Here is a 57,671-nt window from a genome sequence, read left to right as displayed (position 1 = left end):
TTCTTTTTGCGCTCGATCACTTCGCGGCGTTCACGAAAGGCCACCCATTCGTTGCGGTCGCGGCGATAGCGGCCCTCTTTGCACTGCTCGATCCACGAATCAACCGCGTCCATGAAAGTATAAGTGGCGCCCCAAGCCAGGTCATTGTTGCGGCCCAGCAGCATGCCGGGCAGCCCGGGCATGGTGGCACACAGGCTGTAGCGCGCGCCGCAAGTCAACACCATCTCATACCAGATGTTGGGCAGGCGGTTGGTTTCAAGATGGGGATCATTCGCGAGCATGGGCTTGCCGGAGGCGGTTCGCCGGCCGGCAATCACCCAATTGTTGGAGGCCATCATCTTGGGTAGGACAGTCTGCCAAGCCAGCTCGGCAGGCACGATACGATTGACCAGCGTGACTTTTTTGATCAGGTCCACATCCAGACCGTTGAGTTGGCCGGGAAACAGCTCTTCGAGTTGTGCCAGGCTGATATTCGCCTGCACCATTTCCAACAGCAGGCGCTCGATCTCGGCTTGGGATTGCGCCAGAGTCAGATAACCCGTCATGCGGCTGAGCAGGATGATGTCTTCCAGCCGCCAGGGCTCGGGCTGATAGCCGAGCAGCTTGCATTCCCACGGCACCTTCCGGCTGAAAGAATCATTGGCGCCCTCGCAATAAGACAGGCAGGCTTCCAATGCCGCCGGCGAGAGCTTCGCAATCTCAGCCGCGAGGTTGCCGCCCCAATTCATGCGGCGAAAAAACCGGTCGACTTCCAGCATGGCGTCACTGCTGTCGAGAAACTCCGAGGCTTGCCCGCGGCCGAGCAGCCGCATGAGCAGCATTTGCAGGCCGCGATCGGCGGCATGGCAGTAGCCCATGCCCCAGTACAATTCGACTTCTTCGCGCGCCTCGACGTGCGGCACGCCATTTTCATCGCGCGTGATTTTCGCCCAGGGCGTATCTACCAGTAAACGGCGACTGGCCAAACCTCCCTCCTCACTCAAAGACGTTGCGGCCGGCGGCGTTGCGGCGCGCAACCGGCGGGTTCGACTCTCTGCTTCGGCTCAGGGAATGTCCCTGCGCTGAAACCGCCACAGCGCGAGCGTGAGGCCGGCAACTGTCAATCCCAACAATACCAGCACCGGCGGCAGACGCCAGACTTGCTCCAGCAGAATCGCCTGCGGCGTGTAGTAGTGGAACAATGAAAACGGCAGCAAGAATGCGGCTGACGGCCACACACTTCCCAAAACATAGAGCACATAGGCAACGAGCGCGAGCAGGAACGCGGTGCCGGAAACATGGCTGCGTTCGCGCACAAATGCCGAGAGACTCAGCGTGACGGCATACCAAGTACTCTGCAGCAGAAAGAAGCTCACGCCGATCTGCGGCAGCGCGGCCACAGCAAACGCCGGCAAGGCGAAGCGTTTCTGCCCAATGGCCGTTCCCAAAATTCCGCATGCGCTGATGGCCGCGAGGCTGAACAGGGCAAAAAGGATTTGTCCGGCCAGATACTGCCGCCGCGAGATCGGCTGGCTCAGCAGGAACTCGATCATGCCGTTTTCGATTTCACCGGCAATGGCAGCCGCGGCCAGCGCAATCGCCGCCGTCGTGGCCAGCGCATGCACGATCGGATGGTTCCAGCCAAACGCGAGAAACCCGGCTGTGGTCAAGTTCGCGGCGAATTGGTTGCTGATCACCGACTGCAGAAATGGCGGCATGGATTTCATCAGCTCTTGCAGGCCGCTGCTGAGATCCACCGTGCCGAGAATCGCGCACAGCAGGTACTCGAATCCGCCCAACAGCAACGCGATGAGGCTCAGAAACAGCCCGTGCCGTCTGGCCAAATGAAAGAACAGATTACGCATCGCCGGCCGCCTGCTCGCGATAGTAGCTCAAGAAAACATCTTCCAGCTCCGGCTCGGGGAACACGAAGTGATCGAGGTCAGCCCCGGCCAGACGGCGCAGAATGGGATTGACTTCGCCTTGAATCCACAAGGTGGCTTCGCTACCGGCGATTTCAGCGGCGGTGACGCCCGGGGTGCGCGCCAAATCAGCCGGCGCCGGCTGGCGAAAGCGTACGTGCATCCGCCGCACCATCTGCCGCCGCAAGCTGGCAATGGTTTCGATGGCAACGATTTCGCCGCGGCGCAAAATCGCCACCCGGCTGCACAAAGCCTCGACTTCGGAAAGTACGTGCGAGGAAAACAACACGGCGCGGCCGCGCCCGGCAAAATCCCGCAAAATCGCGTGAAGGGCCTGTTGCACCAGAGGATCAAGTCCGGTCGTCGGCTCGTCGAGCAGCAGCAACTCGGGATCGTGCTGCAGCGCGAGGAGCAAGCCCAGCTTCTGGCGCGTGCCGTGCGAGAGGAATTTCACTTTGCGCCGCAGCGTGGCCTCCTCGAGCGCAAAGGCTTCGATCAGTCTTGCGCGCAACACCGGCGGCTGCTGGGGCCGGAAGCGGGCGAAGTAATCCAGCAGGTCGAGGCCGCTCAAATTGCCGTAGAGTTGCAGCTCGCCGGGGAGATAGCCCAGGCCGCGATGCGCCGCCGGTGCTGTGGTCGCGTTGCCCAACAGCCGAATCTCGCCGTGATCGGCGAACACCAAGCCGAGCAGAATGCGCAGGGTCGTGGTCTTGCCCGCGCCGTTGGGGCCGAGATAGCCGAACACTTCGCCGGCCTCCACGGCAAAGCTCACTTCGTGCAGCGCGGTGACATTGCCAAAACGTTTGGAGAGGCGGTTGACTTGCAGGCTGATCATGTTCCAGCTTGATGGCGAGGTCGATTTACGGGCTTGCAGTGCGGTTTCAATATAGGGCTTTTCTTCCGGAAAGCAAGCCCGCTCTTCACTCCGCCGGCAAAGCAGCGCAGCCGTTCAGCTTGTGAATTGGAAAGCGGGCGAAGACATCACACAGCCGGCCCCACGAGAGGTACCTGGCAGGCGTGGAACACCATTATTGATGTTTGCAGAAGCAAAAGGTAAATGTCTTGCTGGAAGCATCTTTTTGATATTGAGCACTGTGCTGAATTGAAAAAAGATTCTTCCTGAATGACAGCAAACCAAGTACTGCGTTGCGGTTCCATTTATTTGTGCAAAACTCAGTAAGACACAAGCCACCAAGAAAAGCCTGGTGCCATGGCTCTGGGTTGTTCGTGCCTTCGTGGTTGCAGAACTTTCAGAATTCAGTCCCATGCTTGAATACGTAATCCGCCCAATTTGGGTCTGTCCAGAAATGAAGAAACCGCCTGGGCGGTGGTGTTTTTGGACGGAGACGAATTCTTGGAAGTGGCCTCTCGACATGTCATTCAAATGAATCTTGTGAAACACTTGGCATGAGCAATCTGGTGGGAAACTTGAAATGCTGCCGCGGGGAATGCGAGGCGCGGGACGAAACGGCGGGCGGAAAGGCGGGGCGGGGCCGGCCTCCCGCTACAACAGCGGGAGGCGCAACCCGCACGCAACTACCTTAATGGTTGAAATAGTGTTTCCGGCAGTATTTCATCTTCAGGAGTTTGGCGCTGGCGCCCAGGTGCCGGCCACAGACCAAACATCTGCCGGACTTCTCCCTTCTTTCCTGGCGCTGCCGCTCAAACTCGCCGAGATCAGACGGACGGTCAGAGGCGCCGGAGAGATCGAACGGCGAAGATTGATCTCTGCTGCCGCCCTCAGCCGGATTTGCCGGCGCATCGCCCATCATCTCACCGGCGATTTGCTGGAGAATGTGATCGATGACGCGCGAGCTGCGCCGCGGCGCTGCGGCCGGATCCACTTCGAAGAGATTGGGCTGCTCTTCCGCCGGCGGCTCTTTGGCTTGATATACGGACTCGATGTTCGGCGGCGCCGGATCTGCAATGCGTTCCGGCAGGGCCGGCGGCTTGTCATAGCCCCTGACATTGGTGCTGGGCCGCGGCGCGGCAGGACGTTCCGTCCAGTCGCCGGCAGCGGGCCGTGGCGTTACTGGTTTGGCAGCCGCGCCGTTGGCTTTGGGCCGGGCCGGGCTGCGCCGGGTTTGATTGTGTTCTTCTTCAAGATCACTGATGTCGAATTCCGGCACGTGTTCCTGCGCCGCCGCGATGGCCATTCCCGCGGGTTTGGCTGTGATCATTCTTCCCCAAAAGCGCAGGCTGCCGGTTTCGTCGCCGGTCACGAGGATCGTGCCGTCCGGGCTGAAGGCGCTGGTGGTGAGGTCGCCGGCGATCACGTGCGCCAGCTTGCCGTCGTGCACGTTCCAGAGCTTGATGCTGCGGTCTTGAAAATCAGTCGCGGCCACGATGGTTTCATCCGGACTGAAGCGCACCGCGGTGATGCCCGGGGAAAAGGGCGTCAGGTTGTAGAGCAGCTTGCCGTCAGTGGCGTCCCACAATTGCAGCGACTGGCCGTAGTTCACGGTGGCAAGCGTGGAACCGGAGGAGCTGAGCGCCAGCCAACTGATGTTGCCGTTCTTGGCCGGCAGCGCATACAGCAACGAGCCGTCATCGACTTGATAAAAGCGCACGCTGCCGTCGTTGGCACCGGTAATCAGAATCTTGTCGTTCACGCTGAAGGCCAGACTGCTGGCCAAGCCGGAACAGCCGAGAAAACGGTGGCGCAGTTTACCTTCTTTCACGTCCCACAACATCGCGGTGTTGTCCGGACTGCCGGAAGCGAGCATGCTGCCATCGTAACTGAACACCACGGTATCCACGCTGCTTTTGTGTCCGCTGACGCGTTGCACCAGCCGGCCGTCGGCCACGCGCCACAGGGTTGCGTCACGATTGCTGCTGCCGATTGCGACCATGCTGTCATCCGGGCTGAAAGCCAGGCATTGCACCGCCGCGCCCGGCTCGCCGATTTCGCGCAGCATCTGGCCTTTGGCCACCTGCCAAAGTTTGACCGTGCCCTTGCGATCGACACTTGCCAGCGTGGCGCCGCTGTGGCTGAACGTCAACTCGCTGATGGCTTCGCTGTGCCCCTGCAGCGTGAACAGAAGCTGGTTGTCGCTCAGGCGCCAGATTCGCACCGTGCGGTCAGCGCCGCCGCTCGCCAGGTAGGTGCCGTGCGGGCTGATGGCAATCACGTTGACACGGCCGTAATGCGCCGACATTTTGTGCAGCGCCAGCTTGTGCACCAGCAGGGATTGAAAGATGACTTCGATTTGCTGCAGCAACTGCATGGCATCGCGATTGTCGAAGTAGGTTTTGCGCGCCATGCACGCCCGCGCCTCCGCCAGAATCCGGCGCATATCGGCCTCGGCATTCCTGGCCTCCTCGGTGACGAAAGCCCATTCCGTCAACAGCCGCTCCACCTTCTGAAACTTATAGCCCAGCTCATCGCCGCTCTTCTGCCGGAGCTGCAGGAACAGATCCGTGATTTCCTTGCGGGTGTAACGGAACTCCGGATCGACATCCGCCTTCAGGCAATACTCTTCATTGAGCGCGATGGCCTTCTCCAGCACGGCCGCCGCGGTTTTGCCGTCGCCGATCAGCGCCGCCATTTTGGCGGTGTGATAGTGGCTCTCCGAAAGCTGGGGGTAGATCTTGGTGGCCTGCTTCGACAGCGACAACGATTCCTGGATCAAACGGCCGGCCTCGATCTTGTTGCCCTTCTTGCCTTGATGGTCCGCCTGCGCATAGCACGAGATGGCCGCGTGCAGCAGGGCTTCGCCGGCAAACTGCGAGGCTTCGGGCAGCAGCTTCATCTCGGCCTTGGCATAGCGGGCGGCGGCGCGCAAATGGCGCTCGGCTGCCGCCAGATTGATCAGGTTGCACTCGTCATTGATGCCGTAGAGATAGAGCTTGCCGATCAGCAACTGCGTCATGAAATTGGTGTCGTCTTTCTTCTCCGACTCCTGAAAGGCCTCCAGCGCCTTGTCGAGCAAGCCCTTCACCAGCCGCTCGCAGCCGATGCGATAGTATTCCTTGGCCTGGGTGAGCACCGGGTTTTCCAGGGTGGCATGAATGGCATCCAGCCGCTTTTCGAGATTCAGCATGGTCTGGCTTTGCAGCCGCAGTTGCTCGACCACCAATGCCATGTGATAATCGAAGCTGTTGCGCAGGGCATGCAAGGCCTCGCCGTTGGCTTGAAAGGCTTGATCGAGCTTGCCCAGGTCGGAATCCAGCGTGTGCGTGAGCGCATCGTAGTTCGGGCCGTATTTGCGCTCCAGGGCATGCGGACTGGCCACCAGCGCGCGGGTCTGTTCCGGCACGGGCACCGGCGCGGGCTTGTTGTTCTGGCGAATTTGCCCTTTGAGATCCTTGACAAAGGAAGAAACCCGGAGATACTGTTCCCATGTCAGTTTCGAGCCGAGATGAAAGAGTGACATGTTCAATCCTTGTGAATCTTACTTGATGCGATTCGATTGCGGCGAGCGGCGGGGCTCACGCGCCGGATTCTTTTTCGTACCACGCAGGTCGTCCTTTTCCGGGGCCCGGCGTCTCAACTCCTGCCAGTCCCGATTCAATTGTTCTCTCACATCCACCTGCCGGCCGCGCCGCCCCAACAAACTGGGGACGATCTGGGCCTCGAGCAAAATCACCAATTCTTTCTTGCGTATGCGGTTGCTGGTATAGCCGAAGAGGTAACCCAGTAACGGAATGTCCTTCAACAGCGGTACGCCCTTGCGCACTTTGAGCAGTTCATGGCTCAGCAAGCCCGCCATCACCGTTTCCTCACCGTCGAGCAGCAGTACATGCGTCTGGCCTTCGGTCACGCTCTTGGTGACGCCCACGGCATCCGGCTGTACGTCGCTGCGCTCCGCGGTCAGGCTCAGATAGATGAAGGTCGAATCCTTGCGGCCGTGCAGCGTCGGGGTGACGGTCAAAATGATGCCGGACTCGTATTCGGAGAAGCGCGTGTTGCCGGCAAAGTCCTGCAGGGTGAGGAAGAAATTCTTGCCGACTTTGATCTTGCCTTTCTCGCCGTCCATCACGCGAATTTTGGGGCGCGCGATGATCTCGCCCAGGCTGCGGCTTTCGAAGGCGCGCAACAGGGCATTGACATTCACCGATCCGCGAATATTGCCGCCGGCAGACACGCGCAGAATGTCCTTCACCACTTCGTCCGCGCCAAAAGTTTGAAACTGCACGGTTCCATTCTTGAAGGTGCTCCAGTTGATGCCCAGCTCGTGCAGGGTTTCATAGTCAGCTTGAAAAAAGACGGCGTTGATCTCGATTTCGCGGGTATTGATCGAGATGTCGCTCTCCGTCGGTTCGGCCGCGGCCTGCGTCGGCACCATCTCCAGCACTTCATAATACTGTTCGTGCGGCTCGTAGCGCAGCATGTTGGAACGCAACACGTATTCCAGCGCACGTTTCCAGTGCATGTTTTCCACCGACACGCCGATGGGCTTGTTGGGCGCCTTGGCATCGATAATCACCCGGTTTTCGAACTTGCGCGCGAAACCGGAGAGAATCTCCAGCGCGGCGGGCAACGGCATATTCTGATTCAGCGAAATCATTTCGTCCGGACCGTAGGGCTGGGGCGGCGCATTGTTCTGCGCCTGGGCCGCGACGCCACAGCACAGGAGGAGCAGGCTGACGAGCAGGCGTTTCTTCATCTCTTGATTCTGGGATTAGTTGTATTCGATGTTGAGCCGAAGCGTGCGCATGCCCGTTTCGGTGCGGACTTCAAACTCCACCTGATTGCGGTTGAGGTCGATCTGCGTCAGGCGGCCGCGCCGGACGGCATCGCCGACCACCAGCGGAAAAATCTTGCCGTCCGCCCCGCGCAAATAAGCCTTGTTGTTGGTGATCGCCAGCAGGGTGGCCTGCTCGACGTCGAGCAGCTCCGGCGCCTCGTCGGCGGGCGTGGCCGCCGGCGCACTCACCGCCTCGGCCACCGCCGTCCGCGTTTTGGCGTTCAGCGGCACCAGGCTGTTGAACGCATCAAAGGCGAACTCGGTGTTCCAATCCAACTGCGGCGAGGCCATGGTCAATTCACTGCCGATTTCCCAATCCTTGTTCATCGAATAGCCTTCGAACATCAGATTGAAGCGCAGCAGTTGCGGCTCCTTGTCGCTGCGGCCGAAGTTGACGCTTTTGATTTGATAGAGCAGCGGATTGTGCGTCATGTACCACAACAGCGCGAAAATGTCCCGGTATGGGCCTTCGCCGTTCAAGGTGTAGGAAAAGGCGGTGTACTCCGCCGCCGGCTTCTTCTCGTTGAGGTAAAAGTCAAAATCGATGTTCAAGCTGTGCACCTGAATCAGCCAGTTGATGTAGGACAGCGAAAATGCCGGCTCCTCGGCGTTGATCAGCTTCTTGGGCGAATTCTGCCACAACCGCTGCAGCGAATCGCGCGTGGCCTGCGTCATGGTCAGCGTTTGCGCCACCTCCATCCCGCCGGAAAACCGCTGCTTCAGCTCCTGCGCTTGCCGGTTGAGCGCCACGAGCGCCTGCGCTTCACGGCGTTGCCAAAAGAATCCGACCGCGCCGATCACGATGAGGATCAACAGCAGCGTCAAGCTGTTGCGTCTGGCATACATCTGAAATGAACTCCGCCGGTCTCCGGCTATTTAAGCATGACAATGCGATAGCTCTTGATGAACAGGTTGCCGATCTCCGCGGCTTTGCGTTCCGCCGCCTCGCGCGTGGCAAAGGTGCCGATCAGCAGGCGAAACTTGGGCTGCTGCGATTGCGCATCCCGGTAGCGCTCGATCGTCACCTCCATGCCCTGCTTGCGATAGGTGGTGACGATTTCTTCGACCGGCTCATTGATGGCCGCCGCCGTTGCTTCAATCGTATATCCTTTCGCCGGGTGGTCCGCCTCCGGTCCGGTGGCCATGCGCGGCTGCGGCGTCTCCTGGCCGTTGTTGAGCTTGGGCACTTGCTTCTTGATCAAAACCCGGTAGACTTCCGTGCCCTGCGCCTTGTCGAAGTAAGGCGCCACCACCGCCTCGATGCCGCGCTTGCGATAACCGGCCGCATACCATTCCGCCAGTTCACGGGTATGGCAGGTGATCGCCTCGATCTTGTCGCCGTGATTCTCTTCACTCACGGCCCGGGATGAGGGCGCGGTGAGCGGGGAAGGGCTGGCGCTCTTGGCCAGACCGTTGGCTGGTCCGGACGCGCTGCTTTCGTTGCGCACCATCTTCGCGCCCGGCGCCGGCGGCTGGCTCTTGCCGCCCTGCTTGCTGATCATCACGCGGTAATACTGCATGCCCTGGCGTTTGTCGAAATGGGACACCACGATCGCGTCCACCCCGCGCTTGCGATAACCGGCGGCATACCATTCGGCCAGATCTTTGGTCTGACAGGTCATGGCTTCCTCGCGATCGCCCAGTTCCTGATCATCGACTGCCGGTTCCGCTGTTGCAGTCGCGATTCTGGCATTGGTGACCGAGGCAGGTCGCGAGGTCGCTCGCTCCGCCGAAGCCGTTACGGATTTGCGTTCTTCTGCCGGACGCGCAGTGCTTCCGGCAGCGGGCGTGCGGGAGCGCGTCGAGCTGCCACGGGCCGGCGCGACGCGGTTTTCCGCCGTGCGCTCAGGCTGACTTGCGAGCGGCCCGGCACTGCGATTTGCTGAGGCCGCCGTTGCTTCACGCGGCAGGGCAGGCTTGGCCGCGCTCGTGGTTCGCGTTGCGACTCCAGGACTGGGCACTGGTTGCGGCGGCGCGCCCGCACTGGCGGCCAGCAGCGGCGGCTTGCCGGCGCCGCCACTCTTGTCCGCTGCCGTGTCGCGGCCGCCTTTGGTCAGCACCAAATTGCCGCCGGCAAACTGGCTGGCGTCGATGATGCGAATGCCGTTTTGCGTGAATTCGATGTTCTCCTGCGGCTGGCGGCGTTCCAACTCGAAGGTCACCAGCTTCTGCTCGCTGGAGTCCGCGCGCGTCATGCGACGCAGATTGGCTTGCTCCAACTTCTCGGCGAGCACCGGAATCTTGGCGCGGTTGGTCGCGGTGCCGCGCACCATGAAACCGTCCGGCTGTTTGGCGATTTCATCGATCCACAAGCTGCCGGTATTCCCCACGCTGGTGTTCAGCTTTTGCAGGAAGGCGATGAACTCGTTGTGCTTGCGGCTCAAACTGTCGGACAGCGCGAGATGCTTGCCGAGGCGGCTGATCTCGTTCTCGATGTCGAGCACGCGATCGACGGTGACCTGGCTGTTTTGAATCTGCAGCTCGAGTTGCGCGTTTTGCGTCTGGATGCGGTAATACTCCCGCCGGCTTTGAATGATCTGCCAGGTGAAAAAGAACGCGGTCAAGCCCGTGATTGCCAGCAGCGCATAGCCGGAGTAGTTGAGCTTGAGCACCTCTTGCTGGTCGATCAAATCCTGCGGCAGCAGGTTGAGCGGAATGAAATCGGGATTCTTGGGATCCAGCAGCTTCCACGCCAGCGCAATCGGCACGGCGAATTCGGAGAAGGTCTGGCCCTGCATCTCGTTGGCGGGGAAGTTGCCGAGGGCATTCGAGGTCGAGGTGAGATAGCGCACCGTCGCATTCTCGAAATAGCCCGCAAAAAAATCGCGCGCCTTGATGCGGCTGCTCTTACCCGCCAGCAGGATGGTCGCAATCTCCGGGATTTCGGCCTCGTCCTGCTCATAGATGAGCTTGCGGTAGATCACTTCCAGATTTTCCGGCGAGGTCACGCCTTCGTGGATGATCGAGCTGACGTGAAACAAATCCTTGCCGTGCAAAAACACCAGCCGGGTGAAATCATCTTCGATGTAGATGATCACGGTGATCTTGTCCGAGCGCAGATCGGAGCCGGTGCGCGCGAGATTGGCGAGCGCCACCTCGGTGGTGTCCATCAAGGCGAGAAACAGATTGCCCTTGGCGAAGCTGTTGACTTCGCGCAGCAGCGACATGGTGGGCGGATGCTTCTCGTACGCCAGCGTGATCGTGCCCTCGCGCGATTTCAGTTGCTTGATGCCGACTTCCGGGCTGGGGACACGCTCGGCGGGCGGCGTGCCGGCCGCCGGTCCGTTGTCGCGCTGGTAGGTCACCATCGACAGCGGCAGATTGAAGGCAATCTTGATCTTGCGCTGCGTGTATTTCTGGAGCAGTTGGTAGAGAATCTCCAGATTGGCGTTGTCCTGTTTATAGGTGGTCTCGCCGGAGGCGCGCTCCCCCAGGCTGTCCTTCAGGCCAAAAGCATCCTTCAGACCGAAAACGTCCTTGGCTTCTACCTCCGCGGGGCTGGCCGAGGAGGCAGACGCGGGCTGCTGCTCCAGCGTGCTCGCCAACTTCGCGCGTTCCAGGCCTTCGATTTGAATCTGGCCTTTGTTGTTGGACAAATGCGCCAGCCGCACTTCCGTGCCGCTCACCGCAAGACCCAACGCATGTTTGACCTTGAGCCTGTTCATAGGGAACCACTTCACGAGCGATCGTACTTGATCAGATCTTCGAAGCGCTTCTTGTTGTTGGCATTGTTGAGCGCTTCTTCATAGGAAATCAGCCGGCCGCGATAGAGCCGCGCCAGGTCCTGCTCCAGCGTGATCATGCCCTCGTTGCCGGACTGCTGGATGATTTGATAAATCTCCTCCGTGTGATTGTTGCGAACGGCGGCCCGCACCGAGACGTTGGCCACCATCACTTCCTTGGCCAGCACGCGCTTGCCGTCCAGGCTGCGCACCAGCTTCTGCGAAATCACACAAGTCAACACGCTCGCCAAACGCTCGCGAATGCGCGGCTGCTCGTCGGGCGGCATCTCGCCCAAAATGCGGTCGATACTCTCCACCGCCGAGGAGGTGTGCAAGGTCGCCATCACTTTGTGGCCGCTGTCCGCCGCTTCCAACACCGTGGCGATGGTATCGGGATCGCGCATTTCGCTGATGACGATGATGTCCGGATCCTGCCGCAAACCCTGCACCAGGCCTTCTTTGAAGCTGCGCACGTCCCGCCCGACTTCGCGATGGCGCACCACACACTTTTGCGACACGTGAATGTACTCAATCGGGTCGCCGATGATCAGAATGTGGCCGTTGGAGGTGCGATTGTTGGCGTCGATGATCGTGTCCAGCGTCGCGCTCTTGCCGGCGCCGGTGATACCGGTCACCAGAATCAGGCCGCGCTTCTCATACTCCAGATTCATCAGGCGCGCCACCTGGCGGTGGAATCCCAACTCCTGAAACGGCCGCAGCTCGGGATTGATGCGCCGCATGCTGAGCGAGAGATGATTCAGTTCCCAATACACGGAAGAACGAAACCGCCGCCGGCCCAACGGCGTCACGAGCTGATAGGAAAAATCCAATTGCCGGCTGTTCCACAGCTCCTCCCGCTCCATCGGCGTGAGCAGATTGAGCAGCATGATGTTGGTCTCGATGGGCGTGAACTCGCCCATTTCCGGATGGAAGGGGCGCTTGACACCATAAACCCGATACCACACGAAACCGCTGCTGCCCACTGCCCCAAAATCCATATCGGAGGCGTCCTTGGCCTCCATGCTGATCATCAAAAATTCTACCGCCTGCCGGAGTTGTTCGCGGACTTCCACCGGCTGGCCGTCGAGCATCTGCCCGATGTGATTCATCAGCTCGACGCTCTCCGCGCGCATCGGAATTTGCGGGATCAGACGCGCCAGTACGTTCTTGGCATTCTGCAGTCGTTGATCTAACATGTTCGCCCGTTTACCACCAGCCCTTTCGCAAAAAATCAGAGGTAAGCTCCCTGCGGCCGGCTGCCGCCGGCCCACCTATTTCCAAGAAATCACACGCATCGGCGGATTGGTCGAGGCATAACGTGACACAAACTGGCGGTAGTAGGACGGAAAGTGTTGCACCGCCACATTGCCGCCGCTGCCGTCCAAGCCGCCCCACGCCACCACGCCGCCTTTGATCAAGCTTTCCGTCGCGTTGCCGCTGGCATAAACGACGCGTGAGCTGGTCTGCGGCAAATAGACCACGCCGTTGATCGTCGCGCCTCCTTCCAAAATGACGTTGCCACCAACGCAAAAAATGCCCCAAATCGTGCGGCCGGTCGCCACCCGGAGATCGCCCTGGACAATGGTGACATTGGGCGTCGTGCCGAAATAGTAGAAGCTGCCATTGGGGTAACCGCTGCTGGGCGTCAAGTTGCCGGGATACAGATGCAACTGCGAAGTCGCGCGATCGATGAGTTCGTCATCGTCGATCCTGGGCATGAAGGGCGCGTTTTGAATGATCAAGTTCTGGTTCACCGTGGCGAGCGAGTCCTTGGCGGTGACGCTGATCACCGTATCCTTGGCCCATACCGCGAAGCGATCGAACCCCCGGTCGAACACCGTGACCTCGGCCTGGCTGGTGGTGTCGAGATTGCCGCCGCTGGCGCGAATGCGGACGCGATATGGTCCCAGCGCAGCATCGTCATTCACGTCGTCGATCGCCACGTTGATCACGTTGCCGCCAAGCATGAGATCACTGTAGCCGGCGCGCCAGGCCGGGTTCAAATAGAGCTGATTGAGCGCCAGGTAGGCGCCGCTGGTGGCGGCATTTTTGGACGTGTAGCGCGCGAAGTGATCCACCAGCCGGCTGGAAGAATCGATGAAGCGTTGGTTCTTGCTGAGCGACAGCATGCCGAAGGAAGCGGCAAATCCGGCCATCAAAATGAGCAGCGTTCGTCCCATGTCGACCTCAATTCAAGACTCCTACTCTTACACCTACTCCTACTCTTACTGCTACTCCTACTCCTACTCCTACTCCTACTCCTACTCTTACTCCTACTCTTACTCCTACTCTTACTCCTACTCTTACTCCCACTCTTACTCCTACTCCTACTCCTACTCCCCCTCCTCCCCTCGCTCTTCTTCCAACCCCCAACCAAAACGCGACGAAACCAAAGCAGGCGAAAGCGAACGCAAAGGTGCGGAAATACGGAGATGCGCAAGGGAAAAAGTGACTTCAGTCGTCAACAAGGCCTGGGCCTCAGCAGGCCTGAATCACGCCAATCCGCCTGAATGCTGGCGTTCGCCCTGCCTGCGCTCTGGCTTTTCCTCTCCTGCGCCGTGCTCCCGCCTCCGCTGCGCTCACTGCATCACCAAACTCGGCGGCGTGAAGCGTCCCAGCCACACGAACTTGGGGTACTGGCTGTCGGCGCCGTAGTCACCCTCGATGGTCAGGCTCACCACCAGCGAGCGAATGGCAGCCAAATCAGTGGTGGCGTTGCCGGTCGAGTCATAGTACAGCACTTTGAATTCCGTCATGCCGGTGGAGATGACTTCGGCAGTGCCGCCGTTGACCACGCGATAGAGCACTTTGTCGTTGGGATTGGGAGTCGAGGCCGCGACCACGTCGGTGGTGGCGCTCAAATAGTAGCGCATCGTTTCCACCGCGCCGTTGCCGTCGCCGTCCAGCACGTAGCGCACGTCGGTGGCGGCCGCGTAGGTGATCATGTTCTGATGCGGATCATTCACGCCATAGCCGATCCGGGAGAAGTCATAATCGATCAATTGCACCACCGCGTCCATGTTGCCGTAGGCAATGTGATCGAGCACATCGAACTGCAAATCACGGCTGACGTCTCGATTGAACTGCTGGAACGACACCAAAACCATGCCGCCAATCACAACACTCGCAATCAACGTGATCCAGGATCCCATATCTCAACTCGAATGAAGACCTTCGATTCCTCGCCAAGAGCCCTGCCACCGCGGGGCACGCAACCACTGACACCCCTTTTTCCCCCGTAGCATACGCCCGGGCATTGCGTCATGCTGTCGGCCGCCACGACTGCGCCCAAAATCACCGCCGGGGGCAGCGCCAGCACTGACGCAAACGCCGGGCTACATGTTCACACCAAAATAACTGAAGACATGCTTCATAGTCACCGTCGTCCCTGCCGGCAGCCAACTGCTGGTGACGTTTACCGTCATGCGTTTGAGAAAGGTCTCATAGGTCACCGCGGAATCCGGATTGGCGTCACTGACATAATGCACCTGAATGGTAACGCTGAACGGAATGCCGCTGGTGCCGGTGAGGTTGGTGTTGGCGCCGTTGACGTAGATGGTCCGGCTGAAATTGTGATAGTCGTCGACGTCGTTGTAGCGCGGATACGACTCCGAGTTGTTGTGCCCCAGGCCGTTCCAATGGGTGAAGCCGTCGGGCATGTCACTGGCGGCGATCACACCGACGTTGGCGTCGAATTTTTTCGAGCGCGCCTCTTCGATGAACTGCTGCGCCAGCGAGGCCGCCGCCTGGTGCAACGACAGCTCCTGCAGGGCCTCGCGGCCCTCCACCGTCTGGCTGTTGATCTGCGTCATCAGCAGCGTCAGCAACACCATGCTGACCATAACCAACAAGAGTTCACGATATCCCATAATCTTCCGCTGCGTGTTTGAGCGTGAACCGCGGCGCGGCCGCCGCCCACCGGCTATTCGACTGTGGCCGCAATCACTTCTTCAATGGTGGTCGTGCCGGATTTGATGCGTTCCCGGCCGGAGGCGCGCAGGGTCAGCATGCCGCCGCGAATCGCCTCCTGGCGCACCATGTCTTCGTCGATGTTCTCGGCGTTCTTCAGAATGATCTGCCGGATTTCATGGCTGAACAGCAACGCTTCGGTGATGCACTGGCGGCCGCGATAACCGGCGTAACACTTGTCGCAGCCCACCGGATGATAGAACGTGGTCTTGCGAATCTCATGATCGGTGAACCCGATGAAATGGGCCATATCCACATCGATGCGGTCCACCGGCTGCTTGCAGTGATCACAGAGCTTGCGCACCAGGCGCTGCGCCATGATCAAATTGATGGCATTGGCGATGAGAAACGGCTCCACCCCCAGCATGTACAGCCGCGAAACCGCGCTGGGCGCGTCGTTGGTGTGCAGCGTCGAAAAGGTGATGTGGCCGGTGTTGGCCAGGCTCACTGCAATCTCGGCGGATTTGAGATCGCGCATTTCACCCACCATCACGATGTCCGGGTCATGGCGCAAAATCGAGCGCAGCGCCTGGTCGAAGTTGAGTTTGGGGCCGAGCTTCACCTGGCGCGCCCCGCGAATCAGGTATTCCACCGGCTCTTCCACCGTCACCACGTTTCGGGTGGGATCCATGATGCGGTGCAGCGCCGCCACCAGCGTCGTGCTCTTGCCGCTGCCCGTCGGGCCGGTGATGATGATCACGCCCTGCGGCCGGTGAATCGCCGCCTCGAAGTCGCGCGCCGCCTGCTCCTGCAAGCCCAGCAGATTGAGATCGGTGATCACCTTGCGATCATCCAGCACACGAATCACGATGCTCTCATAGCGCCGCTGCGATTCCGACACCACGATGGGCAGCACCGAGACGCGGAAACGAATGTGATAATTGTCGATCTTGCGCTGGATGTAGCCGTCCTGCGCGATATTGCGGTTGAAACGGTCGATGTTGATCGACCGGTCTTTGATCACCGCCGCCACCGCCTCCGGCTTCACCGAAGACAGCGCATGCCAGAGCTGCAGTTTGCCGTCGATGCGGAAATGAAACTCGGTGACGTTGCCTTCCTTGGGAATGATGTGAACGTCGCTCGCGCCCTTGCGCACCGCCTCGACCAGCGTGCCCTCGATCAAGTTGGTGAGCATGCTGCGGTTGATTTCCGCATCGAGGGCGGCCTCGTCGACTTTGTCCTCCTCCTCGGCGTTCACCACCTCGACGTTTTGCAGCGAGGCTTCGAGCTGCTGCAGGAACTCGTTCTTGAACGCCATCACGCGGTCGACCAGCGAATTGACCTGCTCCAGCGGGCAATAGGCGATCTCGATCTGGGTGTAGGGCAAATCTTTCAGCAGCAGCGGAATCTCGCGGTCCAGCGGGTCGGCGGCGACCACGGTGAGGATGTTCTTGTTGTTGGCGCTGGGGCGAAAAGGCAGGACGCGCTTGCTGAGCAGGCGGTTGCGCGCCTCCTCCGTGCAGGTGTCGATGGTCTTGCGGATGAAATCCAGTTGCGGATCGCCGATCTTCTCGTTGCCAAGATCGATCTCCTTGAAGGCGTACAGCTCGGCGATCGCCTGGTAGATGCGATGGCGGTCGATCTGAAAATCATCGACCAGTATCTGCTGCAGCCGGCGTTGCTTGCCGGCCGGCTCCTGGCGTTGCGCCAGAATGGCCTTTTCCCAAATGGTTTGGGTGATGATCTGCTTCTGCAGCAAAATCTTTCCGATGCGGACTCCCATCGGTTCCATGGCATGACTCCTTCACCGGAGCTGGGAACACCGGCTTCGTTGCGCCGCCGGTGCCGTCTGCCCCGGGCTTCCTGCCCCGGGCGCGGACAGCCTCACCGCCCCGGCGCCGTGGGCGTGCTGCCCGGCATGTTGGGTGAAACGAAACCGACCTCGGACGAAATCAACGTAATGCCGACGATCAGAATCGAAATGAAAACCGAAACCACGAGATTGATCACATCCACCACCCGGCCCATCTTATGGGTCGTTTCCTTCTCATAGAAATTGGCCAGCCGCAGCATGGCCTCGCGCAGCGTGCCGGATTCCTCGCCGCTGCGCAGCGTGTAGATCACGTTCCGGGGAAACACCGCCGACAGCTCCATGGCATCGCTCAAGCTGCGGCCCTCGCGCAACATCGCCGGAATCACCACTTCCTTGATCTGCTTTTCGATGTAGCGGTTGCGGCAGGCCTCGGAGGCGATGCTGATCACTTCGATGTTCTCGCCCGAGCCGCTGTACAGCGCGTGAAACACCCGCGCAAACACTTCCAGGCTGGTCTTGTGGATGAGCTTGCCGACCACCGGCAGCGAAATGACCATCCGGTGCCACACCACCCGGCCATTCTCACTGCGGAAATAGGAAACCAGGGCCACGATCGGCGCGACGATCGCCAGCACCACCCAGAAGACGTTTTGCTGAAAAAACTCGCTCACCTGCATGGTGGCGGCCGTCATCGGCGGCACCGCGATGTTGTATTTCAACAGCATGCCGGCGATCTTGGGGAAAATGTACATCACGTAGAAAATCAGCGCTCCGACCGCCGCCAGCACCACGAACGCCGGCATGAACAGCGTGCTGCGAATGTTCTTTTTGAAATCCGCGGAGCGCTCCAGGAACTTGGCGGTGTTTTCGTAGATTTCCGCCATGTTGCCGCTGGTCGAGGCGATGCTCAGCATGTGCGCGGTGAACTTCCCCAGCACGTCGGCGTGCTTGAGAAAAACCTGACGGCCCTCCTTGCCCATCTTGAGATCCTTGTGGATCTCCATGACCACTTCCCGGAGCCGGGGATTCTCCATGTCATTGGCCAGCATCGAGAGAATCTCGTCGAACGGGAACTGCTCGCGCAGCAGATCCGCGCACAGGCGAATGAAGACCACGATTTCCTTTTGCGGCACGCCCAGCTTCATGCTGAGCCAGTTGCGCCGCACTTCGAGGGGCTGGTAGCCCATGCGCACGAGCGAGTCGCGCACTTCCTCGGCGGTGAATGCGGTGATCTCGCCGCGCAAGACTTTGCTGTTCCCCGGCCGCCGCGCCCGGTACATGAAGGGCACGCGCTTGTGCAGGGCATGCACGCGCACGCGATATTCACTCGCGATCTCGTTGATCTTCTTTTGTGCTTCGAAGCGGTTTTGCGCCAGCAGGGTGCCCTGCAGCGGCTTCCCCGCGAGCGTCACGCCTTGATAGCGAAATTCGGCCATGCTGGATGCTTGATACTGGATGCTTGATACTGGATGCTTGATACTGGATGCTTGATACTTGATACTGGATGCTTGATACTTGATACTGGATGCTTGATGCTTGATACTTGATGCTTGATACTTGATGCTTGATACTTGATGCTTGATGCTTGATGCTTGATGCTTGATGCTTGATGCTTGATGCTGGATACTTGATACTTGATGCTGGATTCTTGATACTGGTTACTGGTTGCTGCTTACTGGTCCCTACTCTCTATCCCCTACTCTCTATCCCCTACTCTCTATCCCCTACTCTCTGCCCCCTACCCCCTACTCCCTGCCCCCCACGCCCTGCCAGGCGATCCTGCCAAACATAAAACAAGGAACAGGCCGGGGAGGCACAACCTGTTCCTTGCTTCTCACTGCGATCAGGGTGTCGTTGTCAGGCTTTGAATACTGTCCGGGGTGATGACTACGGTCACCACCAGCGGTGAGCCGTCGCCGTTGCCATCTTCCAGGCCGGTGCCGGTAATCGTGGCCGTGGCGGCGTCACCGCCACTGACGTTGTAACTGCCATTGACGTTGCTGCTGGGAAAATTGATGCGGCTGAGATTACCGTTGAGGCCGGCGAAGTTCCGCCCGCCGCCTCCCATGGCGACTGGCCGGCGGTACCAGGCTTGCGCCCGTGACGCAATATTCATGATATCATGAATGACGGCCTCCTGATTGGCCTGCGCTGCACCTTGTGAAAACAAACTGAGACCGATTAAGATGGCGGCGGCCACGACACCTGCGGCGAGAATGAGGAGTAAGAGCTGCTGCTGTCCCACGTTGCGTTGCTCCGGTTAGGGTCGGCACGCTCCCTGACAGCACATCCCATCCATGAATTTGGACTTCAACCGGCCATGCAAAAAGGGGCGGACGCAAATTGCAGGGCATCATCCGCCCCTTTCAGACCGATCATATGCTATTGCGTAATTGTCATCGTTCGCACGCTGTCAGGCGTTATGACCGCTGTGATGGTCGTATTGGCACCTGCACCATCCCCGTTCTCGACACCGACTCCGACGATCGTCGCCAAGTTTCCGTTGCCCGTGAAGGTGTAACCTCCATTGGCATTTGAAGCCGGGAAATTGATGCGTCCCAAATTGTTTGTTAAACCATCAAATGTGCGACCGCCGCCGCCCATTTGCACCGGCCGGCGGTACCAGGCCTGCGCACGCGAGGCAATGGTGAGAACGTCCTGCATGACCGCTTCCTGGTTGGCTTGCGCCGAGTTCTGCGCGAACATGTTGATGCCGAGCGTGATGGCCACGCCGACGATGACTGCTGCGAGAATGAGCAAGAGAAGTTGCTGCTGACCCATGATGCAGTGCTCCTGTGGTTGGGTTGGTTAACCGAAATCGCCCGGCAGATCAAAACCGCATGGTGATTTGTGAATGGCACAGCGCTGACCGGCCGGCGCTTTCGTTTATGTTGGAAATTGGCGAGAGGTAAAGAAACCGTGATCACTCCCCGGCTCAGCCTCCTTTCAAGCGGAAAGCTCAATGCGTCACGTCGAAGGAATCCGGGTAAACATCGACGACGATGCTCCAGTTGCTGTCATTGTGCAGCCGGCCGACAATGCGCACACTGCCGGGCACGCGATAAGACAAGTCCACCGTCCCCAAAGCGCTGGCGGGACGGTAGTGAATTTTCTCGAACGAAAAATCCGCGAAGGATTTGCCGCCGCCGCCCAGCAGCGCTGGGGTGTGATACCACGCCTGCGCGCGGGTGGCGAGATTGGCGACCATCAGCAAGATTTGATCCTTCTCCGCGGCATCGGCTTCCTCTTGAAAACGGTTCATGCCGACCACGATCGTGAACGCGGTGACCAGCGCCGCCAAAACCAGGAGCATCAGTTGTTGTTGTGCCATAGGAGCGCGACTCTTGGTACTGTTTCACGATGGTGACGAAGTTGGCGCCTTATAGTATACCCACTCCCTTCGGTTTGCAGATTGTCACGGCGCCAGGCGGTAACAAAAACGCCCATCAAGGAAGTCCGTCATCACTCCGTCGATGAGCGTTTTGCACAAAAAGCGAAAAGCATGTGCCTGCAGACGGAGGTCTGTGACTGCCGGCGCCATGCTTCACGCTCGACGATCTGCCCACGCAACATCACGCCCTCCTGGCTTGGGACTCACTTCCTGTGAGCTTCATCGGACTGCCATGTGGGCGCACTGGCAAGGTATTCGCTGTCCCTGTCAGAATACTATGAGCACCATCACCATGAACGCTTCTTGATTTGACAAATTCCATACCACCGTTTTGCGCCCGCCACCTCACCCTCTGCCGGCCAGCCGGCTTATCCAGATTATCAAGCAGTTATCAGAAAACAATCGCAGCGCGGCGGCACAATATCAGGAAGCATAGCCAGCCCGCCGCCATGTAAGTGCAAAAGATTTTCGCACCGCTGCGCGTTTTTTTTGCAGGGAGATTACGAAACGGATAGTCTATGCTTACAAATTGGTGACAATAACAGCAGCCGCGCCTGTGGCCGCGAGGGCTGTTCGTTTGCGATGTTCGCTTGCGATTTTCGTTTGTGATGTTCGTTTGTGATGTCTACTTGCGTTGTCATTTGCGCTTTCATTTGCGGTTTCAATCGCGTTGTCATTCCGTAGGAACCTTGTGAATAACTTGGCACCGCCTTCAGCCCCTGTAAGACCTTGTGAATAACATGGCACCGCCCTCAGTTCCTGCAATGCCTTGTGAATAACTTGGCACCGCCCTCAGTCCCTGCAACAGCGCCTTGAACAACTTGGCGCCATGCCCAACTCTTCACAAGCTCCCGACGGGATGACAGGGTGATATAGTGATCCCCTCGATCAAACATCCGCCCTGGCAGTCGTGTCTTCTGAAATACCAACTTCACAAAGGCTTGGTTTTGTGCCCAGACTCTTGCATTTTCCCGCTGCGGTTCGAGAAACGCGCCTGAAGCCAAAACCAAGCGCGGCATTCACCAACAGCGGCCGGGAGCACCGTCAACCCAACGCACAGGAAGGAACGCAGCGTGGTCATTTCCGTCATCATTCCGCTCTACAACGAACGCGCCACCATTACGACGCTGATCGAGCGCGTGCTCGCCGTGCCGTATGCCAAGCAAATCATCGTCGTGGATGACGGCTCCACCGACGGCAGCGCGGAGATCGCCGCCGATCTGGCCCGCACGCGGCCGCTGCTGCTGCTGTCGCACCCGCGCAATTTGGGCAAGGGCCAGGCAATCAAAACCGGTCTCGCCGCCGCCACCGGCGAGGTGATCATCATTCAAGACGCGGATTTGGAATATCATCCGGAGGATTACCCCGCGGCGCTGGCGCTGATCGAACAAGGCTGGGCCGACGCGGTGTACGGCTCGCGCTTTCTCGGGCCGCACCGCGTGTTCCTGTTCTGGCACTTTGTCGGCAACAAGCTCTTGACGTTTCTGGCGAACGTCATCACCTCCGGCATCCTCACGGATATGGAAACCGGCTTCAAAGTCATCCGCGCCGAAGTGCTGCGGGATCTGGCAATCCAATCCTATTCCTTTGACTTCGAAGTCGAGGTGACGATCAAGCTGTTCAAATACGGCTATCGCGTCTACGAAATTCCCATCACCTACACCGGCCGCGACTATCACGAGGGCAAAAAGATCACCTGGCGCGATGGTGTACGCGCGCTGCTGGCATTGTTGAAATGGGGGCTGCTGGTGCGCAGCCGGCGGCGGGAGGCAACGACGGCGCCCCGAGGCGGCTGAATCACAACTCAAAAGAAAATCGCCAGCGGATGGAAACAACCCGGCGGAGAAACCGCCCGGGCGCTCAGTCCAGAAGCGGGCACAACTCGAATAAACCGTGCTCTTGCTCGTGACGCAGCGCCCGGGCGCTGGTGTTCTCGGAGGGACGCCAATCTTCCTGTGTGTCGGATGGAATGCTGGCGAGGGCCTTACGGCTGGGTCAAATCAATCGTCAGCCGCGCAGTGTCGCCAGGCGTGATGCCGACCTCTCTGACCCTTTCCCCCCAACGCGGGTGGCGGATCTTGACTTCATTGCGGCCGGTGGGCAGCGGCACGGCTGCCGGCAAAGGAGTGGTCCCAGTAGAATCACCGTTGAGAAAAACCGTGCCCCAGGGTATGACGCGCAAATCGAGATAGCCGGTTTCAGCCGCGCTGCTGCCCGGCAGTGCCATTGCGGTTTTGGCTGAGCGCGCCGCGTTGCGGTCATCAAAATAGTATTCCTTGAGACCTTTGATGAAAAGCACGCCCGCGAGAAACATGCTGGCGCTCATGATCGCGGCCACACCCCAGCTCAACGTTGGAATGCGGCGGGGACTGGGCGCCGGCGCACCGGTGGCCGGCGACAAGATGGCGTTCGACTGCAGCACGACTTGAAAGTAGGTGTCGGGCGACTCGAGAAAATAGGCGAGATGATTGCGGTTGGTGGTCAAGCCGTATTTCTTCTCCAGAAAGCCGAGATCATCACTCACCGCCGCGGCGCTGCGATAGCGCTGGGCGGGATTCTTGGCCAGCAACTTCTGGCAGGTGACGATCAACTCGGGCGGCGTTTCCGGCCGCAGCTTCGCGATCGGCACAGGATCCCAGTTGACCACGTGCAACAAGGTAGCGGCGAGCGTGCGATTCACAAACGCGACTTCACCGGTGAGCATTTCGTAGAGCACGGCGCCCAACGAAAACAAATCGCTCGCCGGCCCCACCTCCTGCCCCAAAATGTACTCGGGCGACATGTAAGCGGGCGTGCCAATGGTCAAGGGATTATTGTCCGCCAGCTCGTGCGCCGAACCCAAATCACCCAGCTTCACCGTGCCGTTCATCGCCAGAAAAATATTCTGCGGCTTGATGTCGCGATGCAGCACCTTGTTTTGATGCACGGCGCCGATCGCCGCGGCCAGCTCTTTGGCGAGATAGATGCACAGATCGAGCGGCAGGCGCTTGTGCTGCTTGGTCAGCTCGTGCAGCGTGGGGCCTTCGATGTATTCCAGCACGATGTAGGGCTGGCCGTCGAGCGCGCCGGCATGCAGCGTGCGCCGCAGGTTGGGATGGGCGATTTTGGCGCTGATGCGGCTTTCCTGCAGAAACTGCGTGCGCCAATGTTCCTGCGCCGCCGCTTCCGGCCGCAGCAGCTTGATCAACACCACCTGGTTGTAGCGCGCATCCACCGCTTTGAACACGGTGGTGACCGGCCCGTTCTTCAGCTCGGCGAAGACCTGGTAGCCTTCAATTCTTTCCATCATGCCACTGCTTCTGCTTGTATTGAATCCAGCGCCGCGACACGCCCAGCCGCGTGGCCGCGTGCGTCACGTTGCCGCCGGTTTCGCGCAGCGTTTGCTCCACCAGCCGGCGCACCAACTGCTCGACCGTCATGCCCGCCGGCACGAGATGGCCGTTGGGCTCGGCCAGGCGCAAATCTTCCACGCCGATGAGCGCGCCCTTGGCGTGCACCACCGCGCGCTCGATGGTGTTGCGCAGCTCGCGGATGTTGCCGGGCCAGTGATGGCGGGTCAGCCGGTCGAGCGCCGTGGAAGAGAACCCGTGAATGTTCTTGCGATACTTTTCAGTGAACATCTGCAGAAAGTGCTGCACCAGCAGCGGAATGTCCTCGGCGCGCTCGCGCAACGCCGGCAGATAGATGTTCATGACGTTGAGGCGGTAGTACAAATCCTCGCGAAAGGAGCCGTCGCGGATTTTCGCCTGCAAATCCTTGTTGGTGGCGGTGATGATGCGCACATCGACCTTGCGCACGTGATTCTCGCCGACGCGCTTGATCTCGCCCTCCTGCAGCACGCGCAGCAATTGCGTCTGCAGCGTCAGCGAGATGTCGCCGATCTCGTCGAGAAAGAACGTGCCCGAGTCGGCGGTTTCGAACAACCCCTTCTTGTCGCTGATCGCGCCGGTGAAGGCACCTTTCTTGTGGCCGAACAGCTCGCTCTCCAGCAGCGATTCCGGCAGGGCGCCGCAAAACAGCGCCACGAACGGCTTTTCGCGGCGGCCGCCGTGATGGTGCAGCGCGCGCGCCACCAGTTCCTTGCCCGTGCCGCTCTCGCCCTGAATCAACACCGGTGCGTCGGAATCCAGCAGGCTGTTGATGGTGTCGAAGATCTGCTTCATCTTGTGGCTTTCGCCGACGATGCCGGCGAAGCCGCTGGCGCGCTGCACTTCCTTGCGCAACTGGCGGTTCTCTTCCTGCAGTTGCTGGTAAAGTTGCGCGTTCTCGATGGCGATGGCGGCCTGGTTGGCGAAGGTCATCAAGAAGGGAATGCTGGTCTGGGTGAAGCCGCTGCGGTGGTTGATGCTGTCCAGATAAAGCGCGCCGATGCGGCGTTCTTTGATTTTGAGCGGCACGCACGCGATCGAGCGGATTTGATACATGATGATGCTGTGCATGTCTTCGAACGCGCCTTCGCTCTGGGTGTCGTAGATCAACACCGCTTCGCCGGTTTGCAGCACCTGGCGCACCACGCTCGAGGAGATGCGCGCGACGTCTTCGATCTTTTCTTCGGTGATGTTGCGGGCGATGCGCACCACCGGTGTGCCGGTCTCGTTGTTCAGCAGGATGAAGCCGCGCTCCGCCGCCACGGTTTCCAGCGCGATATCCATGATCTTTTCGAGCAACATGTCGAATTGCTGCAGCGTGTTGATGACCGTGCTGATGCGCGACAGGGCGTCAAGCAGCGCCTCGCCGCTTTGACCGGTTTCGTTATCCATAAATCTTTGTCAGCGTCCAACGCCAAATCGTGGTGTTCAAATGAAAAAGCGCATCTCCGCTTCCCCGCACATCAGAAAGTCAGGCGATTGCGCCCGGGTCTTGAAGGTTTTGCTCCCACTCATCAAGGGAGGCAGACGGCTGAGAAGTGCAGCGTGATGCGGATGACTCCAACACAGAATGAAATTCTGAAAAATCTCCAACCGCAAAGACCCGCAGGCCCGAAAATGTGAAAGCTGTTTCGCCAAGCTTCTCCGGGTGACTTTGTGCCTTTGTGGTCGCGCAAGCTTGACAAATTCATCGCTGCCCGCAGTGCTTCCGGTTTCAGCTACGCTATACCGGCAGCGTCGGGCAATCGCTGAAAAGGGTTGTTTCGTTTGCGGGTTAAGGCGGGGAAAATCAAAGACGCAGCCGCGTGCCCACGGATTCATGTTCCGGCACGGCCTGCAACAACTGCGAGGCGTGGCACACCACCACGCCGGCCGCGCCGGCCTGCAGCGCCGCGAAGGATTCGTCCAATTTGGGGATCATGCCTTTGGAGATCACGCCGCCGGCCTTGAGCTGTTGATAGCGTGCCGGGGTCAGGAGGGGGATCACGTCGTCGTCGCTCGCGGAAGCGAGCACGCCCTTTTTGTCGAAGCAATAGATCAGCGTGGTGTCATAGCGGCCTGACAATGCGCTGGTGAGCGCGGCCGCCAGCGTGTCGGCGTTGGTGTTGAGCATCTGGCCGCGGCCGTCGTGGGTGAGCGGCGCGAACACCGGTACCAACCCGGCCTCGAGGAAAGACTGCACCACGGCCGTGTCCACTCGTTCAATATCACCGACATAACCAAAATTAATGCGGGGATGCTGGCGCTTCCGGGCGCGCACCACATCGGCATCCGCACCGGTCAAGCCCAGCGCGCTGCAGCCGCGGCTTTGCAGGCCGCTGACCAGCGTTTTGTTGATCAACCCGCCATACACCATCGTCACGACTCTCAGCGTTTCCGCGTCGGTGATGCGGCGGCCTTCGATCATTTGCGTCTCGATGCCGAGCGCAGCCGCCAGATCGGTGGCGAGCTTGCCGCCGCCGTGCACCAGCATCTTTTTGCCGGTGAGCGCGCTGAAATCATCGAGGAAAGCCGCCAATGCCGCGGGCGCATCGATGACGTTGCCGCCGATCTTGACGATGAGCAGTTTGTCCATTCACACCTCCTGCAACGCGGCAGTGAAATGCTCGAGAAACTGTTGCGCGTGCGCGCGCGTGAGCGTCAGCGGCGGCAGCAGCCGGATGACGTTGGGATCATGCGCCGAGCCGGTGAAAACATGATGCTCGAACAAGAGTCGCTGGCGCAGGGCAGCGCTGGGAAAATCCAGCTCGAGGCCGATCATCAAGCCGCGGCCGCGCACTTCGCGCACCCCGTTTGCAATCCGCCGCAGATTCTCCAGCAAGTAGTCGCCCACCACGCGGCTGTTGTCGATCAGATTCTCCGCGGCCATGACTTCGAGCACGGCCACCGCCGCCGCGCAGGCAAGGTGATTGCCGCCGAAGGTTGTTCCCAGCAAACCGTGCGTGGCTTGGAATTGGGGATGGATCAACACGCCCGCCACCGGAAAGCCGTTGCCCATGCCTTTGGCAATGGTGATCAAATCCGGCTGCATGCCGGCGAATTGATGCGCAAAGAATTTTCCCGTGCGGCCATAGCCGGATTGAATCTCATCCAGGATCAGCACGGCGCCGGCACGCCGGCAGAGCGCCTGCACTTCCTGCAAAAACTCCGCGCCGGGCAGGCGGATGCCGCCAATGCCCTGTATGCCTTCGATGATCACCGCGCAAATATCCGCGCGCTGAAAAATCCGCTGCAGGGCCGCCGTGTCGTTCAGCGGCGCGAAAATCACTTCGTGGCTCTCATTCAACGGCGCGCGGATTTTGGCATTGTCGGTGACCGCCACGGCCGCGGAAGTGCGGCCGTGAAACGAATGTTCGAAGGCCACCACCGCCTTGCGGCCGGTGTGAAAGGAAGCCAGCTTGAGCGCATTTTCATTGGCTTCCGCGCCGGAGTTGCAGAGAAACAAGTGATAATCAGGATAACCGCTCAGCTCGCCCAGGCGCAGCGCCAGCTCCTGCTGCAGGGGAATTTGCACCGAGTTGGAATAGAAGCCCAGACGATTGAGCTGGTCGGTCAGCCGGCTGACATAGCGGGGATGGCTGTGCCCGATCGAGATCACGGCATGGCCGCCGTAGAAGTCGAGATATTGCACGCCGTTTTTATCCCACAACAGCACGTCACGGCCTTGTACCGGTTCGACTTCATAAAGCGGGTAAACTTCGAAGAGTTGCATGTGCGAGTTTCCCTCGGGAGTTGAGCTTGACATTTGGTAAGGTAAAACTCACTTCATATCTAGCGTGTCATGCTGCAAGCAACTTTTTAATGCCTTAGTAGTCAAATTTGTGCAAAAAGAACAAAGGTTTTTTCAAGGAGTGCCATTCTGATCTGTGTTTATACGGGTTTCGTAACACTTTTTCAAATCTCCAACTTTTGAGATTCTTGCCAAAAGAATTCACGCAAAGACGCAGCGCCGCAAAGGCCCGCAAAGGTTTTTCAATCATTTGTTCTCTTCATGAAAGTCTGAAGTCAAGATTTTCTTTGCGTATCTTTGCGTCTTTGCGTGCGCTGTTGTTTTTCTTTTTTGGTTGCGGCTCGTCCTCGCGTTGTGCATGTAGCACATGCCATTGTGAATTTTGCGGTCCGGGGCTTGCTAAATAAAAGGTCCCTCCGTGATGACACGATTGGTGGAGAAAACCACCAACTTTACTTCGTCAATAAGGGGCCGCCGTCGCACGCCACGCCGCGCTCAATACGCGACCGCCTTCAAGCGCAAGCCCAGCGTTTCCTCCCAACCAAACATCAGATTCATATTCTGCACCGCCTGGCCGGCAGCGCCTTTCACCAAATTGTCGATCACGCTGGTGAGGAACAGCTTGCCGCCGTGCTTTTCCAAATAGAGCACGCACTTGTTGGTGTTCACCACTTGCTTGAGATCGGGCGCTTTGCGGCTGAGAGGCACGAACGGATGCGTGGCATAATAGCCGGCATACAGGTCATGCACTTGCGCCAGCGGCAGTTCGCAATCCAGATAGATTGCGCTGAGAATGCCGCGGGTGAAACTGCCGCGAAACGGCAGAAAATTGATCTGCGCCTCCCAGATCGGCTGGAGAAATTTCAGGCTTTGGTAGATTTCAGCGAGATGCTGATGCTGAAACGGCTTGTAGACCTGCACGTTGTTGTTGCGCCAACTGAAATGGCTGGTCTCGCTGAGCGCCTGGCCCGCGCCGGTCGAGCCGGTGATGGCGCTGACATGCACTTCTCCATGCAGCAAGCCGTGTTGCGCCAGCGGCAACAAGGCCAGTTGAATGCCGGTGGCGAAGCAGCCGGGATTGGCGACACGCCGGGCGCGAGCAATGGCCGCGCGCTGCAGCTCGGGCAGGCCGTAGACAAAACCGTGATCCGGCGTGTGCGCCAGGCGGTGATCCTGGCCGAAGTCGATGATCTTGATCTCTGCCGGCAATTGCTGCTCGTGCAAGTAGCGCGCGGACTCGCCGTGCCCCAGGCACAAAAACAACAGATCCAGATCGTTCTCCATTTCGGCGGAAAATTGCAGCGCGGTTTCGCCGAGCAGATCGTTGTGCACCTCGGCCACCGGCTTGCCGGCGTGATGGCGGCTGTGGGCGCAGCGCAATTCCACCGCGGGATGTTGCAGCAAAATGCGCAAGAGTTCACCGCCGGCATAGCCGCTCGCGCCGGCGATGCCAACTTTAACCTTAACCATTCTTGCGATTTACCTTGTAGTAAGTGGTGTAGGGATTGGCCAGCATCTTGGCGAAGCCGCGGGCATCTTCGCCCGTCCAGAAATGATGCGCTTCGTTGTACACCGAGAATTCCGGCGAGAGCAGATCGTGCGGCGAGCTGATGCCGAGAATCTGAAAACGGTACGGCGCCAGAGACACCGACACCGTGCCGGTGACGTTGTGCTGCGAGTCCGCCAGAAAGCTCTCGATGTTGCGCATCACCGGATCGAGGAAATGGCCTTCATGCAGCATGGTGCCGTACCAATCGGCCAACTGATCTTTCCAGTAGAGTTGCCACTTGGTCAACACGTGCTTTTCCAGGGCATGATGCGCCTTGATGATCACCAGCGGCGCGGCGGCCTCGAAACCCAGGCGATCCTTGATGCCGATGGTCGAATCGTCCACATGAATGTCGCGGCCGATGGCATACGGCCCGGCGATCTTCTCGAGCTGCTGGATGGCCAGCACGGGGTCTTCAAACATGCGGTCATTGATGCCGGCCAGCTCGCCCCGGCGGAAATGCAATTCGCTCGTTTGCGGTTCGGGATTGCTGAAGCGCGTGGGAAAAGCCTCCTCGGGCAGCCATTCGGAGGAGGTGTACATCTCCGGCCCGCTGATGGTGGTGCCCCACAAGCCCTTGTTGACCGAGTACTGCAGCTTGGTCCAGTCGAAATCGAGCTGGTGTTTCTTCAAATACTCGATCTCGGCGTTGCGGGAAACATGCTGATCACGGATAGGCGCCAGAATCGTGGCCTCGGGCAGGAGCGTGCTGAACGCGATGTCGAAGCGCACTTGATCGTTGTCCAGGCCGGTGCTGCCGTGCGCAATACTGCCGGCTTTGAGGGCGCGGGCATATTGCGCCAGGGCGGTGGCCTGAAATCCGCGCTCGGCGCTGGCGGAGAGCGGATAGGTATTGTTCTTCAGCACGTTGCCGAAGATGAGATACTTGATGCATTTCTGATAGTAGTTCTCGGTTTCATCCAGCACGACGTGATTCTTCACGCCCAGCCGCTGGGCCATGCTTGCGATCTCCGCCAGCTCCGCGGCGGTGAAGCCGCCGGTGTTGACCACCACGGAATGCACTTCCAGGCCGAGTTCAGCCGACAAATACTTGGCGCAATAACAGGTGTCCAAGCCGCCGCTGAACGCGAGCACCACCACGCGATTTTCCCGCTTTTTGATGGTGACCAAACGGCTGTCCTGCGGATCGAACAACAGGCCGGTGCACAAGCAATGCTTGCGGTTGTTGCGGCTGAGAATGTCGTAGTTGCGGCAGGTTTGGCAGCCGTCCCAAAACTCGGCGTCGGTGGTCAATTCGGAGAACGGCACCGGCTTGAAGCCCAGCTCGGTGTTCATCTTCATCACCGCGTGGCTGGTGGTGATGGAGAAGATTTTGGCGTTGGGGTAGCGTTTGCGGGACAATTCGAAGATGGCGTGTTTGATGCGCTTGCCCAGGCCCGAGTTGCGGAATTCCGGATCGACGATCAAACCGGAGTTGGCGACGTACTTGCTGTGCGTCCAGGTTTCGATGTAGCTGAAGCCGATCAGCTTGCCGCTGGTGTGAAAGGCGAGCACGGCCTTGCCCTCGCGCAGCTTTTGCGCCAGGTATTCCGGCGGCCGCTTGGCAATGCCGATGCCGCGCGCCCGCGCACTCTCTTCCAGCATGCGGCTGATTTGTGCAGCATAGGGCAAATGCACCTCGCTGGCAACTTCCAGGTGAAAAGGCTCCTCGAGTTCGGGAGATTCGTTGGTCATCACGGCAGTTTTTCCTCGGACACGGACAGGTTCTTGCGAAAGCGCCAGCCGCGCGCACCGGCGGGAACAGCGTCAAGCCGGCGTTTGCCAGGTCTGGCAGACAAAATTGCCGTAATATAGAACCCCCAACATGATATGCAAGAAATCTTCTTCGTCCGCAGGTTTCCAAGATTGACCGTAATTGGCAGGAACGAAAGGAATGAAAGGAATTCTTGATGAAAAGGGACTCTCGCGGGCGCAGGCAAGCACTCAACCTCGCGCTCCTGGCTGGCGTGTGGGGCGTTATTCTGAGCTGTACCCTGCCCACGACGGAGGATCCGTCGCCGGCGGTGATCGAAGGCCGGATCATCGAGCGCGGCACCGACGAGCCCGTCAGCAGTGCGTTGATCGAAGCGCTGGGCTATCTCGCGAGCGCTTTCACCGATGCCAACGGCAGATTTTCCCTCACCATCGAGCTGCCCGATACCACTTCCCGGCTGGTGACGTTGGTGATCTCACGCGAAGGCTTCCAGACCGATTCCCTCGCTGCATTGCTGATCAAAAACGACAAAGTCCTCTCCCTGGGCAGCCATCAGCTCAGTCGCGAACGGGCGACCAGCTCCGGCCCGGCATCGAACGTGGTCTTGGTTGAAGTGGAAACCAGCACGATCTACGTGAAGGGCTCAGGCGGGAACGAAACGTCCGATTTGACTTTCGAGGTGAGAGACGCCAGCGGCACGCCGGTGGATCTCAAACATCGCGTCACGCTGAATTTCACCATCAAAGGCGGGCCGGGTGGCACCGAATTTCTCAGCCCCACTTCCGCGGAGACCGACAGCCTGGGCCGCGCCGTCACCACCATCAACAGCGGCACGATCGCGGGCGCGCTGCAGATCGTCGCCGCGGTTGCCGGCCTCACCATTTCCTCTGCCCCCATTCCGATTGCGATTCACGGCGGTTTGCCGGATCTGACGCATTTCTCGGTGGTTCCCAACCGCCTCAATTTTGCCGGCTACAACATCTACGGCCTCACCAACATGGTGACCGCCTTCGTCGGCGACAAGTACTCCAATCCCGTGCCGCCGGGCACCAGCGTGCAATTTCGAACGAGCGGCGGCATCATCGGCGGCTCGGCCGTGACGGATGCCCTGGGCCGCGCCACGGTGACTCTGCTCTCCGCCAGCCCGCAACCGCAAGGCATTGCCGGCGCGATTTTCCCCTTCAGCGAACGCGGCTTCGCGCGCATTGACGCGCAAACGGTGGATGCCAACGACCAGCAGATTTCCACTTCCACGGTGGTGTTGTTTTCCGGCCGCACCCAGGTCGATCTCACGCCCCGCACGTTCAGCCTGCCGCCGCAAGGCGTCCAGCTTTTCAATTACACCGTGAGCGACCAGAATCTCAATCCGCTGGTGGCGGGCACTTCGATCAAGGTCGGCACCGACAATGGCAAGGTGGCCGGCATTACCGATTTCACGCTGGAAGATACGCAATCGCGCGCCTACACCAACTTCTCGTTCGTGCTCACCAACTCCCAGCCGGACAGCTTCAAAGTGAAACCGGCCACCGTCACCATTGAAGTCACCAGCCAGAACGGCAACGTGAAGCTCTATACCACCGGCCAGATGCTGCCGATCGTGCAATGAGGCTCAGAACAATCCGGTAATGGTGCCGTGCTCGTCGACGTCCATGTTCATCGCGGCGGGCACCTGCGGCAGGCCGGGCATGAGCATCATGTCGCCGCAGATCATCACCAAAAAGCCGGCGCCGGCGGAAAGCTGGGCATCCGTGACCGTCAGCGTCCAGCCGCGCGGCACGCCCAGCGCGCGCGGATTGTCGGAGAGCGAGGCCTGAGTCTTGGCCATGCAAATGGGCAATCCGCCATAGCCGTGCGACTCGAACGTTTCGATTTTCTTCTGCGCTTTCTTCTCGAAGTACACGCCCTCCGCGCCGTAAATCTCCATCGCGATCTTGCGCACCTTTTCCGTCACCGGCTGGTTGAGGTCGTAGAGAAACCGCGGCTTGGGATTTTGATAGCCATCCGCCTTCGCCACCACCCGTTCCGCCAGCGCGATCACGCCTTCGCCGCCTTTGAGAAAGGCCTCGTGGGTCGCGCATTCGGTTTCCAGGCGCTGGCAGAGTTCGAGAATCGCGTTGATTTCCGCCGGCGTGTCGAAGGGGAATTTGTTGATCGCGACGATAACCGGCACGCCGAACTTGCGCATGTTGCGCACGTGCACTTCGAGATTGGCCAGACCCTGCCGAAACGCGGCGGGGTTCTCCTTGCTCAATTCTTCCGCTTTGTCGGGCACGCCGCCGTGCAATTTCATCGCGCGGCAGGTGGCGACAATGACCACGGCGGAAGGCCACAAATCCGATTGCCGGCAAACGATGTCGAAAAACTTCTCGCCGCCCAGGTCCGCGCCAAAGCCGCATTCCGTCACCACATAATCCGCCAGTTTGAGCGCGATGCGGTCGGCGATCACGCTGTTGGTGCCGTGCGCGATGTTGGCAAACGGCCCGGCGTGCACCAGCGCCGGGGTATGCTCGATGGTCTGCACCAGATTGGGCATGATGGCATCATTGAGGATCACGGCCATGGCCTTTTCCGCCTGCAGCTCGCGGGCGCGCACCATGTCGCCCTTGAGGTTGTAGCCCACCACGATCTCACCCAAACGCTTTTTCAAATCCGTGCGCGAGGCGGCGAGCGCGAGAATCGCCATCACCTCCGAGGCCGCGGTGATGACAAAGCCGGATTCACGCGGAATGCCGTTGACGCGGCCGCCCAATCCCACCACGATGTGCCGCAGCGCACGATCGTTCATGTCCATCGTGCGGTTCCACAGGATGTTGGTGACATCGATGCGCAGGTCATTGCCCTTGTGCAAGTGGTTGTCCAGCATCGCCGCCAGCAGATTGTGCGCCGCGGTGACGGCATGAATGTCGCCGTTGAAATGCAGGTTGATCAGCTCCATGGGAATCACCTGCGAATAACCGCCGCCGGTGGCTCCGCCTTTGATGCCGAACACCGGTCCCAGCGATGGCTCGCGCAGCGCAATGATGCCCTTCTTGCCGATGCGCGCGAGCGCCTGCCCCAAGCCAACGGTGGTGAGGGTTTTGCCCTCACCGTGACTGGTGGGCGTCATCGCGGTCACCAGAATCAGCTTGCCATTGGGCCGGCCGGAAAACTTGTCGAGGGTTTCGAGGCGAATCTTGCCGGTGTACTTGCCATAGAAATCAAAATCATCGTCGGAAATGCCGAGTTGATCCATGATATTGCGAATGGGATTCAACGTGGCACGCTGTGCGATCTCAATGTTTGAAAGCATGATTTTTTCCTCGCAGGCTGCACAAAGGAGCCGCCCCACCGTGAAGTCAAATACCTCGCCGTGGGGCGGCCGTGGCTGGTGTCTGTCCGCAATCACAAATTTTTGAGAAGATGTTCCTGCAACGGCGCGGCCGTTGCAAGCAAAAGCCTCAGAGTTTCCACGACACTCGAGATTTCAAATACCGCGGTTCAGCCGAGGTTGGAACATTTACGGACAGACGCTGGGATAATTCATCGCGTAGATAGGATAACGCCGGCACGGCGGCCGGAAATCCGGAGAAGACCGGGCGCTCAATCCTGCGCCGGCTCCGGCTCGGAAACATGATATTGCCGCAGCAAATCTGCAAAGTCGGCACGGCTGCCCTCCTGGGCGCGCTGCGCCAGATTCTGCAGGCGCTGCTCATACGTCGGGGACTGCTTTTGATAAATCACCCCCAGGGAAATCTTGCCCAGCTCATTGCTCACCTGCCAGGCCTGATCGAGCGAGCCGGCATCATAATCCTCAGGCAGGTCGACCGCCAACTCGCGAATGATGTCGAATTGATCCCGGCCGACGAAGGTGACGCACGGGCTGAGCAACTGCACGAACGCAAAGCCCGGATGCTGGATGCCGCGCACGATGAGATCGATGCATTGCTTGACATTCGCGGAGAAGCCGCGGGCAATGAACGTGGCGTCGTAACTCAACGCCAGCTTGATGGGATTGACCGCCTCTTCGATGATGCCGTAGGGCATGGATTTGGTTTCCTGATCGCCGCCGGTAGTCGGCGAGGATTGCCCCTTGGTCATGCCGTAGATGCCGTTGTCCATCATGATGTAGGTGAGGTCGACGTTGCGCCGCGCGATGTGCGGCAAATGCCCGCCGCCGATGCTGAGGCCGTCGCCGTCGCCCGCCACCGCGATCACCGTGGTTTCGGGCCGCGCCAGCTTGACGCCCTGCGCCACCGGCAGCGCGCGACCGTGAATGCTGTTGAAGCCGTAGGTCTTGACGTATCCCGGCAGCCGGCTGGAACAGCCGATGCCGGAGACCACCGCCACTTCCTCAAACGGCAGTTGCAGCCGCGCCAACGCTTGATAGACCGCGTTCAATACACCGAAATCGCCGCATCCCGGACACCAGACCGGCTTTACATCGCTGCGATAGTCTGTTGCAGTGTGGTTTCCCATAGGGCATCGACCTCTTTTATGGCATCCAAAATTTCCTGCACCGTGAATAACGCCGCACCCAGACGCTTGTAAACGCGCGTGCTGTGCGGCAGCGTGAGTTGACTCTTCAAATAGCTGTGGAACTGGCCGTCCGCCATTTCCACGATCAGCAAACCCTCCAGCGGATCCATGAAGTTTTGCAGTTGCGCCAACGGCAAGGGCGACAGTTGTCGCAAAACCAGCGCGGCAACCTTGCGGCCCTCCTGCTGCAGCCGCGCCACCACTTCCTGCACTGCGCCTTTGGTCGAGCCCCACGCCAGAATGCCGATTTCCGGATCATGATCGCCGCAGCGCCACAACATGCCGGACTCGTGCTGCCGGATGGTTTCGATCTTCTGCGCGCGTTTGCGCGTCATCTTCTCGTCCAACTCGGCGTTGGAAGTGGGACGGCCGGTTTCATCATGCTCGATGCCGGCGGCGGTGTACATGCCGTTCTTGATGCCGGGCGCGGAAATCGGCGACACGCCCGATTCCGTCAATTTGAAACGATGATATCGCTGCAAGTCTTCTTCCGTCGGTGCCGTACGCGTGATGACCTGCGGCTTGAGCGCTGCGAAATCGACCTGGGGAATGACTTCCAGGCGCTGGCCCAGGAATTGATCGGTGAGCAACAGCACGGGCAGTTGATATTTCTCGGCGAGATAGAAGGCGTGCACTGCCACGGCAATGGCGTCCGCGGCATCGGTGGGCGCCAGCACCACGCGCGGCAGATTACCATGTCCGCCGAAAACCGCGTGGTACAAATCCGCTTGCGTGGTTTTGGTGGGAATGCCGGTACTCGGGCCGGCGCGCTGCACGTCCACCACCACCAGCGGCAACTCCGCCATCGCCGCCAAACCGACGGCTTCAGTCATCAATGAGAGGCCGGGACCGGAAGTGGCGGTCATGGCTTTGGCGCCCGCAAAGGAGGCGCCGATCGCCATGGTAACCGCGGCAATCTCGTCTTCGGTTTGAATGAAAACTCGATCAAAGCGCGGCAGCTCGCGCGCCATCCATTCCATGATCTCGCTGGCCGGCGTGATGGGATAGCCGGCGAAAAACTTGACGCCGGCAAACAGGGAACCGATGGCAACCGCTTCATTGCCGGTGAGCACGAGCTTGGCTTCGTGGTTGGTCACGGCCCAGTCATAGCGCGGCCGCGTCGATTCCGCCTGGGCCAGCGCCACGCCGGCCTGAAAAGCCGCCAGGTTGCTCTGCTGCACGGCTTCACTTTTCTTGGCAAAACGCTCGCGAATCGACTCCGCGAAGCCATGCTGCGGCAAATCGAACCAGCCGGCAAGAAATCCCAACGCGACGATGTTCTTCGCCTGGGTCACGCCGGTGATTTGCTTGGCGGAAGCCGTGAAGGGCACGGCCACGAAGCGCGCTTTGGCCGGCACTTTGAGGGTGGCGGGCGGCGCATCTTCGCTGTCGTGCAGGATCACCGCGCGTTCCTTGAGCCTCACCTCGCCGGCAAAACGATGGAAATTGCTCCAGCTCAACACCACCATCGCGTCGAGCGCATCACCCTGCGAGAGCACCGGCGTTTTCTTCAGGCGAATTTGCGCCAGGCTCTCACCGCCACGGATTTGCGGGCCGTAACTCTTGACCATCATGCTGTACAAGCCGTCTTGCGCCGTGGCATGAATGAGGATCTCGCCGGCGCTCACGACACCTTCACCGCCGCTGCCGACGAGTGCCAGTGTCAAGTCTTCTTCGTGCATTCCGTTATACCTCCATCGGTTGATTGTTTTCGTTCCTCGCGGTTTGCCGTTCCGCCATACCAGCCGGAGGCGGGCAGCATATCAAATAGGTTTGACAACAACCATACCATCCTGCCGACAGCGCGGCGGCCGGCAAGAATGGTCAGTTTTTCAATGACTTAGAATGCGGGGTTTTCCCCCCACCCGAAGAATTTTTCCAAAAATGAGAAAAGGATCGGCAGGAATTCTCAAGAATTCTAAAGAAAGGCCGCAGGCCAAAAGGGCTGAGCTGCGCGCGGTTCAGCGGTCAGACTCCGCAAACTCGCGCTCGAATCTCGCTTCGTAGCTGTTGTCGGCCGGAGTCGGCTTGGCTGCCGGTGCTGTCGCCGCGACCGGTCGCACGCGGCGCAAATAGCGCCAGAGAATCCAGCCGCCCACCGGCAGAGCAAGAATCGGCAGAATCCAAACCATCAAATTGAAGCCGGAGGCTTCGGGTGTTGCCAGAATGCGCTCGCCGTAAGTCGCCACGAATCCCGCGATAATCTCCTTTTCCGTGTGGCCCTGCTGCAAAGCCGTGCGAATTTGCGCCTGGATTTGATCGGCGGCTTCGGATTGATGCACATCCGCGGTTTGCGACCAGCAGCACGGCGCCATGAGTTTGCCCGCAATCTGCTTGATTTCCTGGTCTGCTACCACGCGCAGGGAATCACCCGGGCTGGGCGGCTGACTCGCCATGGTCGTAGGTTGCGCCCAGGTTGTCGAGGCCAGCATTCCCAAAAACGCAGCGGTCAAGTATGCCCGACTCATTTTGTTCAACATAGGTACTCCGAAATGGTTACGCGCTTTCCCAAAGGCAAGCCGCGTGCCGCCTGCGCGATTGACACAACCCATTATTATTCTTGCGGGGAAAGGTGCGGTTGGAGGGTCACATTAACTAAAAGTAGAAAAAATGCCATGATGATTTCTCAGATTTCGGAAACCACGGAGGGCATTTTCAGGGTCGATCGCGTGCTGAAACGGAGGCCGTTTTGTTTCAAGTTGGTCTTTGTTCCGCCCTTCTGGCCAGCAGCGCGATGGCGCTCCAGGCCGCCGACCGAAAAGTCATTGCGCCCACACTTTCAGCGGCAATGGACTCGCCCATGAATTTCGCCAGCAGGAGCAGGCCAAGTACGGCGAGGTGGCAAAGGGCAATGACGCCGGCCAGCTTCGGTGCCCACGCGCGATTGCCCCACAAGCCTGCGCCGGCCAACAGAGCAACGGCTCCCATCACGACGTTATAGAGCACCAGCAAGGGGATCACGGTGTAAGCCGGTTGCGAAAATCCCAGCAGCACGCGCGCGCCCGCGATCACAGAAGCCAGGCCAACAGCCACACCGGCGGTTCCGGCCAAGCGTTTCATGGTTTTTGGAGTCATGATCCTTCTGCTTGTGCTGGTTCATTCTCCCAGCGCTCTTTGCAGAAAATAGAAATGCGTTCGACGGCCAGGGCAAGCGGCAGCGGCGACCCCAATGCTCAGCCACCAGCGCCGGCCCGCCGCTACCGCTGCAGCGCCAACTGTGCGGTCACAGCGTTGTTGGTGTAGTCGTAAAACAAGTCATTGGAGGCGTTGCGGATGCGGTCATACCTCAGCCCCAAAGTGAAGCCCGGCCGGCTGAAAGTTTTTTCCAATTGCAGCCCAAAGACCTGCCGGCTGTCATTCCGCTCGGTTGCTGTTTGATTCCCCTCGAGATCATAGGCCGGGCGTGCGGCATAGCCCTTCTCCTGCACGCCGCCAGAGATTTTGAGAACCATTTCTGCCGGCAGCAATTGGGTCAGCAGAACGCTCACTTGCGGACCCTGGTAGCCGTAGTGATCGTCAAACAGCTCATCATCGGAGATCACACCGTCTTCATAAGAAAGATAGCGGCTCTCTTTCTGCAGGTTGCATTGGTATTGTCCGGTCACACTCAAACCGGTGCCGGCAGCCAGGTTCTGGCCCACGCGCGCAATGCCGATGAATTGCGTCGCCTGCGGCTGGGCTTCCGTTGCGTGGCCATTCCCACGGCTGTGACGCCCATGACCGAAAGCCAGTGCCTCCAGACTGGTCGCAGTGTAGATCTTCGAACCAAGATCCGCTTCCAGAATGACGGTGGTTTTCGTCGCCAACGTCGCAGTCAACTGGGCAAAGGCGTAATGCTCGACATAGTTGAATTCCGGCAACTCCGCAAACTTGAAGTAACGCAAACTGTAGCTCAAACGCCCAAGGCAATCGTTGGAGAGATGCTGTTTGAGGTTGGCGTAGATTGCAAGCTGCTGGTGATCATAGAAGGCATAGGCTGTGCGATTGCGGCGCAGGCTGTAGGTCGCGCCGGCGTTCAGCGTGGCGGTTGCGCCCTGGCCCAACAAACGCGAATGCACCAGTCCCACGGAGTGATAATGGAAGGTCCTCTCGTTGTGGTTGTCGAAATAGTTGAGCGAACCCGCGTAGAACCCCTGCGTGCTGATGGTTTCACCCTCCCAATCATGCGCGGCCTGCAGGGTGAATTGTGAGATTTGATCGGAACTGCCCAGATGATTGTTGTTCACGTTGTCATCATACATCGTCAGCATCTGCGCGCCGAAACGAAACTGTGCCGCGGCTTGGGCAAACGACAGCGCCAGCATGAGGGCAATGGTGAACCCTCCCGGGGAGAGCGCGCCGCCGCCGAACACGCACTGCAGTTTCCGCCGAGACTGCCCGGCGTTGGGGTGCTCACTGTGTCTTGGCATTCTGAACAAAAATCTCATTTTCGGCCTCGTCCTTGTCGCTGTCTGCCGTGCCCGCCCTTGTCGCCACCCGCGTTGATGCCGCCGCCTTTGCCATGCTGAAAGCCCAGACCGGCTTCGCGGCCATCGCAAATGCCGTCGCCATCCGCGTCGATGAATTTGTCCGTTACTTTTTTGCGGCCCTTCGCCTGCAGGCTGTCAGCCACGGTCTGGCTGCCCTTCCCTTTTCCATAGCCGGAGAGGCCGGGGCCATGCCGCGCAGAATCAGCGGCCGCCGAGTCGCCGGCGGCGTTTCCACTCAATCGCACTGCCGCCGTATCCGCCAGCAGCCGCGTTTTCTCTGCTGTTGAATCAGGGGAAGCTTGCGACCATGCCGCTGTGCTCAACAGCAGAATGGCCGGCCAAATTTTGAGAATTGCTTTCATAAACCCACCTCGCCCAAACGAAAACCTCCGGAGCCGGCACGAGGCCGGCTCCGGCGATTTTCACTTGCTTCACTAACGGCGGCCGCGGCGTACCAACTTCCCTTTCGGTCCGGTGCCGTCGCACTCACCGGTGCCATTGCCGCTGCCCGGGCCATAACCCGACCCGTCACGCGGCCCGATGCCCTGATTGCCGGTGCCGTCACCGGGGCCGAAGCCCGGGCGTTTGCCGTCACGCATCTTGCCCTTGCCGAATTGATTGCCACTGCCGTCCTTCGGCTTGACATAATCCGGGTCAAGGCCATTGGGAATACCGTCACCGTCTTCATCGAACGGGCCGTATTGGTGCAAGCCAACGCCCTTGCCGAATTCCTGGCCGCGACCCTGCGCTTGCGCGTCCGTGGTCAACAGGCCAAGCAGCACGCCGAGCGCCAGCGCCGCTGCCAAAGAGAGAATGCGTTTCATGGTGATCTCCTGGGTAATGAAGTTTGATGATTTCAAGATGAAGACGTCTTCGCTTTCAGCCCGGGTCCCTTCAAGCTGCGTGCCAAAGCTTCCTCGCCTGCGTGCGGCCTCAGTTTCGGGCAATGAAATCAAGCCCTCGCTGCCTGCGCAGCAACCGGCATGGCTTCCGGCACAGTTTGCGATGATCATGGCCTTCGACAGAATTGTCGTATCTGCTCGGCAGCTTTGTCGAAATCTCGATTTTGCGAAATTCGGTTTGCGCGGCTGCGGTTACCGGAGTCTGCGCTGCCGTTGGCCGAGTTGAAATTTCAAGGGCTTAAGCTGGTAGTTGCGCAGCGCCTATCGCAGGCTTTCCGCTCCGCACGTGGCACACGCTTTGAGATAACTTTATTGAATCTGCGCGTTGAATTTGGCGCATGCTAGCCAAAAGGCTCTAATCAATTTCCGTGAGGGCTGCTCTATGATTGACTTGAGGAGGTTGACCGTTCTGGCCGTTGCACCGGCTTTGATTTTGTCCTCTGCGATCGCGCAGGAGAAGAAGGCCGGTGACGCAGCATTGGGCACGAGGAAATACGCGGACTACGAAAAGCCGCAGGTCTGCGGCAGCTCGTGCCACGTCGATTTCTACCAGCAGTGGACGCAGTCAATGATGTCACAGGCGTACACGCATCATTGGGACGAAATCGAATACTTCAAGCTCGCCGTACCGCACGCCGAGAAGGATCAGAAAGTCGCGGGTGTCAAAGCCGGCTGCAACGGCTGCCACAGCCCCATTGCCTTTCACGCCGGTGATGTGCCGCCGCCCAAGCCCGAGATGAACAGCCGCGCCAATGAATCGGTATCCTGCGATGTGTGCCACACGATGACCGGCTTCGAGGGCGACACGCCGTACAACTTCAACTTCATCTCCGAACCCGGGCGCGTGAAATATGGGCCGCGGCCGGGCGCCGTCTCGCCCGCCCACGAGACGCGTGTTTCAGAGTTTCTCAAGACCGCGGAATTCTGCGGCACCTGCCACAATGAGAAATCTCCGTATGACGTTTGGGTGAAGTCCACGCACCTGGAATGGAAAGAGGGGCCTTATGCCAAACAGGGCGTGCGCTGCCAGGATTGCCACATGACCTACGCGCCCGGCCACAACGCCTCCATGGGCCCGGCGCTGCCGAATGTGGCGCAGCATCTCTTTCACGGCGCGCATGATCCCGGCAAAGTACGCGGCACCGTCGAGCTGCGGGTGCATCCCGATGTACGCGAATTGGAGCCGGGCGAGCGCATGAAAATCACCGTGGCGCTGTTCAATCAGAAAACCGGCCACAAATTCCCCTCCGGCTCGTCCGAAGAACGGCTGGTGTGGCTGCACGTGGAAGCCACGGATGCCGAGGGCAATGTTTATCACCTGCCGGTGGACAAGAAAGGCTTCGCGGGCGAGGAATACACCATTGCCGCCAATACCCTGGCCTATCAAGACATGGGCATCGCACTCAATGATCCGAATTTCGCCGGCATTCAGCGGGACGGCGTACCGGTCGGCGACCGCATCTTCCGACTGCCCTATTTCGATCCGCAAGGCCGGATGACGATCCAACAGTGGAACACGGCGGCGCAGGGACCCGACTATCGCATCGGACCGCGTGAAACCAAGCTGGAGACGTTCACCTGGACCGTTCCCGCCAATGCCGCGCCGGGAAAGATGGTGATCAAGGCCGTGTTGAACTATCAAAAATTGCCCACGCCGGTGGCGGAATTCCTGGGCGTGCCCATGGAAGAGGCTGAGATCGTGGCGGTCAATGATCACGCCACGACGATCACTGTATTGCCCTGAGCGGGAATGATCAGCGGCACATCATAGCACCGCGAAGGCCCAAAGGGCGCGAAGGGTCTTTCCTGCCTGGCGTTCTTGGCGGCTTCGCGGTGTGCGACATGCCGGTGGTGATGAATTGTCAAACCATTTTGAGGAGAGAGCAAATGAGAAAGCCCATGATCGCCTTGGTGCTCGCCGGTCTTGCGATTGCCGTACTCGGCGAGCCGAGCCACGCTACCATTCCCGCCTTTGCACGCAAATATGACATGTCGTGCAACGTCTGCCATTCTCCGATTCCAAAACTCAAGCCCTACGGCGAGGAGTTCGCCGCCAACGGCTTTCGCCTGCCGGACAAGGAGCCGCCGCGCTTCACGCGCGAGACCGGCGACGACAAGCTGCTGCTCATGCGCGAGCTGCCGCTGGCCTTGCGTTTGGATGCCTCCGCCAGTTATCAAACCGAACGCACGCCCGAGCAAGATTTTGCCACTCCGGTCATTTTGAAGATCCTGTCCGGCGGCTTGATCACGAAAGACGTCTCCTACTATTTTTATTTTCTGTTCAACGAACGCGGCAAAGTCGCCGGGATCGAAGATGCGCTGCTGTATTTCACCAATGTCGCCAAAACGGGCGTGGACCTCACCGTCGGGCAATATCAAGTGTCGGATCCCTTGTTCAAACGCGAAGCCCGCCCAACGTTCGAAGACTATGTCATTTTCAAAGCCCGGCCCGGGTTCAGCAAGGCGGACATGACGTATGATCGCGGCATCACGATCGGCTATGCCTTGCCGACTGCAACCGACCTCGTGCTCTCGGTGCTCAACGGCAACGGCATCGGCGAAGCGGAGCCGACCTTCGACAGTGATCCTTACAAGAACTTCTTCCTGCGGCTGGCGCAGCCGGTGGATTCGACTATTCACCTGGGCGGCTTCGGTTATCTCGGCAAGGAGAGGGAATTCGGCAACCTTAATGACTTTTACATGGCCGGGGCAGACGCCCGGCTGGAGGCGGGAAAATTCGAACTGGCGGGGCAGTATCTGTATCGCAGCGACAAGAATCCCTTCTTTCTCAGCACCGGCGCCAAACGTCTGAAAACGCAAGGAGGGTTCGCGCAGTTGATGTACGCGCCCAAGCTCGACAAGAGCGATTGGTACTTCCTGCTGCTCTACAACCGGGTCGATTCCGATCTGGATGAACTCAAGTACCACACCGCGACCGGCAATTTCTCCTACTTGATCGCGCGCAACCTCAAGTTGATGACGGAATACACCTACGATATCGAGTATGAGCGCCATCGCCTGACGGTGGGGTTCGTTACGGGCTTCTGAAGGTTGGCAGGATCCGGAAGGGTCAACTCGCCGGGCAGGGCGCCGTCGTTCACCGCCGCTGACCCGGCACCCGCAGACCGCAATCGCAGTCGCGTGCCGCGGATTGATGGAAAAAACAGAGAACACCCGGCAACGGCAAGCACCGGGCGAGTTCTCTGTTTTTTCCGCTTGCTTCGCCCGGCACGCCTACTTCATCCCCCACTTCTGCAGACGATAGCGCAGGTTGCGCTCGGAAAGACCGAGCATTTTCGCGGCCTGCGATTGATTGCCCTGGGTCTGTTGCAGCGCGTCCAGGATCGCTTCCTTTTCCAGCGCTTCCACCCGGTCCGGCAGCGTTGCCGCAGGCCGGAGCGCGGCGGTTGGTTGTTCGCTGCGCAGTTGGCGCAGCATGAGCGGCAGCTCCGCGGTCGTGATCATCTCCTCGCGTGCCAGCACCACGGCGCGCGCGATCAGGTTTTGCAGCTCGCGCATGTTGCCGGGATAATCATAGCGCAGCAGAATGTCCATCGCCTCCTTGGAGATGGACATTTTTTGTTTCTTGTTCTCGGCCCCAGCTTTCGCCAGAAAATGCTCGATCGCCGGCGCGAGGTCGTCGCGCCGTTGCCGCAGCGGTGGAATGTCGATGGTGACCACATTCAACCGGTAAAACAAATCCTCGCGAAACAGGCCTTGCTTGATGCGCTCATGCAAATCCCGGTTGGTCGCGGCAATCACCCGCACATCGACTTGCAGCGTCTCGGAGCCGCCCACGCGCTCGAACTGCTCTTCCTGCAACACGCGCAGCAACTTGACTTGCGTTGCCAGGGGCACGTCGCCGATCTCGTCCAGAAACAGCGTGCCGCGGTCCGCCAGCTCGAAGCGGCCGCGCCGCTGTTTGTCCGCGCCGGTGAAAGCGCCGCGCTCGTGGCCGAACAATTCGCTTTCCAGCAGATTCTCATTCAGCGCCGCGCCATTCACCGCGATGAAGGGCTGGTCTTTGCGTCCGCTGCTGAAATGAATCGCCCGGGCGATCAGCTCTTTGCCCGTGCCGCTCTCGCCGCGCAGCAGCACCGTGGCCTTGCTGTCAGCCACCCGGCCGGCAAGATTCAGCACTTCTGCCATGGCCGCGGATTGGGAAACGATGCCGGTGAATTGGAACTTTTCCGCCAGTTGCTGCTTGAGCAAGCGGTTTTCCGAAATCAGTTGCCGCCGCTCGCGCAGGCGTTGCAGCAACAGGTCAAGCTCATCGAGGTCGACCGGTTTGGTGAGATAGTCGTAGGCGCCCTCGCGCATGGCGGCGACCGCGCCCTCGATGGTGCCGAACGCGGTCATGATCACCACCATGGTTTCGGGATGCTGTGCGCGCATGTCCTTGAGCAGTTCCAGCCCGGATTTGTCCGGCATCTTGAGATCGGTGAGCACGATGTCGATGGTCTCCCGCGGCAGCCGCGCCAGCGCCTCGGCAGCGGAGCCGGCTTCAAACACGACGTGACGCTTTTTGCGGAGATAGCCGGCCAGCACCTGGCGCTGCCCGGCTTCATCATCGACAACGAGAATGGTATCGTAGTTCATTAGACTCTGCGTACAGAGAAAGTGATTGCGTTCAAGCGGGCCGCCTTCGCGACCGAGCGGTACACCATAAGGCGCTCAATGTCCGAACAAAATCCTGAAAGATTCCAACCACAGCGTTGAGCATACACTCTCCTCGCTATGGAAGGCCAGCTTGACCCCGACGGGGTCGCATGTCATAGCCCACGGGCAGCGCCCTGGGAACCAATGAAATCTATCGTAGCAAGCAAGGGGCGGTATTCCTGACGTAGTTCTCTGACGCCCCGGGGGGCTTGATGATTTCTCCTGATGACGGCTTTGCCAGGGCGTTGCCCTGCGCTGCTACATTTCGCTCCATGGGGCTATTTGTCTGCGCAAGAGAATTCGACCTAACGTTGTCGTGTTAACCACAAGGCAAACATTTGATCCTCGGCGACTCGGAGAGCGCAGAGTTGTGACATCGAAAAAGCCTTTCTCTGCGTTCTCAGCGTCTCGGCGGTGAGCTTTTGAGGTGAATGACACGGCAGTGGGCCAAAATCTTCACAAGATCCTTGCGGGACGACATTGACAATGGTTCTGCCCGTAATGGTTTTGACTAAAGCTCGTGCCAATGCCGCCCGAGGGCATCAGAACTCAGCTTGTCCAAAAACCTGGCGTAGAGTCTTACGCTCGCAAAACTGGCGGGATCGCGAAGTTCTGTTCCGGCTTGGTTCCTGGTTCGTTGGCAGTCTGGCAGCCTGCGCGACGGGAAGACGCGGAAAAACCAGCGCGATCGCGAAGTTCTGTTCCGGCCCGGTTCCTGGCTTGTTGGCAGTCTGGCAGACTGCGCGGCGTCAGGAAGGATTAGATATACTTGCGCAGCTTGGCAAAGCTCTCCAGCTCCTCGCGGTACTTCGGGTGCGCAATGTCGATCATTGCGCGCACGCGCTCGCGGATGCTTCTGCCGTGCAGGTAGGCAATGCCGTGCTCGGTGACAACATAGTGCACGTCGCCGCGGCTGGTCACCACGCCGGCGCCTTCCTTGAGATGCGGCACGATGCGGGAGATCTGCCCGTTCTTGGCGGTCGACGACAGGGCGATGATGGGCCTGCCGCCTTTGGCGCGCGCGGCGCCGCGGGTGAAATCGACCTGGCCGCCAAAACCGGAATAGATGGTGTAGCCAATGCTGTCCGAGCACACCTGGCCGGTAAGATCCACTTCCAGCGCGGAGTTGATCGAAATCATGTTGTCATTGCGCGCCACGACGAACGGATCGTTGGTGTAATCCACTTGATGCAGCTCAAACAGCGGATTGTTGTGGCTGTAGGCATACAGCCGCTCGCTCCCCAACAAAAAGGTGGCGATGACTTTGCCGGGATGCAGGCTTTTGTAGGCATTGGTCACAATGCCGTCTTCGATGGCTTGCATGACGCCATCAGACACCATTTCGGTGTGGATGCCGAGATCCTTCTTGCCTTTCAACAGCGACAGCACCGCGTCCGGAATGCCGCCGATGCCGAGCTGCAGCGTGGCACGATCATCGATTAGGGTGGTGATGTGGTGCGCAATCTGCATTTCGACTTCGGTGAAGGGTTTGGGCTTGAGCGTGGGCAGCGGCTCGGAGACTTCGACGATTTTGCTGAGGCGGGAAACGTGCAGGAAGCAGTCGCCCAGCACGCGCGGCATGTTCTCATTCACCTGCGCGATCACCATTTTGGCCGATTCGGCCGCGGCTTTGGTGGCGATGGCTTCCACGCCCAGCGAGACGAAACCGTGCTCATCCGGCAGAGAGGTGTGGATGATGGCGACGTCCAACTGCACATGTTGGCGGAACAAATTGGGGATTTGATAAAGGAAGATGGGATAATAGTCGGCGCGGCCTTCATTGACGGCCTCGCGGTCCGCGGGCCCGACAAACAGGGATTTGCGCCGGAAATGCCCGATCATCTCCGGCCGGCTCAAGGGATCTTCTCCCAGCATCAGCAGCGTGAACACGTCCACATTTTGCAACTCATTCTTGCGCCGGGCGAGCGCCTGAACCAGAAAATACGGCGCCGCGGCATTGCCCGAGGTGAAGATCTTGTCGCCACTTTTTATGACAGCAACAGCCTGCTCGGCAGTGGCAAGCTTGCTGCGATAGTCTTCCATCCATTTCATTGTAAAACGTTCTCCTTTCAATTGAACCAGTGGTCAGCTCACAGAGGTCAGCAACGCATCTATATCGGAATACTCGCTTTTCGTCTTTTCCGAGACACCCACTTGTGTGCTGCGGCCGTTGTGAAGATAAACGCCGCGGCGCAGCGGCAACAGACCGCGCAGCGTGGCTTCCAGGCCGTCATTGGCAACCTCCAGCACCCAGGGCAACACGGAATTGTTCAGGGCATGGGAAGCCGTGCGCGCGACAGAGGCCGGAATATTGGGCACACAGTAGTGGATGACACCGTGCTGTACAAAAGTCGGCGAAGAAAGAGTGGTGGGCCGGCTGGTCGCCACACAACCGCCCTGATCGATCGAGACATCGATGACGATCGAGCCCGGCTTCATGTTCTTCACCATCTGCTCCGTTACCAAACCGGGCGGCCGCTGCCCGGGAATCAGCACGGCGCCGATCAGGACATCGGCAAGGCGCGACCAGCGCTCCACCAGCAGGGGCGTGATCACGGTGGTTGACACACGCTTGTCGAGCAGGAGATCGGCATGGCGCAACTTGTCGAGGTTCTTATCCATCACCAAGACTTGTGCGCCGAGCGCGGAAAAGGCGCGGGCCGCGTTGAAACCGACCACGCCAGCGCCCAGGATGACGACGTTCGCCGGGGTCACGCCCGAGACGCCGGCGAGCGTAATGCCGCGGCCGCCATACTCGCTTTCCAGCAGGCGACCCGCAATTTGCGGCAGCAAATTGCCGGCAATTTCGCTCATGGCGGTGAGCACCGGCAGATTGCCATCGGCCTGCTCAATGAACTCGTAGCCGATGGCAGTCACTTTTTTCTGCAACAGTGCTTTGAGCACGGAAGCGCGCGTGATGCCGATGCCGAGCAAGGAAAAAACGATCTTGCCGGGCTCGAGGTACTGGCATTCTTCGTCGGTGGGAGGCTGCACCTTGACGATGAACTGCGCGCGCCGGAAAACCTCCTCTCCCGAAAAAGCGATCTGCGCGCCGACCTGCTGGAATTCCTGATCGGTAAAGCCGCAGGTTTTGCCCGCGTCTTTCTCGACGTAAACCACGTGGCCTTCATTCACCAAAGCAAACACGCCAACGGGCGTCAGGCCCACGCGGCGCTCCTCGATCGACGTTTCTTTGGGAATCCCGATGTTCATTCTTCTCTCCTTTCATGGATGATTGATTGCTGCATGCACCGGTGCGTTGAGGTGCGCGCCGGAACAACGCATTCCGGCCGCCACCCGGTCGGCCGCAAACCCCATATGCGGCGGGCTGGTTCCCGGTTGCCCTCGCCCTGGCCACGCCTGCCCGGCAATCAGGCAGGGATCTTGTTCAAAGCCTGATCCAGATCCTCACGCAGGTCATCGAAATTTTCACATCCCACCGCCAGGCGCACCAGTTCATCTCCGATCCCGGCTTGTTCCCGCTCCTGCCGCGGCACACTGGCGTGCGTCATGGAAGCCGGATGCTCGATCAACGATTCCACCCCGCCGAGCGAAACGGCGAGAGTAAACAAGCGCACGCTGTCCATCACCATCTTTCCGCCCGCCAGCCCGTTTTTGACGCCGAAGCAGATCATGCTGCCGAACCCGTCCATTTGCCTTCTGGCAACGGCGTGCTGCGGATGATCCGGCAAACCGGGATAGTGCACCCACGTGACGTTGGGATGCTGCTGCAGGAAGTCCGCCAGCTTGCGGGCGTTTTCCTGGCTGCGCTCCACGCGCAGGGGCATGGTGCGCACGCCGCGCAGCACCAGCCAGGCTTGATGCGGATCCATCGTACCGCCGAACAGATTCAATACCGGCTTGATGCGCCGGTACAGGTTTTCATTCTTCGTGATAATCATGCCGGCGACGACGTCACTGTGCCCATTGATCGACTTTGTCATGCTGTGCACCACCACGTCGGCGCCCAATTCCAACGGACGCTGCAGATAGGGACTGGCGAAAGTGTTGTCCACCACCAGGATGGCATCGTGGCGGTGCGCGATTTCCGCGGCGGCGCGTATGTCCGTCACCGTCATGGTCGGATTCGCCGGCGTCTCGACAAACACCAAGCGCGTGTTGGCGCGCAGGGCGCGTTGCAGATTCTCCAAATTCGAGGTGTCGACGAATGTGGCGGTTACGCCAAAGCGTGCGAATTCTTTCTCCAAAACCATGCGGGTCGGACCATAGACGGAATCCGTGCCGACGACATGCGCGCCCTGGCCGAGCAGCGCCAGGTAAACCGTGGTGATGGCCGCCATGCCGGAGGCGGTGGCCATGCCGGCATAGCCATTCTCCAGCGCCGCAATGCATTCCTCCAATGCCTGAACGGTGGGATTGCCCATGCGGGTGTAGATATAGCCGGCATGCTCGCCGGCGAAGCGCGCCGCGCCTTCTTCAGCGCTGGGAAAGGCAAAGGTCGAGCATTGGAAGATCGGCACGGATACTTCGCCGAACACTTCTTTGTGCAAACCGCCGGCATGAATCGCTTTGGTTGCCCGGTGCGCTGCCTTCGCTTTCATGAGTGCATCCCGAGTTGAATCGTTCGTCATGCGCCTGGTGGCGTTTTCTCTCCACGAGGAGCCGGCGCCGTGCGGCTGCCTGCTACTGCCCGTTGCGCTCCGCGGGTATGGTAATGAGGAATTCCGTGCCGCTGCCCACCTGGCTGTGCACTTGAATCGTGCCCTGATGTTGCTGCACGATTTGCTGGGTGATCGCCAGCCCCATGCCGGTGCCGTGCGGCTTGGTGGTGTAATACAAATTGAAAATCTTGTCGAGCCGGTCCGCCGGAATGCCGCTGCCGCTGTCTTCCACCCGGATCATCGCGTTGGACCCGCTGCGCGCGCACGACAACGAGATCCGGCCGCCGGGCGGTGTCGCCTCCAGCGCGTTTTGCAGCAGATTGAGAATCGCCTGCGTCATCTGTTCGCGATCGATATGCAAATCGCAATCCGGTTCATGCGCCGTTTCGAAGCGCACGCCCTTGGCGCGCGCCTGGCCGGCAAACAGCGCGGCAATCTGCTGCAGCAAAGCGGGCAGGGCAATCTGGCTCAGATTCAAGCGCGGCGGCCGTGCGAAACGCAGAAACTGTTGAATGATGTGCGTCACGCGCTGCACTTCTGATTTCAGCACCGCGGTGAGCGCGCGGTATTCCGCCACCTCGGCTTGCGGCACGAATTCCTTTTCGAAGCGTTGCGCAATCATGGAAATGGCATTGAGCGGATTGCGGATCTCATGCGCCACGCCCGAGGCCAGCTCGCCCATGGCCAGCAATTTTTCCCGGCGGTGCATCTGCTCTTCCAGCCGGCGCTGCTCGGTCAAATCTTTGATCACGGCCGTGGCAGAGTCCACCTCGCCGCGTTCGTCATAGGTCAGCGAGGTGCTGATGGCCAGGGCGCGCGTGCCGCCGGCCGCACTGACATAGTGCGTCTCTCGATCGCGCACCGGGCTGGGCTGCAGCAGGCTGTCGGCCAGCACCGCGTGCCGCTCGCCAAAGACTTCCGTGCACGGCTTCCCCACTGCCTGCTCGGCCGGCACTTCGAGCATCTGCGCTGCGCTCTTGTTGAAAAGAGTAATCACCTGCTGGCGGTCGCGCGTGACCACGGCCTCCGCCAGGTTTTGCAGAATTTCGCCGGTGTAGGATTTGATGCGCTGATATTCCAGCGACACGGTTTGCAGATTTTGGTTGATCAGGATGAAGGTGAGCAGCACCGCGCCGATCGCGATCAACACCAGCGAGAGGATCAGCAGGCGGCGCGCCATGCGGGCCTCCAGCGCCAGCATTTCATCCATCGACAATCCCAACCGAAACAAGCCCTGCTGCTCGCCCTGCACCACCAGCGGCTTGGCCACTTCGAACACTTTTCTGCCGTTGAAGGCGGCAATGCGGGTGTGCACCGAATCGCTGCGCTGCGCCTGCAGCATGAAATCATCGCCGGCAATCTGGCTGAGCTCCGCGACGTTGCGGCTGGCGGCGATGATGCCTTCTTCATCCTGCAGCGCGATGAACTCCACCCCGCTGTTGTCGCCGAGATCCTGCAGCAGTTTGCCGATGCCGATGCGTTTGCGGAATTCCAGGAAATAGGCGGCATCCAAATTCAGCACGAGGGCGCCGCCGCCGCTGCGCCGGCGTTGCACGGCCACGGCATAACGCTGGCCCGCTTCGATGCGCGCAGCTTTCAGACCGATGACGAGCTGCGTCACCTCTCCGGTCAACACCGGCTGCAGAAAATCTTGCGGTTCATGCCGTGCCGGCAGGCCGGCGTGCTCGTCGTGCTCGAGGTAGCTGCTCAACACCTTCGTGCCATTGTGATCGAAAATATTGATGCGAAAAATATCGTTGGCTGCCGCGATTTCGGCGAGTTGTTGCGAAGTTAGAACCGCCGCGCTGTCCAGCCGGGCCAGCAGATGGGCGTTGTTCAACAGCCGCTCCGCCAGCAATTGTTCAATCTCTTGATTCGAGAGAATGGTATTGCGGCCGCTTTGCGCGATGGCTTCGATAAGTGAGCTGGCTTCCTCCGTCATCAAGTGCGCCAGTTCGCGCTGGCTCTGCTGCAATTCCACCAGCGCGGAAGACACCATCAGCAAAGCCATCACCACGGTAATGGCGATCACATAGCGCGGCTGGATGTGGCGAGCAAGCTTCAAAGGCATTCCACGTGTCGAAATTCAATCTGAAATTCAAAACCCAGGGTTCGAGCCACCCCGGAAATGCCAATCATCAATAAGTATGCCGCTACTTTGATGGGAAAAGGCCAAAACAAATGTTAGAAAAACAGAGGCTTGAACTGGCCATCGCCCGGACGCCCTCCAGCGTTTTCCCACAATTGCAAATTCGCACGCGTTTTTTTCGCAAGCCCAGCAATCCGCACAGCAATGCAAAAATGAGAAAATCGCGGCCCTTTTCTTCCTGAAAATGAGAAACCCATCGCAGCCGCAGGCATGCAGCTTCGTCATAATCCCCAATTAATCAATCACAGGAAGGCTTTCTTCCCGCTGGCCTGAAGCTTGCCAATGACTGTACTGCAAAATACAGGATTTGAAAATAAACGCCGGCCGGAGCGTGGCCGGGGAAACTCTTGCAGCTCATGCCCAGCACGACCAACAAAGCCAGACTCAAAATTCGCCAGGTTGCCGCGCAACTCGACATTGCCGTTGAAACCATTCGCATGTATGAACGCGAGGGCCTGTTGTTGCCCGCCAAGACTGCGAGCGGGCAACGCTGGTTCGAGGCTTCCGATCTGCACTGGCTGGGCTGCCTGCGTCGCCTGATCAAAGAGCAAGGTCTCAATCTCGCGGGCATTCGCCGTTTGCTGGCGCTCATGCCTTGTTGGGATTTGAAACCCTGCTCGCCCACGGAAAGAGAAAGCTGTCCCGCTTATCTGGGAGAAAAGCAGCCCTGCTGGATGATGAAAGCCCGGCTGCCGCAGGTCTGCCAAGCGGCCGACTGCCGGAGCTGCCTGGTCTACCAGAATGCTTCACATTGCGAAAACCTGAAGACTTTACTGCAAAAGAATGCCAAGCGAAACCAGGAGTCTTATGGCAGGATCATTCTCACGACGTGATTTCATCAAGATCAGCGGACTGGGCTTGGGCGCAGTCGCCGCGGGCGGCGGCGTGCTCAAAGCCTTTGTCGATGCCAACCGGCACGAGGTGCTCGCGGCGCCGGCACTCACCGGTTTCACCGACGGCCCGGTGACCCTGACGCCCACGGTTTGCGAGGTTTGTTTCTGGCAATGCGCCGGCTGGGTGCACACGGTCAACGGCCAGCCCTGGAAGATCACCGGTCATCCGGCGGATCCGAACTGCAACGGCCGGCTCTGCCCGCGCGGCACCGGCGGCTTGGGCGCCTATCTTGACGAAGATCGCCTGCGCACGCCGCTGCTGCGCACCGAAGTGCGCGGCAAGCAAACCTTCCGCGAGGCCTCGTGGGAGGAGGCTTTCGCCTACATCGCGGCAAAAATGAAAAAGATCGCCGCGGAGCACGGCCCGGAGTGCGTCGCGCTGTTCACGCACGGTTCGGGCGGCGCCTACTTCAAGCATCTCCTGCGCGCCTATGGCTCGGACAACGTGGCTGCGCCCTCCTATGCCCAATGCCGTGGCCCGCGCGAAGAAGCCTACATGCTCACCTTCGGCGACGAAGTCGGTTCGCCCGAGCGCACCGACCTGCAAAACACCGAATGCCTGGTACTGATCGGCAGCCATCTGGGCGAAAACATGCACAACACCCAGGTGCAGGAATTCGCCGATGCCGTTGCCAACGGCGCCACGGTGATTACCGTTGATCCGCGCTTTTCCGTGGCCGCCAGTAAATCGAAATATTGGCTGCCCATCCGCCCCGCCACTGACACCGCGCTGCTGCTGGCGTGGATTCATGTCATCATCGCAGAAAAGCTCTACGACCAGGACTATGTGGAAAAATACACGGTGGGATTCGAGGAGCTGAAAGCTGCGGTGCAGCACAACACGCCGGAATGGGCCTATCCCATCACCACCATCGAACCGGGCGTGATTCGTGCGACCGCACGCGAAATGGCGCGCCATCGCCCCGCGACCATCGTGCATCCCGGCCGCCACGTAACTTGGTATGGCGACGACACGCAGCGCGTGCGCGCCGGCGCCATTCTCAATGCCCTGCTCGGCAGTTGGGGCCGCCGCGGCGGATTCTATTTTCCCAATAAAGCCGAGGTGCCGGCGTATCCGCATCCGCCCTACCCCAAACCGAGACGCACCTGGCGCGATGCCTTCCCCGACAAATATCCCATGGCAAATCTCGCCCTGGCCAACGGCGTTTGCGAAGCCACCATCCCCTCGGCAACGCGCAACTGCAATTTCAAAGGGTGGATCGTGTACGGCACCAATCTCATGATCACCCTGCCGGAGCCGCAAAAGACCATCGCAGCCATTCAGAATCTCGATTTGCTGGTGGCGATCGATCTCATGCCGGCGGAGATCACCGGCTGGGCCGACGTGGTGCTGCCGGAATGCTCCTATCTCGAACGCTATGATGACTTGCGTATCTTGCCCGGCCGCGTGCCCGCCATTGCCCTGCGCGCACCGGCCTTCGCGCCGCGCTTCGATTCCAAACCGGCCTGGTGGATGGCGAAGGAACTGGCCCGCCACCTCGGCCTCGAGGCCTATTTCCCCTGGCAGGATTTCGAAGAATATCTCGAGTCCCGCTTGCGGCCGCTCGGCACCAGTCTGGCGGAGATGAAAAAGAAGGGCGTGCTGGTGCTGGAGGATCAGCGCCATCCACTTTATCTCGCAGAAGGCGCAGAACACACCTTCGACACCCCCAGCGGCAAAATCGAGCTGGCCTCGGCTCTACTCGCTGAAATGGGCTTCGAGGCCGTGCCGAAATATGAGCCGCACGAAGAGCCGCCCGCGGGCTATTACCGGCTGATCTACGGCCGCGCGCCGACGCACACCTTCGGCCGCACCACCAACAACCCCATTCTCGCCGAAACCATGAGTGAGAATGAAGTTTGGGTCAATCCCGCGATCGCACAGCGGAACGGCATCCGCAACGGCGAATATGTCGTGCTGGTGAATCAAGACGGCGTGCGCAGCAACAAAGTGAAAGCCAAAGTGACCGAGCGCATTCGCCATGACTGTGTTTACCTGGTGCATGGTTTCGGCCACACCGACAAGCGCATGCGCCGCACCTATCTGCGCGGCGCCGACGATACCGGTTTGATCACGCGGGTGAAGATCGACCCCATCATGGGTGGCACGGGGATGCGCGGTAACTTCGTGATGTTTGAATCGGTGAGTAGTTGACAGTGACCAGCTTGCAGTAATCAGTATTCGGTAACTGATTACTGAAAACTGATTACTGAACACTGGAGATAAAAATGCCCCGCTACGGGATGATCATTGACACGAAACGCTGCGTGGGTTGCGCCGATTGTGTCGTGGCCTGCAAGACCGAGAATAACGTTCCCGACGGCTTTTGCCGGGATTGGATTGTGCAAGAAGTGCGTGGCGCGTTTCCCAATCTGCAAATGGAGATTCGCTCCGAGCGTTGCAACCACTGCGAGAATGCGCCGTGCGTGCGCTGCTGCCCCACCGGCGCGAGTTATGTTGCGGACGGCGGCATCGTGCTGGTGCAGCACGACGAATGCACCGGTTGCAAGGCGTGCATTGCCTCCTGCCCCTATGACGCGCGCTTCGTGCATCCCGAAGGCTACGTCGACAAATGCACGTTCTGCCTTCATCGTGTACAGCAAGGCCTCGAGCCTGCTTGCGTTGCCGTGTGCCCAACGAAATGTATGCACTTCGGCGATCTCGATGATCCGAACAGTGAAGTGAGCAAACTGCTGGCGGCGCGGCCGCATCATGCGCTCATTCCCGAAGCCGGCACGCAGCCGAAGATTTTTTATTTGAATTAACGTTTGTAGTAGCGCCTTTAGGCGCCCACCCTTTACAAACCTCAGGCTCCCAAAGGAGCTACTACGAACAATATCAAAATTCGGAGCACCACATGCACGAACTCGACGTCACCAGCGGCAGAAACATGCACCTGATCGATCCGCATTTGACGATCTGGGGCTGGGAGATTCCCGTCTATCTGTTTTTGGGCGGATTGGTCGCCGGCATTCTGTTCTTTTCCGCGTTCTACTTTTTGCGCGGCAAAGCCGAAGAGATGCCCGCCACCGTGCGCCTGACGCCGCTGCTGGCGCCCGTGCTGCTCGGTCTGGGCTTGTTCGCCCTGTTTCTCGATCTCGAATACAAACGCCACGTCTTTCGTTTCTACACCAACATCCGCCTGGAATCGCCGATGTCCTGGGGTTCGTGGACGCTCGCGGTGATTTTTCCGTTGAGTGTGATGTGGGCGGTATCGCATATCGATCGCGTCTTTCCCCAATGGCGCTGGCCCTGGCCGTGGCTGGCAAGCCTGGTGCTCTTCGTCAAACAACAGGCGCGGGTCGTGGCCTGGCTGCTCATCGTCTATGCCGCGCTGCTCGGCATGTATACCGGCATTCTGCTCAGCGCCTTCAATGCCCGGCCGTTTTGGAACTCCGCGATTCTCGGGCCTTTGTTCCTGGTCTCCGGTCTGTCAACGGGATTGGCGCTGAATCTCCTGCTGTCACGGAATGAAAGGGAAAAACACACGCTCGCCCGCCTCGATGTGATCGCGATCAGCGTCGAGCTGTTTCTGATCATTCATTTGTTCATGGGATTTCTCGCCTCCACGCAAGTGCACATCGATGCCGCCAAGCTTTTCCTGGGCGGGCCTTACACCGCAGCATTCTGGGTGTTGGTGGTTGGCCTCGGTCTGCTGCTGCCGGTCGTGATCGAGCTGCTCGAACTGCGCGGGAGGATTCTGTCCACCCGCATTCCCGCCTTGCTGGTTTTGTTCGGCGGCTTGCTGCTGCGCTTCATCGTCGTGGAGGCCGGCCAGGTGAGCCAGTGGAGTCTGGCCTTGCCCAAGTAAACGGAGCAAACAGAGTGGGCATTCGTGAGAAACCCCCTTCAGCTCTGCAATCTCCATATACTCCGTTATCTCCGTGTTCAAAGTTTTTGCAGCGATTGCATTATTGACAGATCAAGTCATCAATGAGTTCCTTCCTGGATCACATGCAATGATAAGTCGGAGAACCGTAGATGCAAGAACAAGAAACAAAATACTGGTCACCGTATGTCGCCGGCGTTGTGCTGGGATTGGTTTTGCTGGCGACGTTCGTGATCATGGGCCGCGGGTTGGGCGCCTCGGGCGCACTCATGCGCGTGACCACTTACGCGGTCGATCAGGTCAGTCCCAGCGCAGTGGACAACAATCCCTACCTGGCGCAGTATGCCGGCGGCACTCAGAATCCGCTGCAGGATTGGCTGGTGTTTGAAATCATCGGCGTGATCGTAGGCGGTCTGCTCTCCGGCATGCTGGCGAAGCGCCTGCGCTTCAAAACCGACAAGGGTCCGAACATCACCGTGCCGTTTCGTCTGGCTTTCGCCTTTCTCGGCGGCGGCTTGATGGGCTTCGGCGCGCGCTTGGCGCAAGGCTGCACCAGCGGCCAGGCCCTCACCGGCGGCGCCACACTCGCGCTCGGCAGTTGGGCCTTTATGATGACAATGTTCGCGGCGGCCTACGCCATTGCCTATTTCGTGCGCAAGCAGTGGATATAGACTGGATGCTGGATGCTGGATGCTGGATACTGGATGCTGGATACTGGATGTTGGATACTGGATGATAGATTTGGAAAGAAGATTCGAGCATCGAGCATCGAGTATCAAGCATCGAGTATCAAGCATCGAGCATCGAGCATCGAGCATCGAGCATCGAGCATCGAGCATCGAGCA

At 59.5% G+C, this 57,671-nt stretch carries 45 protein-coding genes (1 of these 45 running past the window's edge); 10 read left to right on the top strand and 35 right to left on the bottom strand.

Features of this window, described 5'->3' with window-relative positions; translation table 11 throughout:
* From L6R21_25565 to L6R21_25490, 16 genes are all read right to left on the bottom strand, one after another.
* On the bottom strand, positions 1-965 hold the beginning of the coding sequence (locus tag L6R21_25565) for a penicillin acylase family protein (GenBank protein MCK6562582.1). 1,189 nt of this gene lie to the left of the window's left edge; 965 of the gene's 2,154 nt are visible here — the first part of the coding sequence; the start codon lies at positions 963-965; the stop codon falls past the left edge of the window.
* Positions 966-1,043: 78 nt separating this feature from the next.
* On the bottom strand, positions 1,044-1,844 hold the full coding sequence (locus L6R21_25560; GenBank protein MCK6562581.1) for an ABC transporter permease: 801 nt from the start codon (positions 1,842-1,844) through the stop codon (positions 1,044-1,046).
* Positions 1,837-2,736: an ABC transporter ATP-binding protein gene (locus L6R21_25555; GenBank protein ID MCK6562580.1), complete on the bottom strand. Its 900-nt coding sequence runs from the start codon at positions 2,734-2,736 to the stop codon at positions 1,837-1,839. The genes L6R21_25560 and L6R21_25555 overlap by 8 nt, the downstream gene beginning before the upstream one ends.
* A gap of 706 nt (positions 2,737-3,442) precedes the next feature.
* Positions 3,443-6,277 (bottom strand): PQQ-binding-like beta-propeller repeat protein, encoded by a 2,835-nt coding sequence (locus L6R21_25550; protein MCK6562579.1) that lies wholly within the window; start codon positions 6,275-6,277, stop codon positions 3,443-3,445.
* A gap of 18 nt (positions 6,278-6,295) precedes the next feature.
* Positions 6,296-7,510, bottom strand: coding sequence for a type II and III secretion system protein (locus tag L6R21_25545; protein ID MCK6562578.1), 1,215 nt, complete (start codon positions 7,508-7,510; stop codon positions 6,296-6,298).
* 15 nt (positions 7,511-7,525) lie between these two features.
* A complete protein-coding gene (locus L6R21_25540) occupies positions 7,526-8,437 on the bottom strand; it encodes a hypothetical protein (GenBank protein MCK6562577.1) in 912 nt (303 codons plus the stop codon).
* Between the two features lie 26 nt (positions 8,438-8,463).
* Positions 8,464-11,256: a hypothetical protein gene (locus tag L6R21_25535; GenBank protein ID MCK6562576.1), complete on the bottom strand. Its 2,793-nt coding sequence runs from the start codon at positions 11,254-11,256 to the stop codon at positions 8,464-8,466.
* Between the two features lie 11 nt (positions 11,257-11,267).
* Positions 11,268-12,509: a Flp pilus assembly complex ATPase component TadA gene (gene tadA, locus L6R21_25530; GenBank protein ID MCK6562575.1), complete on the bottom strand. Its 1,242-nt coding sequence runs from the start codon at positions 12,507-12,509 to the stop codon at positions 11,268-11,270.
* Between the two features lie 75 nt (positions 12,510-12,584).
* On the bottom strand, positions 12,585-13,493 hold the full coding sequence (locus L6R21_25525; protein MCK6562574.1) for a hypothetical protein: 909 nt from the start codon (positions 13,491-13,493) through the stop codon (positions 12,585-12,587).
* A 399-nt stretch (positions 13,494-13,892) separates the two neighbouring features.
* Positions 13,893-14,465, bottom strand: coding sequence for a hypothetical protein (locus tag L6R21_25520; GenBank protein ID MCK6562573.1), 573 nt, complete (start codon positions 14,463-14,465; stop codon positions 13,893-13,895).
* A 183-nt stretch (positions 14,466-14,648) separates the two neighbouring features.
* The gene (locus L6R21_25515) at positions 14,649-15,182 is read right to left on the bottom strand and encodes a hypothetical protein (protein MCK6562572.1); all 534 of its coding nucleotides are present in this window, start codon (positions 15,180-15,182) and stop codon (positions 14,649-14,651) included.
* A 53-nt stretch (positions 15,183-15,235) separates the two neighbouring features.
* Positions 15,236-17,014: a GspE/PulE family protein gene (locus L6R21_25510; GenBank protein ID MCK6562571.1), complete on the bottom strand. Its 1,779-nt coding sequence runs from the start codon at positions 17,012-17,014 to the stop codon at positions 15,236-15,238.
* 92 nt (positions 17,015-17,106) lie between these two features.
* A complete protein-coding gene (locus L6R21_25505; protein ID MCK6562570.1) occupies positions 17,107-18,471 on the bottom strand; it encodes a type II secretion system F family protein in 1,365 nt (454 codons plus the stop codon).
* A gap of 407 nt (positions 18,472-18,878) precedes the next feature.
* Positions 18,879-19,280, bottom strand: a complete 402-nt coding sequence (locus L6R21_25500) for a hypothetical protein (GenBank protein ID MCK6562569.1) — start codon at positions 19,278-19,280, stop codon at positions 18,879-18,881.
* Between the two features lie 137 nt (positions 19,281-19,417).
* Positions 19,418-19,816 carry a hypothetical protein gene (locus L6R21_25495; protein ID MCK6562568.1) on the bottom strand — a complete coding sequence of 133 codons (399 nt, stop codon included), beginning with the start codon at positions 19,814-19,816 and terminating at the stop codon, positions 19,418-19,420.
* Positions 19,817-19,994: 178 nt separating this feature from the next.
* The gene (locus L6R21_25490; protein ID MCK6562567.1) at positions 19,995-20,366 is read right to left on the bottom strand and encodes a hypothetical protein; all 372 of its coding nucleotides are present in this window, start codon (positions 20,364-20,366) and stop codon (positions 19,995-19,997) included.
* A gap of 1,133 nt (positions 20,367-21,499) precedes the next feature.
* On the opposite strand from L6R21_25490, the gene L6R21_25485 reads away from it, so the two are divergent.
* Positions 21,500-22,222: a glycosyltransferase family 2 protein gene (locus tag L6R21_25485; GenBank protein ID MCK6562566.1), complete on the top strand. Its 723-nt coding sequence runs from the start codon at positions 21,500-21,502 to the stop codon at positions 22,220-22,222.
* Positions 22,223-22,410: 188 nt separating this feature from the next.
* Here L6R21_25485 and L6R21_25480 read toward each other — a convergent pair whose 3' ends face one another.
* The 6 genes from L6R21_25480 to L6R21_25455 form a co-directional block, all read right to left on the bottom strand.
* Positions 22,411-23,715: a protein kinase gene (locus L6R21_25480; GenBank protein MCK6562565.1), complete on the bottom strand. Its 1,305-nt coding sequence runs from the start codon at positions 23,713-23,715 to the stop codon at positions 22,411-22,413.
* Complete coding sequence (locus L6R21_25475; protein ID MCK6562564.1) at positions 23,699-25,186, bottom strand: sigma 54-interacting transcriptional regulator; 1,488 nt, start codon at positions 25,184-25,186, stop codon at positions 23,699-23,701. The genes L6R21_25480 and L6R21_25475 overlap by 17 nt, the downstream gene beginning before the upstream one ends.
* 397 nt (positions 25,187-25,583) lie before the next feature.
* Positions 25,584-26,369: an acetylglutamate kinase gene (argB, locus tag L6R21_25470; GenBank protein ID MCK6562563.1), complete on the bottom strand. Its 786-nt coding sequence runs from the start codon at positions 26,367-26,369 to the stop codon at positions 25,584-25,586.
* Entirely contained in the window at positions 26,370-27,506 is a 1,137-nt protein-coding gene (locus L6R21_25465; protein ID MCK6562562.1) for an aminotransferase class III-fold pyridoxal phosphate-dependent enzyme, read from the bottom strand.
* 513 nt (positions 27,507-28,019) lie between these two features.
* Positions 28,020-28,994 (bottom strand): N-acetyl-gamma-glutamyl-phosphate reductase, encoded by a 975-nt coding sequence (gene argC, locus L6R21_25460; GenBank protein ID MCK6562561.1) that lies wholly within the window; start codon positions 28,992-28,994, stop codon positions 28,020-28,022.
* Positions 28,987-30,768: a GNAT family N-acetyltransferase gene (locus L6R21_25455; GenBank protein MCK6562560.1), complete on the bottom strand. Its 1,782-nt coding sequence runs from the start codon at positions 30,766-30,768 to the stop codon at positions 28,987-28,989. Before L6R21_25455 ends, argC begins: the two co-directional genes overlap by 8 nt.
* A gap of 215 nt (positions 30,769-30,983) precedes the next feature.
* Between L6R21_25455 and L6R21_25450 the strand changes: the two genes are divergently transcribed.
* The gene (locus tag L6R21_25450) at positions 30,984-32,393 is read left to right on the top strand and encodes a hypothetical protein (protein MCK6562559.1); all 1,410 of its coding nucleotides are present in this window, start codon (positions 30,984-30,986) and stop codon (positions 32,391-32,393) included.
* A gap of 3 nt (positions 32,394-32,396) precedes the next feature.
* On the opposite strand, the gene L6R21_25445 is transcribed toward L6R21_25450, so the two are convergent.
* The 8 genes from L6R21_25445 to L6R21_25410 form a co-directional block, all read right to left on the bottom strand.
* Positions 32,397-34,076: a formate--tetrahydrofolate ligase gene (locus tag L6R21_25445; protein ID MCK6562558.1), complete on the bottom strand. Its 1,680-nt coding sequence runs from the start codon at positions 34,074-34,076 to the stop codon at positions 32,397-32,399.
* A gap of 290 nt (positions 34,077-34,366) precedes the next feature.
* A complete protein-coding gene (locus L6R21_25440) occupies positions 34,367-35,242 on the bottom strand; it encodes a 2-oxoacid:ferredoxin oxidoreductase subunit beta (GenBank protein MCK6562557.1) in 876 nt (291 codons plus the stop codon).
* Complete coding sequence (locus L6R21_25435) at positions 35,203-36,984, bottom strand: 2-oxoacid:acceptor oxidoreductase subunit alpha (GenBank protein MCK6562556.1); 1,782 nt, start codon at positions 36,982-36,984, stop codon at positions 35,203-35,205. Before L6R21_25435 ends, L6R21_25440 begins: the two co-directional genes overlap by 40 nt.
* 279 nt (positions 36,985-37,263) lie before the next feature.
* Complete coding sequence (locus L6R21_25430; GenBank protein ID MCK6562555.1) at positions 37,264-37,782, bottom strand: cytochrome c-type biogenesis protein CcmH; 519 nt, start codon at positions 37,780-37,782, stop codon at positions 37,264-37,266.
* A 214-nt stretch (positions 37,783-37,996) separates the two neighbouring features.
* Complete coding sequence (locus L6R21_25425; protein MCK6562554.1) at positions 37,997-38,377, bottom strand: hypothetical protein; 381 nt, start codon at positions 38,375-38,377, stop codon at positions 37,997-37,999.
* A gap of 122 nt (positions 38,378-38,499) precedes the next feature.
* The gene (locus tag L6R21_25420) at positions 38,500-39,711 is read right to left on the bottom strand and encodes a hypothetical protein (protein MCK6562553.1); all 1,212 of its coding nucleotides are present in this window, start codon (positions 39,709-39,711) and stop codon (positions 38,500-38,502) included.
* A 14-nt stretch (positions 39,712-39,725) separates the two neighbouring features.
* Positions 39,726-40,133, bottom strand: a complete 408-nt coding sequence (locus L6R21_25415; GenBank protein ID MCK6562552.1) for a hypothetical protein — start codon at positions 40,131-40,133, stop codon at positions 39,726-39,728.
* A gap of 72 nt (positions 40,134-40,205) precedes the next feature.
* A complete protein-coding gene (locus tag L6R21_25410; GenBank protein ID MCK6562551.1) occupies positions 40,206-40,595 on the bottom strand; it encodes a hypothetical protein in 390 nt (129 codons plus the stop codon).
* Between L6R21_25410 and L6R21_25405 the strand changes: the two genes are divergently transcribed.
* The 3 genes from L6R21_25405 (at position 40,594) to L6R21_25395 (ending at position 43,721) form a co-directional block, all read left to right on the top strand.
* Positions 40,594-40,899, top strand: a complete 306-nt coding sequence (locus tag L6R21_25405; protein ID MCK6562550.1) for a hypothetical protein — start codon at positions 40,594-40,596, stop codon at positions 40,897-40,899. The two genes, L6R21_25410 and L6R21_25405, sit on opposite strands and share 2 nt — an antisense overlap.
* 156 nt (positions 40,900-41,055) lie before the next feature.
* Positions 41,056-42,417 carry a NapC/NirT family cytochrome c gene (locus L6R21_25400; GenBank protein MCK6562549.1) on the top strand — a complete coding sequence of 454 codons (1,362 nt, stop codon included), beginning with the start codon at positions 41,056-41,058 and terminating at the stop codon, positions 42,415-42,417.
* Between the two features lie 143 nt (positions 42,418-42,560).
* The gene (locus L6R21_25395; protein ID MCK6562548.1) at positions 42,561-43,721 is read left to right on the top strand and encodes a hypothetical protein; all 1,161 of its coding nucleotides are present in this window, start codon (positions 42,561-42,563) and stop codon (positions 43,719-43,721) included.
* A gap of 186 nt (positions 43,722-43,907) precedes the next feature.
* Here L6R21_25395 and L6R21_25390 read toward each other — a convergent pair whose 3' ends face one another.
* From L6R21_25390 to L6R21_25370, 5 genes are all read right to left on the bottom strand, one after another.
* Complete coding sequence (locus tag L6R21_25390) at positions 43,908-45,272, bottom strand: sigma-54 dependent transcriptional regulator (protein ID MCK6562547.1); 1,365 nt, start codon at positions 45,270-45,272, stop codon at positions 43,908-43,910.
* Positions 45,273-46,091: 819 nt separating this feature from the next.
* On the bottom strand, positions 46,092-47,375 hold the full coding sequence (locus tag L6R21_25385; protein ID MCK6562546.1) for a 4-hydroxybutyrate CoA-transferase: 1,284 nt from the start codon (positions 47,373-47,375) through the stop codon (positions 46,092-46,094).
* Positions 47,376-47,417: 42 nt separating this feature from the next.
* Positions 47,418-48,545 (bottom strand): alanine dehydrogenase, encoded by a 1,128-nt coding sequence (locus L6R21_25380; GenBank protein MCK6562545.1) that lies wholly within the window; start codon positions 48,543-48,545, stop codon positions 47,418-47,420.
* A gap of 158 nt (positions 48,546-48,703) precedes the next feature.
* Positions 48,704-49,894 carry a PLP-dependent aspartate aminotransferase family protein gene (locus L6R21_25375; GenBank protein ID MCK6562544.1) on the bottom strand — a complete coding sequence of 397 codons (1,191 nt, stop codon included), beginning with the start codon at positions 49,892-49,894 and terminating at the stop codon, positions 48,704-48,706.
* Positions 49,895-49,976: 82 nt separating this feature from the next.
* Entirely contained in the window at positions 49,977-52,019 is a 2,043-nt protein-coding gene (locus L6R21_25370) for an ATP-binding protein (protein MCK6562543.1), read from the bottom strand.
* A 440-nt stretch (positions 52,020-52,459) separates the two neighbouring features.
* Between L6R21_25370 and L6R21_25365 the strand changes: the two genes are divergently transcribed.
* The 5 genes from L6R21_25365 to L6R21_25345 all read left to right on the top strand — a co-directional run bounded on the left by L6R21_25365 (position 52,460) and on the right by L6R21_25345 (position 57,497).
* A complete protein-coding gene (locus tag L6R21_25365) occupies positions 52,460-52,936 on the top strand; it encodes a MerR family transcriptional regulator (GenBank protein ID MCK6562542.1) in 477 nt (158 codons plus the stop codon).
* On the top strand, positions 52,911-55,151 hold the full coding sequence (locus L6R21_25360) for a molybdopterin-dependent oxidoreductase (GenBank protein MCK6562541.1): 2,241 nt from the start codon (positions 52,911-52,913) through the stop codon (positions 55,149-55,151). The genes L6R21_25365 and L6R21_25360 overlap by 26 nt, the downstream gene beginning before the upstream one ends.
* Before the next feature lie 74 nt (positions 55,152-55,225).
* Complete coding sequence (locus L6R21_25355) at positions 55,226-55,762, top strand: 4Fe-4S dicluster domain-containing protein (GenBank protein ID MCK6562540.1); 537 nt, start codon at positions 55,226-55,228, stop codon at positions 55,760-55,762.
* 92 nt (positions 55,763-55,854) lie between these two features.
* The gene (gene nrfD / locus L6R21_25350) at positions 55,855-56,808 is read left to right on the top strand and encodes a polysulfide reductase NrfD (GenBank protein MCK6562539.1); all 954 of its coding nucleotides are present in this window, start codon (positions 55,855-55,857) and stop codon (positions 56,806-56,808) included.
* A gap of 170 nt (positions 56,809-56,978) precedes the next feature.
* Positions 56,979-57,497, top strand: coding sequence for a YeeE/YedE family protein (locus L6R21_25345; GenBank protein MCK6562538.1), 519 nt, complete (start codon positions 56,979-56,981; stop codon positions 57,495-57,497).
* The last annotated feature ends 174 nt before the right edge of the window (positions 57,498-57,671 follow it).

This window comes from bacterium (genome assembly GCA_023150945.1).
Lineage (GTDB): Bacteria > Zhuqueibacterota > Zhuqueibacteria > Zhuqueibacterales > Zhuqueibacteraceae > Coneutiohabitans.
The sequence above is the reverse complement of the archived record's forward strand: the minus strand, read 5'-3'. Positions and strand labels throughout refer to the sequence as shown.

Coding starts and splice junctions, on each gene's coding strand:
- L6R21_25560 (MCK6562581.1), bottom strand. CDS start 1,844: ATGCGTAATCTGTTCTTTCATTTGGCCAGACGGCACGGGCTGTTTCTG.
- L6R21_25555 (MCK6562580.1), bottom strand. CDS start 2,736: ATGATCAGCCTGCAAGTCAACCGCCTCTCCAAACGTTTTGGCAATGTC.
- L6R21_25550 (MCK6562579.1), bottom strand. CDS start 6,277: ATGTCACTCTTTCATCTCGGCTCGAAACTGACATGGGAACAGTATCTC.
- L6R21_25545 (MCK6562578.1), bottom strand. CDS start 7,510: ATGAAGAAACGCCTGCTCGTCAGCCTGCTCCTCCTGTGCTGTGGCGTC.
- L6R21_25540 (MCK6562577.1), bottom strand. CDS start 8,437: ATGTATGCCAGACGCAACAGCTTGACGCTGCTGTTGATCCTCATCGTG.
- L6R21_25535 (MCK6562576.1), bottom strand. CDS start 11,256: ATGAACAGGCTCAAGGTCAAACATGCGTTGGGTCTTGCGGTGAGCGGC.
- tadA (MCK6562575.1), bottom strand. CDS start 12,509: ATGTTAGATCAACGACTGCAGAATGCCAAGAACGTACTGGCGCGTCTG.
- L6R21_25525 (MCK6562574.1), bottom strand. CDS start 13,493: ATGGGACGAACGCTGCTCATTTTGATGGCCGGATTTGCCGCTTCCTTC.
- L6R21_25520 (MCK6562573.1), bottom strand. CDS start 14,465: ATGGGATCCTGGATCACGTTGATTGCGAGTGTTGTGATTGGCGGCATG.
- L6R21_25515 (MCK6562572.1), bottom strand. CDS start 15,182: ATGGGATATCGTGAACTCTTGTTGGTTATGGTCAGCATGGTGTTGCTG.
- L6R21_25510 (MCK6562571.1), bottom strand. CDS start 17,014: ATGGAACCGATGGGAGTCCGCATCGGAAAGATTTTGCTGCAGAAGCAG.
- L6R21_25505 (MCK6562570.1), bottom strand. CDS start 18,471: ATGGCCGAATTTCGCTATCAAGGCGTGACGCTCGCGGGGAAGCCGCTG.
- L6R21_25495 (MCK6562568.1), bottom strand. CDS start 19,816: ATGGGTCAGCAGCAACTTCTCTTGCTCATTCTCGCAGCAGTCATCGTC.
- L6R21_25490 (MCK6562567.1), bottom strand. CDS start 20,366: ATGGCACAACAACAACTGATGCTCCTGGTTTTGGCGGCGCTGGTCACC.
- L6R21_25480 (MCK6562565.1), bottom strand. CDS start 23,715: ATGATGGAAAGAATTGAAGGCTACCAGGTCTTCGCCGAGCTGAAGAAC.
- L6R21_25475 (MCK6562564.1), bottom strand. CDS start 25,186: ATGGATAACGAAACCGGTCAAAGCGGCGAGGCGCTGCTTGACGCCCTG.
- argB (MCK6562563.1), bottom strand. CDS start 26,369: ATGGACAAACTGCTCATCGTCAAGATCGGCGGCAACGTCATCGATGCG.
- L6R21_25465 (MCK6562562.1), bottom strand. CDS start 27,506: ATGCAACTCTTCGAAGTTTACCCGCTTTATGAAGTCGAACCGGTACAA.
- argC (MCK6562561.1), bottom strand. CDS start 28,994: ATGGTTAAGGTTAAAGTTGGCATCGCCGGCGCGAGCGGCTATGCCGGC.
- L6R21_25455 (MCK6562560.1), bottom strand. CDS start 30,768: ATGACCAACGAATCTCCCGAACTCGAGGAGCCTTTTCACCTGGAAGTT.
- L6R21_25450 (MCK6562559.1), top strand. CDS start 30,984: ATGAAAAGGGACTCTCGCGGGCGCAGGCAAGCACTCAACCTCGCGCTC.
- L6R21_25445 (MCK6562558.1), bottom strand. CDS start 34,076: ATGCTTTCAAACATTGAGATCGCACAGCGTGCCACGTTGAATCCCATT.
- L6R21_25440 (MCK6562557.1), bottom strand. CDS start 35,242: ATGGGAAACCACACTGCAACAGACTATCGCAGCGATGTAAAGCCGGTC.
- L6R21_25435 (MCK6562556.1), bottom strand. CDS start 36,984: ATGCACGAAGAAGACTTGACACTGGCACTCGTCGGCAGCGGCGGTGAA.
- L6R21_25430 (MCK6562555.1), bottom strand. CDS start 37,782: ATGTTGAACAAAATGAGTCGGGCATACTTGACCGCTGCGTTTTTGGGA.
- L6R21_25425 (MCK6562554.1), bottom strand. CDS start 38,377: ATGACTCCAAAAACCATGAAACGCTTGGCCGGAACCGCCGGTGTGGCT.
- L6R21_25420 (MCK6562553.1), bottom strand. CDS start 39,711: ATGCCAAGACACAGTGAGCACCCCAACGCCGGGCAGTCTCGGCGGAAA.
- L6R21_25415 (MCK6562552.1), bottom strand. CDS start 40,133: ATGAAAGCAATTCTCAAAATTTGGCCGGCCATTCTGCTGTTGAGCACA.
- L6R21_25405 (MCK6562550.1), top strand. CDS start 40,594: ATGGTGATCTCCTGGGTAATGAAGTTTGATGATTTCAAGATGAAGACG.
- L6R21_25410 (MCK6562551.1), bottom strand. CDS start 40,595: ATGAAACGCATTCTCTCTTTGGCAGCGGCGCTGGCGCTCGGCGTGCTG.
- L6R21_25400 (MCK6562549.1), top strand. CDS start 41,056: ATGATTGACTTGAGGAGGTTGACCGTTCTGGCCGTTGCACCGGCTTTG.
- L6R21_25395 (MCK6562548.1), top strand. CDS start 42,561: ATGAGAAAGCCCATGATCGCCTTGGTGCTCGCCGGTCTTGCGATTGCC.
- L6R21_25390 (MCK6562547.1), bottom strand. CDS start 45,272: ATGAACTACGATACCATTCTCGTTGTCGATGATGAAGCCGGGCAGCGC.
- L6R21_25385 (MCK6562546.1), bottom strand. CDS start 47,375: ATGGAAGACTATCGCAGCAAGCTTGCCACTGCCGAGCAGGCTGTTGCT.
- L6R21_25380 (MCK6562545.1), bottom strand. CDS start 48,545: ATGAACATCGGGATTCCCAAAGAAACGTCGATCGAGGAGCGCCGCGTG.
- L6R21_25375 (MCK6562544.1), bottom strand. CDS start 49,894: ATGAAAGCGAAGGCAGCGCACCGGGCAACCAAAGCGATTCATGCCGGC.
- L6R21_25365 (MCK6562542.1), top strand. CDS start 52,460: ATGCCCAGCACGACCAACAAAGCCAGACTCAAAATTCGCCAGGTTGCC.
- L6R21_25360 (MCK6562541.1), top strand. CDS start 52,911: ATGGCAGGATCATTCTCACGACGTGATTTCATCAAGATCAGCGGACTG.
- L6R21_25355 (MCK6562540.1), top strand. CDS start 55,226: ATGCCCCGCTACGGGATGATCATTGACACGAAACGCTGCGTGGGTTGC.
- nrfD (MCK6562539.1), top strand. CDS start 55,855: ATGCACGAACTCGACGTCACCAGCGGCAGAAACATGCACCTGATCGAT.
- L6R21_25345 (MCK6562538.1), top strand. CDS start 56,979: ATGCAAGAACAAGAAACAAAATACTGGTCACCGTATGTCGCCGGCGTT.